Source organism: Brevibacillus nigriterrae (genome assembly GCF_049846925.1).
Lineage (GTDB): Bacteria > Bacillota > Bacilli > Brevibacillales > Brevibacillaceae > Brevibacillus_H.
Genome location: NZ_JBNCMT010000021.1, coordinates 7750 through 64710, shown reverse-complemented (window position 1 = coordinate 64710; position 56961 = coordinate 7750). Strand labels below are relative to the sequence as shown.

64 protein-coding genes, 1 tRNA gene and 1 other RNA gene (1 of these 66 only partly in view) are annotated in these 56961 nt (G+C 42.6%); 9 read left to right on the top strand and 57 right to left on the bottom strand.

Going from position 1 to position 56961, the window contains the following annotated elements:
• From ACPW7N_RS16175 to ACPW7N_RS16025, 31 genes are all read right to left on the bottom strand, one after another.
• Window positions 1–1501 carry the 5' portion of a hypothetical protein gene (locus ACPW7N_RS16175; protein WP_425652133.1) on the bottom strand. It extends 887 nt beyond the left edge of the window, so only the first 1501 of its 2388 coding nucleotides appear in the window; the start codon lies at window positions 1499–1501; its stop codon lies off the left edge, out of view.
• 11 nt (window positions 1502–1512) lie between these two features.
• The gene (locus tag ACPW7N_RS16170) at window positions 1513–1920 is read right to left on the bottom strand and encodes a hypothetical protein (protein WP_425652132.1); all 408 of its coding nucleotides are present in this window, start codon (window positions 1918–1920) and stop codon (window positions 1513–1515) included.
• 72 nt (window positions 1921–1992) lie between these two features.
• Window positions 1993–2418 carry a hypothetical protein gene (locus ACPW7N_RS16165; RefSeq protein ID WP_425652131.1) on the bottom strand — a complete coding sequence of 142 codons (426 nt, stop codon included), beginning with the start codon at window positions 2416–2418 and terminating at the stop codon, window positions 1993–1995.
• Window positions 2419–2437: 19 nt separating this feature from the next.
• Window positions 2438–3331 (bottom strand): metal-dependent hydrolase, encoded by an 894-nt coding sequence (locus ACPW7N_RS16160; RefSeq protein WP_425652130.1) that lies wholly within the window; start codon window positions 3329–3331, stop codon window positions 2438–2440.
• Between the two features lie 21 nt (window positions 3332–3352).
• Window positions 3353–4384, bottom strand: a complete 1032-nt coding sequence (locus ACPW7N_RS16155; RefSeq protein ID WP_425652129.1) for a hypothetical protein — start codon at window positions 4382–4384, stop codon at window positions 3353–3355.
• A gap of 24 nt (window positions 4385–4408) precedes the next feature.
• The gene (locus ACPW7N_RS16150; RefSeq protein ID WP_425652128.1) at window positions 4409–5515 is read right to left on the bottom strand and encodes a hypothetical protein; all 1107 of its coding nucleotides are present in this window, start codon (window positions 5513–5515) and stop codon (window positions 4409–4411) included.
• A 247-nt stretch (window positions 5516–5762) separates the two neighbouring features.
• Window positions 5763–7202 carry an FtsZ/tubulin family protein gene (locus ACPW7N_RS16145; RefSeq protein WP_425652127.1) on the bottom strand — a complete coding sequence of 480 codons (1440 nt, stop codon included), beginning with the start codon at window positions 7200–7202 and terminating at the stop codon, window positions 5763–5765.
• Window positions 7195–7506, bottom strand: a complete 312-nt coding sequence (locus ACPW7N_RS16140; RefSeq protein ID WP_425652126.1) for a hypothetical protein — start codon at window positions 7504–7506, stop codon at window positions 7195–7197. The genes ACPW7N_RS16145 and ACPW7N_RS16140 overlap by 8 nt, the downstream gene beginning before the upstream one ends.
• Before the next feature lie 246 nt (window positions 7507–7752).
• A complete protein-coding gene (locus ACPW7N_RS16135; RefSeq protein WP_425652125.1) occupies window positions 7753–8355 on the bottom strand; it encodes a hypothetical protein in 603 nt (200 codons plus the stop codon).
• Window positions 8355–8777 carry a hypothetical protein gene (locus ACPW7N_RS16130; protein ID WP_425652124.1) on the bottom strand — a complete coding sequence of 141 codons (423 nt, stop codon included), beginning with the start codon at window positions 8775–8777 and terminating at the stop codon, window positions 8355–8357. Before ACPW7N_RS16130 ends, ACPW7N_RS16135 begins: the two co-directional genes overlap by 1 nt.
• A gap of 46 nt (window positions 8778–8823) precedes the next feature.
• Window positions 8824–9207, bottom strand: coding sequence for a type II toxin-antitoxin system death-on-curing family toxin (locus ACPW7N_RS16125; RefSeq protein WP_425652123.1), 384 nt, complete (start codon window positions 9205–9207; stop codon window positions 8824–8826).
• Window positions 9208–9473: 266 nt separating this feature from the next.
• Window positions 9474–14531: a hypothetical protein gene (locus ACPW7N_RS16120; protein ID WP_425652122.1), complete on the bottom strand. Its 5058-nt coding sequence runs from the start codon at window positions 14529–14531 to the stop codon at window positions 9474–9476.
• Between the two features lie 15 nt (window positions 14532–14546).
• The gene (locus ACPW7N_RS16115; RefSeq protein WP_425652121.1) at window positions 14547–15434 is read right to left on the bottom strand and encodes an S-layer homology domain-containing protein; all 888 of its coding nucleotides are present in this window, start codon (window positions 15432–15434) and stop codon (window positions 14547–14549) included.
• Window positions 15435–15561: 127 nt separating this feature from the next.
• Window positions 15562–15720, bottom strand: a complete 159-nt coding sequence (locus ACPW7N_RS16110) for a hypothetical protein (RefSeq protein ID WP_425652120.1) — start codon at window positions 15718–15720, stop codon at window positions 15562–15564.
• A gap of 16 nt (window positions 15721–15736) precedes the next feature.
• On the bottom strand, window positions 15737–16135 hold the full coding sequence (locus tag ACPW7N_RS16105; RefSeq protein ID WP_425652119.1) for a thioredoxin family protein: 399 nt from the start codon (window positions 16133–16135) through the stop codon (window positions 15737–15739).
• Between the two features lie 14 nt (window positions 16136–16149).
• Window positions 16150–16293 (bottom strand): hypothetical protein, encoded by a 144-nt coding sequence (locus tag ACPW7N_RS16100; protein WP_425652118.1) that lies wholly within the window; start codon window positions 16291–16293, stop codon window positions 16150–16152.
• A 19-nt stretch (window positions 16294–16312) separates the two neighbouring features.
• A complete protein-coding gene (locus tag ACPW7N_RS16095) occupies window positions 16313–16729 on the bottom strand; it encodes a hypothetical protein (RefSeq protein WP_425652117.1) in 417 nt (138 codons plus the stop codon).
• Between the two features lie 160 nt (window positions 16730–16889).
• Window positions 16890–17114, bottom strand: coding sequence for a hypothetical protein (locus ACPW7N_RS16090; protein WP_425652116.1), 225 nt, complete (start codon window positions 17112–17114; stop codon window positions 16890–16892).
• Window positions 17115–17336: 222 nt separating this feature from the next.
• Window positions 17337–18179: a hypothetical protein gene (locus ACPW7N_RS16085; protein ID WP_425652115.1), complete on the bottom strand. Its 843-nt coding sequence runs from the start codon at window positions 18177–18179 to the stop codon at window positions 17337–17339.
• Window positions 18176–19156 (bottom strand): hypothetical protein, encoded by a 981-nt coding sequence (locus ACPW7N_RS16080; RefSeq protein ID WP_425652114.1) that lies wholly within the window; start codon window positions 19154–19156, stop codon window positions 18176–18178. Before ACPW7N_RS16080 ends, ACPW7N_RS16085 begins: the two co-directional genes overlap by 4 nt.
• Window positions 19157–19159: 3 nt before the next feature.
• The gene (locus ACPW7N_RS16075; protein WP_425652113.1) at window positions 19160–20428 is read right to left on the bottom strand and encodes a P-loop NTPase family protein; all 1269 of its coding nucleotides are present in this window, start codon (window positions 20426–20428) and stop codon (window positions 19160–19162) included.
• An 8-nt stretch (window positions 20429–20436) separates the two neighbouring features.
• Window positions 20437–21531, bottom strand: a complete 1095-nt coding sequence (locus tag ACPW7N_RS16070) for a P-loop NTPase family protein (protein ID WP_425652112.1) — start codon at window positions 21529–21531, stop codon at window positions 20437–20439.
• On the bottom strand, window positions 21528–22361 hold the full coding sequence (locus tag ACPW7N_RS16065; protein WP_425652111.1) for a CpaB family protein: 834 nt from the start codon (window positions 22359–22361) through the stop codon (window positions 21528–21530). The genes ACPW7N_RS16070 and ACPW7N_RS16065 overlap by 4 nt, the downstream gene beginning before the upstream one ends.
• 12 nt (window positions 22362–22373) lie before the next feature.
• A complete protein-coding gene (locus ACPW7N_RS16060; protein ID WP_425652110.1) occupies window positions 22374–22514 on the bottom strand; it encodes a hypothetical protein in 141 nt (46 codons plus the stop codon).
• A gap of 103 nt (window positions 22515–22617) precedes the next feature.
• Entirely contained in the window at window positions 22618–22812 is a 195-nt protein-coding gene (locus ACPW7N_RS16055; RefSeq protein WP_425652109.1) for a hypothetical protein, read from the bottom strand.
• Window positions 22813–22834: 22 nt separating this feature from the next.
• Window positions 22835–23701 (bottom strand): hypothetical protein, encoded by an 867-nt coding sequence (locus ACPW7N_RS16050; RefSeq protein WP_425652108.1) that lies wholly within the window; start codon window positions 23699–23701, stop codon window positions 22835–22837.
• Between the two features lie 15 nt (window positions 23702–23716).
• Window positions 23717–24127, bottom strand: coding sequence for a hypothetical protein (locus ACPW7N_RS16045; RefSeq protein ID WP_425652107.1), 411 nt, complete (start codon window positions 24125–24127; stop codon window positions 23717–23719).
• Window positions 24128–24541: 414 nt separating this feature from the next.
• The gene (locus ACPW7N_RS16040) at window positions 24542–24775 is read right to left on the bottom strand and encodes a hypothetical protein (protein WP_425652106.1); all 234 of its coding nucleotides are present in this window, start codon (window positions 24773–24775) and stop codon (window positions 24542–24544) included.
• Between the two features lie 36 nt (window positions 24776–24811).
• Window positions 24812–24934, bottom strand: coding sequence for a Z-ring formation inhibitor MciZ (gene mciZ / locus ACPW7N_RS16035; RefSeq protein WP_425652105.1), 123 nt, complete (start codon window positions 24932–24934; stop codon window positions 24812–24814).
• A gap of 33 nt (window positions 24935–24967) precedes the next feature.
• Window positions 24968–25180 (bottom strand): helix-turn-helix domain-containing protein, encoded by a 213-nt coding sequence (locus ACPW7N_RS16030; RefSeq protein WP_425652104.1) that lies wholly within the window; start codon window positions 25178–25180, stop codon window positions 24968–24970.
• A gap of 516 nt (window positions 25181–25696) precedes the next feature.
• Window positions 25697–25930 (bottom strand): helix-turn-helix transcriptional regulator, encoded by a 234-nt coding sequence (locus ACPW7N_RS16025; RefSeq protein WP_425652103.1) that lies wholly within the window; start codon window positions 25928–25930, stop codon window positions 25697–25699.
• Between the two features lie 169 nt (window positions 25931–26099).
• Here ACPW7N_RS16025 and ACPW7N_RS16020 point away from each other — a divergent pair, with 169 nt between their 5' ends.
• Window positions 26100–26477: a helix-turn-helix domain-containing protein gene (locus ACPW7N_RS16020; RefSeq protein ID WP_425652102.1), complete on the top strand. Its 378-nt coding sequence runs from the start codon at window positions 26100–26102 to the stop codon at window positions 26475–26477.
• 379 nt (window positions 26478–26856) lie between these two features.
• Here the strand turns inward: ACPW7N_RS16020 and ACPW7N_RS16015 are convergent, their stop codons facing one another.
• The 6 genes from ACPW7N_RS16015 to ACPW7N_RS15990 form a co-directional block, all read right to left on the bottom strand.
• Window positions 26857–27648: a LytR/AlgR family response regulator transcription factor gene (locus ACPW7N_RS16015; protein WP_425652101.1), complete on the bottom strand. Its 792-nt coding sequence runs from the start codon at window positions 27646–27648 to the stop codon at window positions 26857–26859.
• A 194-nt stretch (window positions 27649–27842) separates the two neighbouring features.
• The gene (ltrA, locus tag ACPW7N_RS16010; RefSeq protein WP_425652173.1) at window positions 27843–29108 is read right to left on the bottom strand and encodes a group II intron reverse transcriptase/maturase; all 1266 of its coding nucleotides are present in this window, start codon (window positions 29106–29108) and stop codon (window positions 27843–27845) included.
• 563 nt (window positions 29109–29671) lie between these two features.
• Window positions 29672–30052, bottom strand: coding sequence for a LytTR family transcriptional regulator DNA-binding domain-containing protein (locus ACPW7N_RS16005; RefSeq protein ID WP_425652100.1), 381 nt, complete (start codon window positions 30050–30052; stop codon window positions 29672–29674).
• 4 nt (window positions 30053–30056) lie between these two features.
• Window positions 30057–30203, bottom strand: a complete 147-nt coding sequence (locus tag ACPW7N_RS16000; RefSeq protein WP_425652099.1) for a hypothetical protein — start codon at window positions 30201–30203, stop codon at window positions 30057–30059.
• 7 nt (window positions 30204–30210) lie between these two features.
• Window positions 30211–30729 (bottom strand): accessory gene regulator B family protein, encoded by a 519-nt coding sequence (locus ACPW7N_RS15995; protein WP_482758851.1) that lies wholly within the window; start codon window positions 30727–30729, stop codon window positions 30211–30213.
• Window positions 30726–31397 (bottom strand): hypothetical protein, encoded by a 672-nt coding sequence (locus tag ACPW7N_RS15990; protein WP_425652098.1) that lies wholly within the window; start codon window positions 31395–31397, stop codon window positions 30726–30728. The genes ACPW7N_RS15995 and ACPW7N_RS15990 overlap by 4 nt, the downstream gene beginning before the upstream one ends.
• 130 nt (window positions 31398–31527) lie before the next feature.
• On the opposite strand from ACPW7N_RS15990, the gene ACPW7N_RS15985 reads away from it, so the two are divergent.
• Entirely contained in the window at window positions 31528–31776 is a 249-nt protein-coding gene (locus ACPW7N_RS15985) for a hypothetical protein (RefSeq protein WP_425652097.1), read from the top strand.
• A 272-nt stretch (window positions 31777–32048) separates the two neighbouring features.
• Window positions 32049–33485: a recombinase family protein gene (locus ACPW7N_RS15980; protein WP_425652096.1), complete on the top strand. Its 1437-nt coding sequence runs from the start codon at window positions 32049–32051 to the stop codon at window positions 33483–33485.
• Window positions 33486–33567: 82 nt separating this feature from the next.
• On the opposite strand, the gene ssrA is transcribed toward ACPW7N_RS15980, so the two are convergent.
• The 4 genes from ssrA to secG all read right to left on the bottom strand — a co-directional run bounded on the left by ssrA (window position 33568) and on the right by secG (window position 37626).
• Window positions 33568–33921, bottom strand: a transfer-messenger RNA (tmRNA) gene (ssrA, locus tag ACPW7N_RS15975).
• Between the two features lie 230 nt (window positions 33922–34151).
• Entirely contained in the window at window positions 34152–34625 is a 474-nt protein-coding gene (smpB, locus tag ACPW7N_RS15970) for an SsrA-binding protein SmpB (protein WP_425652095.1), read from the bottom strand.
• Window positions 34626–34705: 80 nt separating this feature from the next.
• Window positions 34706–37162 carry a ribonuclease R gene (rnr, locus tag ACPW7N_RS15965; RefSeq protein WP_425652094.1) on the bottom strand — a complete coding sequence of 819 codons (2457 nt, stop codon included), beginning with the start codon at window positions 37160–37162 and terminating at the stop codon, window positions 34706–34708.
• 221 nt (window positions 37163–37383) lie between these two features.
• Window positions 37384–37626: a preprotein translocase subunit SecG gene (gene secG, locus ACPW7N_RS15960; RefSeq protein WP_425652171.1), complete on the bottom strand. Its 243-nt coding sequence runs from the start codon at window positions 37624–37626 to the stop codon at window positions 37384–37386.
• 310 nt (window positions 37627–37936) lie between these two features.
• Between secG and ACPW7N_RS15955 the strand changes: the two genes are divergently transcribed.
• Window positions 37937–38341 (top strand): cytochrome c, encoded by a 405-nt coding sequence (locus ACPW7N_RS15955; protein WP_425652093.1) that lies wholly within the window; start codon window positions 37937–37939, stop codon window positions 38339–38341.
• Between the two features lie 112 nt (window positions 38342–38453).
• Here ACPW7N_RS15955 and eno read toward each other — a convergent pair whose 3' ends face one another.
• From eno to rpoN, 9 genes are all read right to left on the bottom strand, one after another.
• Window positions 38454–39740 carry a phosphopyruvate hydratase gene (gene eno, locus ACPW7N_RS15950; protein WP_425652092.1) on the bottom strand — a complete coding sequence of 429 codons (1287 nt, stop codon included), beginning with the start codon at window positions 39738–39740 and terminating at the stop codon, window positions 38454–38456.
• A gap of 49 nt (window positions 39741–39789) precedes the next feature.
• Window positions 39790–41331, bottom strand: coding sequence for a 2,3-bisphosphoglycerate-independent phosphoglycerate mutase (gene gpmI / locus ACPW7N_RS15945; RefSeq protein WP_425652091.1), 1542 nt, complete (start codon window positions 41329–41331; stop codon window positions 39790–39792).
• 5 nt (window positions 41332–41336) lie between these two features.
• Window positions 41337–42101 carry a triose-phosphate isomerase gene (gene tpiA, locus ACPW7N_RS15940; RefSeq protein WP_425652090.1) on the bottom strand — a complete coding sequence of 255 codons (765 nt, stop codon included), beginning with the start codon at window positions 42099–42101 and terminating at the stop codon, window positions 41337–41339.
• 27 nt (window positions 42102–42128) lie between these two features.
• A complete protein-coding gene (locus ACPW7N_RS15935; protein WP_425652089.1) occupies window positions 42129–43310 on the bottom strand; it encodes a phosphoglycerate kinase in 1182 nt (393 codons plus the stop codon).
• A 110-nt stretch (window positions 43311–43420) separates the two neighbouring features.
• Window positions 43421–44425 carry a type I glyceraldehyde-3-phosphate dehydrogenase gene (gene gap, locus ACPW7N_RS15930; RefSeq protein WP_425652088.1) on the bottom strand — a complete coding sequence of 335 codons (1005 nt, stop codon included), beginning with the start codon at window positions 44423–44425 and terminating at the stop codon, window positions 43421–43423.
• A gap of 1 nt (window position 44426) precedes the next feature.
• Window positions 44427–45815: a Na+/H+ antiporter NhaC family protein gene (locus ACPW7N_RS15925; RefSeq protein ID WP_425652087.1), complete on the bottom strand. Its 1389-nt coding sequence runs from the start codon at window positions 45813–45815 to the stop codon at window positions 44427–44429.
• Window positions 45816–45834: 19 nt separating this feature from the next.
• Window positions 45835–46860: a sugar-binding transcriptional regulator gene (locus tag ACPW7N_RS15920; RefSeq protein ID WP_425652086.1), complete on the bottom strand. Its 1026-nt coding sequence runs from the start codon at window positions 46858–46860 to the stop codon at window positions 45835–45837.
• Between the two features lie 141 nt (window positions 46861–47001).
• A complete protein-coding gene (locus ACPW7N_RS15915; protein ID WP_425652170.1) occupies window positions 47002–47277 on the bottom strand; it encodes a glutaredoxin family protein in 276 nt (91 codons plus the stop codon).
• A 24-nt stretch (window positions 47278–47301) separates the two neighbouring features.
• Window positions 47302–48684 (bottom strand): RNA polymerase factor sigma-54, encoded by a 1383-nt coding sequence (gene rpoN / locus ACPW7N_RS15910; RefSeq protein ID WP_425652085.1) that lies wholly within the window; start codon window positions 48682–48684, stop codon window positions 47302–47304.
• 204 nt (window positions 48685–48888) lie between these two features.
• On the opposite strand from rpoN, the gene ACPW7N_RS15905 reads away from it, so the two are divergent.
• Window positions 48889–48963, top strand: a tRNA-Arg gene (locus tag ACPW7N_RS15905).
• Between the two features lie 673 nt (window positions 48964–49636).
• Here ACPW7N_RS15905 and ACPW7N_RS15900 read toward each other — a convergent pair.
• Window positions 49637–49909, bottom strand: coding sequence for a hypothetical protein (locus ACPW7N_RS15900; RefSeq protein WP_425652084.1), 273 nt, complete (start codon window positions 49907–49909; stop codon window positions 49637–49639).
• 464 nt (window positions 49910–50373) lie between these two features.
• Between ACPW7N_RS15900 and ACPW7N_RS15895 the strand changes: the two genes are divergently transcribed.
• The 4 genes from ACPW7N_RS15895 (at window position 50374) to clpP (ending at window position 53352) form a co-directional block, all read left to right on the top strand.
• The gene (locus tag ACPW7N_RS15895; protein WP_425652083.1) at window positions 50374–50985 is read left to right on the top strand and encodes an RNA polymerase sigma factor; all 612 of its coding nucleotides are present in this window, start codon (window positions 50374–50376) and stop codon (window positions 50983–50985) included.
• On the top strand, window positions 50972–51526 hold the full coding sequence (locus ACPW7N_RS15890; RefSeq protein ID WP_425652082.1) for an anti-sigma factor family protein: 555 nt from the start codon (window positions 50972–50974) through the stop codon (window positions 51524–51526). Before ACPW7N_RS15895 ends, ACPW7N_RS15890 begins: the two co-directional genes overlap by 14 nt.
• On the top strand, window positions 51523–52653 hold the full coding sequence (locus ACPW7N_RS15885) for a bactofilin family protein (protein ID WP_425652081.1): 1131 nt from the start codon (window positions 51523–51525) through the stop codon (window positions 52651–52653). Before ACPW7N_RS15890 ends, ACPW7N_RS15885 begins: the two co-directional genes overlap by 4 nt.
• Window positions 52654–52761: 108 nt before the next feature.
• Window positions 52762–53352 (top strand): ATP-dependent Clp endopeptidase proteolytic subunit ClpP, encoded by a 591-nt coding sequence (gene clpP / locus ACPW7N_RS15880; protein WP_425652169.1) that lies wholly within the window; start codon window positions 52762–52764, stop codon window positions 53350–53352.
• A gap of 90 nt (window positions 53353–53442) precedes the next feature.
• Here clpP and ACPW7N_RS15875 read toward each other — a convergent pair whose 3' ends face one another.
• From ACPW7N_RS15875 to ACPW7N_RS15850, 6 genes are all read right to left on the bottom strand, one after another.
• Window positions 53443–53622, bottom strand: a complete 180-nt coding sequence (locus tag ACPW7N_RS15875) for an H-type small acid-soluble spore protein (RefSeq protein WP_425652080.1) — start codon at window positions 53620–53622, stop codon at window positions 53443–53445.
• A gap of 13 nt (window positions 53623–53635) precedes the next feature.
• Complete coding sequence (locus ACPW7N_RS15870) at window positions 53636–53824, bottom strand: hypothetical protein (RefSeq protein WP_425652079.1); 189 nt, start codon at window positions 53822–53824, stop codon at window positions 53636–53638.
• A 137-nt stretch (window positions 53825–53961) separates the two neighbouring features.
• On the bottom strand, window positions 53962–54279 hold the full coding sequence (locus ACPW7N_RS15865; protein ID WP_425652078.1) for a ferredoxin family protein: 318 nt from the start codon (window positions 54277–54279) through the stop codon (window positions 53962–53964).
• Window positions 54261–55559 (bottom strand): FAD-dependent oxidoreductase, encoded by a 1299-nt coding sequence (locus ACPW7N_RS15860; protein WP_425652077.1) that lies wholly within the window; start codon window positions 55557–55559, stop codon window positions 54261–54263. The genes ACPW7N_RS15865 and ACPW7N_RS15860 overlap by 19 nt, the downstream gene beginning before the upstream one ends.
• Entirely contained in the window at window positions 55552–56622 is a 1071-nt protein-coding gene (locus ACPW7N_RS15855; protein WP_425652076.1) for an electron transfer flavoprotein subunit alpha/FixB family protein, read from the bottom strand. Before ACPW7N_RS15855 ends, ACPW7N_RS15860 begins: the two co-directional genes overlap by 8 nt.
• Window position 56623: 1 nt before the next feature.
• Window positions 56624–56961, bottom strand: a 338-nt coding sequence (locus ACPW7N_RS15850; RefSeq protein WP_425652075.1) for an electron transfer flavoprotein subunit beta/FixA family protein, incomplete at its 5' end; no start/stop codon positions are given.

The following is a 56961-nucleotide window of genomic DNA, read 5'->3' as shown; positions in this document are numbered from 1 at the left end:
ATCGTTCTATATCAAAGAATATCGGTGCTCCATGCTCCAACTGTTGTGTATCCTTTTGGATGACTGATCCTGCTTCGTAAGCCCATTCCTCATTAGGTATATTGTGATACGTTACCCCACTTAACACTTCGCTCATTCCACCGGTTAATTTTGAAGCTACCTTTTCTTTTGTATATCTCGAAAGATTAGCTTCCTGAAGCTTCTTACCAAAATCACTGATTTTCTTACTCTTCTCAGCCCAGTCAATACTTTTGCGCTGCATTTCTTCTAGGCCCATACGTTTGGAAATTCCATTTGTCAGTTTGGAAGCACGTTCTCCAAAATCACCAACCTGTTTTATTACTTCTCCGCCCCCCAGTGTTATCGGCTCTTTAACTGCCGTAAATATTGGTTTTATCCAAAAGAAGTAAATAAAGATGAGTAACACGATCATGCTTAGAAACGAAAGCCAAGTAGGAGAAATCCCAATGACACTCGATAAACCGAGTCCTTTCCCGTATTCGGTTTGCCCCTTCACAAAAACAGCCCAATGAAAAGGAAGTAAAGCACCAACAATTAAGGTTCTCAAATACAGGTTCAACCACCCAATAACCATCTCAACTTTTCCGGTATATGCCATCCCCGTTATCCAGATTGCTACTAGCATGGCCAAGAGCATCGCCATTAACAACTTTAATACTGAAACTGCCCATAATGGAAAAACCACAAAGGTTGAAACACCTAACAGAGTAATAAGTCCTCCTTCTGTCTGGATGATCAATTCTCCTGGTGTCATACTCCGAATATCTGAATCATTAAATGCATCAGTACCGATAACCATCGCTTTGATAACTTCCTGCCCACTTAATGTCTGGTAGTCTACCTCTTCGGTACTAAGCATACTGGATAGAGTATATTGAACCCCCCAGTTTATTCCTACATTGATAAAATTAACTACGGTTAAACTGAGTATTAGACCAAGAAATGAAAGTCCAAATACTTTTAGTAACAAATCCATCTCCTTTTTTCCTTTTTGAATCTGATACACAAGAATCCCAATTCCAATCAGCAAAAGAACCAATCCGATGACAGAAATAATTGTCCATGTTGTATAAACAAAATCTATTTCCGATATCCTCGGTGTAAAAAGATAAATCTTTCCAAAAGCACCATAGAAGGGGGCCATAAAATCATCTACAAGAGATACCACAAATTTATCTACAGCTTCTTTGATTAGTTTTCCACTGATGAGATCCTGGATGTTTTGCCAAATCTCTTCTATCTTTTCCCATAATTCTTTCATCGTCTTGGCTAGTTGTTTGATTTGTTCTATGAGACCTGAGTCACCTCCGGTAGTGGGACCAGTTGGACCACCAGTACCACCTCCGCCTCCACCACCTCCACCACCTCCACCACCTCCGCCTCCACCACCGCCTCCTTCAGCAAATGAGATCATTGGAAGACATAGAATATACAGGAATATTCCAGCTTGGAATATCCGTCTTATGATATAGTTCAGCACGATTCTCCCCCCTAAAACACTGAAAATACACTGCCATAAAATCGCTCAATGATCACCATGAAGATGCCCCCTACTAAAAAAAAGATAAGCATGAATGACACGCCTACCCTGATCCAGTATTTCGAATCAAACAAAGTGACCTTTCCTCTTTGAGCATTAATAATTCGCATAACGATATTGATAATTAAGTAGACAAAGCTACCAACACAGGTGATGGTTGCGAGTGTCATGCCAATGGTGAAAATCCAATCGATGTCGTCCAAATCATCGGTCTTGAATCCATAAAATTTTTTCATATCTTCCAAATAGTCAGTAGTCACTTCCGGTCTATCATCGTCTGGATCTCGCCTAGCGAATGCTTTTAATGGGTAAAACAGTAGGTAGAAAATGGCTCCGCAGCTCCACCAAACATTTTTCAATGATTCCTCACCACCCTTAATAGTAAGAGGGGATCGCCTTTATGCGACCCCCCGTTTAATACCATTCTTCCCTTAGTTACCGCTTTTTTCTTCAACCTTGATGTTATGGGTCCAGTCATATATAGCTTCCAAGGTGGACATAAAAAAGCCACCTACCAATAAAAACACAATCAGCAAACCGCCGCCTTGGGTTAACCAAAATTGTTTGTCCCACAGAGTTGCTTTTCCTCGTTGTGAACTGATAATATGGCCTACGATTTTGAAAATGAAATAAACTATGACAAAAATAACCATGAGTGTCACGACAACCATGATCAGTCCGAATGCCCAATCAGCTTTGTCGAGAAGCTCCCAACGAAGCTTTAGGTATTTTTTTATTTTTGTAATTGGGTTGTCCTCTGCTGCCATTGCTATAGATGGTAGCAGAAAAAGAAATACTGGAAGCAATCCAGCTACTAGACGATAGCTTTTTAACTGATTAATCATTTTCTCAATCATTTAGATACACCTCTCCATTCTAAATACTCAAGATTTTGCAAACGCTTTGGTACATCTCCGTAGGCGTTATCTGAAGCATCATGATGCACAAAATCAAAGCAGTTGTGCTCCAACTTAACCGGATGATAAACTTTTCAGCTTTCCCCCCATTTTTGAATAAATGAAGGGCAACCTTTAACCACTTGAGCCAGGGCACAAATCGTGAAAAAATGGATTCAATTCCCTCCGATCCAAAAATATCTCCTATGAGATGTGCCCACCAACCAATGGCTAATCCCTGCCCGATTACTTGAATGTACCAGGGCTGTGACCATACAACGGACTCGATGCCAATCGTTAAGCATACGGCAAACTCTGGCGTATGGATGACCCCACGATGCCGCACAAGCGGTATGATAAAAAGAGCAACACCTACGAATGCCCAGAACCAGCTCAACTGATAAATGGCATAGGCATTAAGTAAAGCTGCACCAGCGCCGATCAAGATAAGATCACGTAGAATTGCCAGCACCCGTAGGAGAATGGCGGCGGCCAACCAGAGCGGATAGCTCTTTAGCAGCTCGTCAGGTATCGAACTCTGCAATGCTATTACCCCATTTTTCGTCCATTCCAGAGAAGGAATGACATGGGCATAGAGTAGAAAAAGCTTCAACACCAATAAAAAAACACCTATCCCAAGTGACATTGTAGATAGATGCTTCAGTGTTCTTCTTGTTTTTGCTGAAAACGGTGTGAATACTTTGCTTGCAGTGGATGTTTTATGATCGAGGTCCGGTGATAATGATCCAACGGCAACAAATGATAGAGCTACCATGCTCCCCACCCAATCTTGCCAGGTATGAGGGAGTCCCTGTGACCATAGATAAGCACTACCAAGGGCCACACCAAGCGCAATATGTCCATGCTTATTCAATTGAACTCCTCCTTTCTCTTTTTAGTAGCCTAGCCATCGAAAAGCTTTCTTTTTTGATGTATTCGGTTCAAGTATACTGGCTAGTTCTTCAAACAGCTTTTTTTGTTTTTGAGAACTCTTGCCTTTCCATGGAGCAACTTGTTCGGTATAAGCTTCCATCACCTCCTTTTGTGGCAACGTTATACCATAGTGAACTCCAGCGAATGGAAAATGAGTATTCACTTCCAAAGGGATTGAATGGTCGTATCCACGTGCGAGAACAAGATGTAACTGGCGCTGAAAGGGTCTTAGATACTCCAGTTTGTTTAGTGATACCTCTTGGGTAAACAACCATTCCATCAGGAGTAAATCACACTCAGCAGCCAGCAAAATTAACCCGGCCTGCTCGATCCAACCTTTGGTCCAAGGATCATCAAAGTGAGTTCCCACGTCAACGATCACATGCCGGTAAGACAAAGGATTAGGCGGAGAAAATACAATGTTGTTGTGATGCTCTCCTAGCCACATTTTTAAAAAAGGGTGTTCTAAATCCGGGTGTTCCAATAGGGCAACCGGACCCTTTTCTGCCAGAAGCATAGCCATGTTTACAGTCATCGATGTCGTACCTGCTCGTGAGTGTAAACCGGCACAAAGCACCACTTGGGTTCTTCTCTCTTCAACGATCCTTTCTTGACTTTGTATCATCAACTTTGGGAACCTGCTTTTGATTTTCTCTTGCCTGACATCTCTTGTCTCTATGCTGATTACGGCCTGCAAATCTTCCTTCCATGTGTCCTCACACCAAACGTCGTGTACTCCTTTCGCTGACCAATAACGAATCGTTTCGGTGCTCCATAACTTGTTTGGTAGTATGATATAACAAGGGATGGTAAGCCCTGTATCCTCGATGAGCTGCAAAACATCTTCAGCAAAATCTTGATTCGAAATGAGTAGACTAGGCTGACTTCGAAGGAGCATCCTTGTTGCAGCATCTACTGTTTCACAAATCGTAAGGGATATGCCATGTAGTTCAATTGGTTCCATTCGTGCAGCAATTAAAAGAACCGATTCCACGCTAAACACCTCCTTCTCTCGTTACTAGTACGGCCTTTCACCAACTTCACTTAAATCTTTATCCTTGTTCTCTTCTTCGCCAAAATCAAAGCCTTGATCAGGTCTGTGCTTCGACTTCAGATCAAGCCGTAATTCCTCTAGGAGTTTGTTAAGTTCTGGATCATCCTTCACTGATATCGACGTTTTTTGGTTGGTATCAACTTTTTCACGTTCTCGCTCACGTTCTCGTTCTCTTTGGCGGAGAATGGAAGCAGGTAACTTATCCTCAATAATCGGATAGGCTGCATTTACGATGTCTTGTCGCCGCTTTTGATCAGCAAGATTGTTTAAAAGTGCGCCTAACAAATACTGGTGAAATTCCTCTGGGGTTTTTGCCTTACATGCTTTTTGTATTGCCTGTTTTCCAAGCAAACGAGCATATTCAGCATGAGAGTAGCCTGGTTCATTTTTTACTAATTCATAAACCGATTGGATTTCATTCAGTCGGTCTGTTAGTGCTTTTCTTGTAACGACTAACTGGAGCATTTTTGGTAATGGTGACTCATCACTTACTAACTGACTTGATCTATTATTTTCTGTTGTAATCTCTGTTGAAATATTTGTAGTAATCTCTGGAGTAATCTTTGTAGTAATCTCTGTATTTGTCTTACTTTCTAACGTACCACCCTCTTCCGTTGGAATGTAGGAGAGTGGTACGTTTGGATGCAGGAGACTCCTACGTTCTAACGCACCACCCTCTTCCGTTGAAATGTAGGAGGGTGGTGCGTTTGAATGTAATAGGGTATGGAATTTTTCAAATGTTATCCTTTTTAGCAATTCTGGATTTAACCCTATATATAAAACATTGTTTAAGACTTTGCTTTTATCACGTATTGTTCGGAAGTCTCGATCAATGACCCCAATCTCCCTCTCCAAATAATCGAATGCTTCTTTCACCTGGCGTTTGCTAAATCCAAACTGTTCAGCAAAGCTATGGTAATCTCGTTGCAATTTATCTGCTTTGAATTTCTTCTTTAATTCGGTTACTTCTCCAGTAGACTCATTTCGAATGAGAGTGGGTCTGTACCAATAAACAATCTCAGAAAGTAAAACAATTGCCACCAGATTGGGTTTTCCATTTTCGTAGATCAAATTCTTTAACCACATGGGCGGAATGATATTTCCTTGAAGGTGTATCTGCCCCACCGCATCCACCATAAAATTCCCGGTGCTGATTGTCATAACATCCAACCTCGATTCGTGAATGGATAATCAATAGGATTCTAACAGAAACCTGTTCATATCAAGGTTTCTGGAACGTATTGATCAAACCAGCTATGCAAAATCGGCTCAATTAGATGCTGTTAGAATCGAACAACATCCAACAGCATCTATCTAATTAAGGCGGTGTATTCCGCAACCGCTCAAATCGATCACGCTGAAGTCCAAAAGCCTTTTTGTCGGATGATGGTTGATTGTTTTCTGATTGGTTCTCCTGTTCTTGAGGACTTGCCTTTCGGGAGAAAACGGATTCCACACTAGAATCTGTATGATCGGAGCCGAAGCGATTCGCTGCCTTGCTTTTGTAAGGGTTGAAGGCGTTTTGCACGCTGCTCTTGGCTACAGAAATATCAACCTCTTTCATTTGTTGCTGTTGTTTTGTCCGGTCTCTGTCCTTCAGTTCCTTCAACTCTTCAGCTAACTGGGCAAACCTCTCTGGCATCCCCAAGCCTGCAAACATGGTGTAGGCAACCGCATAGTTTTCTGTCCATATTGGATCACCATATTTTCCGCTCATGGAAGTAAGTGGCTGATAATTACCTAATACTTTTTTGATCGTTTTTTCAGTAGCAATATCTTTGAAAAAGGCTGAATGACCTGGACGAATGATAAAACCACCATACATCGTAGCGGTATTAAAATGATGTCCACATGAAAAGAATCCATTGTCAATGCTGGCTTTCATTTTCTTCTCAAGTACATCCGTCGAATACTCGGGGTCAATTCTTGCTTTTGCAAAGGTAATGAATTTACCTGACAACTGGACTAATTTCATTAAGTCCGATGGATCAAACGTAATATTATCGCTCCCGAAGTTTGCTGGAATAACGTTTGATTCATGGATAATACTTAGGGTTGCATGATTGCTTTCATCTTTCCATGACAGGGCTTTTTGTTGGAACCCACGCAGATTCTTCTTCCGTTCAAAAATCTCGCAAAGCCATCTGTTATCGGTAGTGATCGCAGATGCTAGTGGTTTACTTTCCGTTGGCTCAAAAACACTAACTTGTAAATCCATAAATTGACGTATCTCATCCATGAGCAGTAGTGCGTTTGCCATTTCGTCTTGATCGTCGAACGGTATGGAAAAAAGAAGTGTAACCGGTACGGGAAAGAAACCTTCTTTTATTAAGCTAAGCACCAGGGAGCCAAATCCTGTTCCAAATCCCCCGCCTGCTCCAAGGGTAATTAAAAGATGGTCGATGTCCTCAAATTTTTTACTCATAGCGTTTGCTAGTTTTTGACGCATCTCATTCGCTTGCTTGTTTACTTTCGGATCAAAATATTCAACCACAAGCGCTGGTGTACGAGCTGCACCTTTCAGACCGTCAAATGTAATCCGATCTTCCTCAGGAATGTTTTTTAAGTGCAACATATCCGGTTCAGCAAAATTAATAGCCAGTGATGGGTAACAAATGGTTCCATCTGAAAATTTGTAGCCTGCTAGAATATCCGCCTCTTTATTTCCCTTTTGTCCTGCTCCAATAACACCAAAGCGGATGGATAAATTATTGATTAGTCCATGCTCAACCATGTAATCAAGCTCTCTGCTACTCATGATCAATGAATCCCTCCTTTCCTGCGACATCGATTAGGTAATCTACGAATAATTGCCCTTCCATAGATAACTCGTAAAGCGTCTGCCGTTTAAGAGAAATGGATTGTATCTCTACGAAGCCTGCAAAATGCAGAGCTTCAATACAACCATTAACAACTGTTTTTGAAAATGGGCTTTTATCAATAATGGTTTGCTTGTTTATCTTGGGGTTTTCCCCAATGATGCATAGTATCTCTCTGTGATTGGCAGATAACTTACTTCGAAATAGTTCATAGTTTCGTTGATCGTAAAGCGCCTGTTTCAATCGATGATTCCTCCTTTCTTTTCGTTTTCATACCTTTCGTTTTCTTTGCCAGATACAAACCTACAGGCTTATAACCAGCATGAGAAAACGAAAAAGACGCCCCCGTTAGATCAGAAGCGCCCGTGATTTTTCGTATTCATTTGATCTTCTGTTCTGCCATTTCTTCCTTGATCACTTGGCGTTGCCAATTTATCTGTTGCTTCTCCTGTTCATTTAACCCTGTCCTACCATTCTCCTGATCAATTTTTATCTGCTTCCCTCATATATACTTTGAACACTGACGATTGGTATTTCACTTTCACCTGCATACGGATTTAATGGAGGTTCGTCTGCATATGCAACAGCAACCAATGATGGTCCCTGAATATACTTTGGTGGTAACATCAATGTTTTTCCTGATTTCGTAATGATCCGTAAAACCAATTCCCCGCCGGTACCTTTATCTATCCGACTAACCTCCTGCCATGATGTACCAGTGAAACGCATAATTATATCCCAAGAGCTTCGTGCTTCTTCAGCACTGATGAATAGTACCTGCATGGCAACCGGATTCATGGTTACACTCTTTTCACCAGAATTCACTATCGGGGAAGATGGTGAGGGTTGTGTTAACCCTCCATTTTGTTGCAAGCGTTCATAATATCGCTGCCTCGCTTCATCCAGACGGATCTCAACCAACCCTTCTGTCAGTCCGTCATCTACTGGTACGATGGAAGCATGAAATAAAGCCATATCAACTTGATCTTGTAACCAGGTTCGTTTAGCCATCGTGTTGGCCGTGTCTACATGATTCGTACCGATAATTGAAGTAAAGAGTAATAGAAAGAGAGAAAATAAGAAAACCGGCACTAAGTTCCCTCCTTGTAATGCGGTACTGGTTCCATCGTTCCGTACAGTTCCATGTTCAGATCAGGAACAACATCCAGCCATGCAATTAATCTCGGACGAGGGTAGTGAACAACTACTTTGAAGGTATCGTAGGCAGTTAGTTCCTCATCCGAGAAGCCATTTTCTCGTGTGATGATGATTGTTACTTTATCGCTATCAATGGGAAGAGCTTTTTTCAATATTTCATCTTGTAAAAAGCTAGATACAATCGATTGAATATTGGCTGGTTGAAGTGTTCCTTTTTTGGCTAAGTGCATGGTAAGGTTAGCTGCTACATGTCGGACGTTCTCTTGTTCCTGAATATACTTGTGAACTTGAGCAAAGCCGCTCGGAACAGCTACCAGCAACATAATGGAAATCAATGTGGCAATGACGTATTTCATTCTGACCTCCCCCCTTAAATGAAAAACCCCACTAATTTAAAGGATATTAGTGGGGTTTTGCGTGTCTTCTCAGCCAAAAAGCCAATTCTTCAATTGTCATTTGCTTGTTTGCAACTTTTTTACATGTAGTAAAGAGTTCCTCATCTGTAACGATAATCGAGTAACCATTCAGCTCTAGAAAGACTGCTGCACAGCCATACGCTGTTCTCTTGTTCCCATCCGCAAAGTACTGAGCTGTGGCAAAGCCATGCATGTACACGGCTGCTTTAACAAATAAGCCGGGATATAATTGTTGTCCGGCAAACTCCTGAAAAGGTTTGTCTGCCATGAACTCAATTAATCCCGGCTCATGTTCACCTGATAATCCCCCATACCGTTCTAACATAACTTCATGAATGTCACGAATATCTTGTGGAGATAATGAAATCAATTTTTTGCCAACTTCCTAAGTGCCTCATCATTTCTATCGCAAACTTTTTTCGTCAGATCCCGGATGCTTTTGTTCGCTCCATTCTGGTTCGGCTGCTTTGAGTTTTGTTTGTTCAAGGCCATCTTTGATCCCTTCTTTCCTGCTTACTTTCTGGTACAACATTCGGTGGAAGTTATCATTTATTACTCTTATCGTATCCTATTACTACAAGAAAAGCCATGTTGCATTTAACCTCCCTCCTGTTCTTTAACAAGAGGGAGTACCTATTACTTCCGTTGGGTGAAGTTAAGCACCCGACTTAATGCATTATCAATGATCTCAATTTCAGAGCGGTAATCTTGTAATTGGCTGCCTGATCCATTATTTTTGTCAAATAGTTGGAACCCTTTTGACACGCCGAAGTTAAACTGAACAATGCCCTGTACACTATAGTTTTCACCCGGTTGAAGCCCGTACCAGATATCTCCCATGGTGATCGGACCTTTCTTGTCATGACGCCCTACGCCATTGTCTACTCCTTTCTCCCTGTTTCGGAAGAGGTACTTCCCTGGTCGATTTGGATCGGGTACATCACGTTTTGGCCCAGCCCATAGAGTCTGACCCTCCTGTACCAACGTTAGGCTAACCTGATGCCAGTAGGGGCGTTCCTTCACCCTTGCACGCTTCATCCAGTTGGCAACCCCACCCAATTCTCTCATCCAACTTGTCGTTGATTGAATGACTGGATATTTGCCGCTAACAGGATGTTTATGTCTTGGCTCCAGAATGACGTGTGTTAGGATCGTTTCACCTGCATACCAGGACTTGATTGTACTGGACTTGTACTCGTCTTTTGCGTGGATTTTCTGCCATTCTGGGGTGTGAAGCAAGACAAGCTTGGCATTCGGTTCAAACACTTCAAACTTTCGGTCATCTGCCTTTTGGACGGTAATCGTGTAATCAAAGCTAATTTCATCTGTCTCGGTTTTGGGATCGAAGTATTCAACTTCACAAAGTATATCCTCACCAGTATCTGGATCAGTACCACAAGGTTCCTCTTCTATTCGCTTTACTTCATAGTAGATGTTGAAACTTGCCTTTGTTTTCATGATAATACTGAATCCATCCAGTGTTGCTACATAATCAGTTCCGTTAAGTACATCTCTCCATGTGGTCTCAGTCGGAACCGTTGTACCTGTATAGATATGCTCGGCATGTTGAGCTGAACTAGATACTGTGAAGTTCTGTGGAAGCCCTGGACCACTTACCTTCAATGTAATGGATGCTGGCTGATAGGTTGCAAAGGCTTTGGCAGAAGCTATACTTTCAGGGGTAGGTGTTACCTTTACATTTTCAAATTCACCATATAGCCCCTCGATCTGATCTACCCTCTCCGTGATTTTCTGATTGATCTCGTTGGTTATGGTTACGTAGAGTTGGTCAATTTTTTGATAAGGCAGTTCCACACGGACACGAACTGGTTCACGTTCCCAAACTCCATCTGCATTCAATGCAAGTTCACGATTGTCACTATCAAATAGCCGTATGATAGACTTACCAGCATCATGGTTGCCGCCTCCACCTCCAGATGGAATCTCAGGTTCTTCTGGAATAGTAGTGGTCCCAATCTTTAGCGTTACTGTGAATTGGCATCCAACAGCTTGAGGTAAAGCTGTATCATTAACTACAGCCTTAACAGTGTAAGTTCCTTGATTCAAATTACTAACTGAGTACCCTTCATCTGGAACTTGGGATTCATTCGGTTTTGGACCTGTGTAGGTTGCCTTCACTAAAAAATGAAAGTCGGTTGCTGAATCAGACAAAACCACTCCGAAATTATCCAGTTTTGCTGCATTGATTGAATGGGTACTACCACTTGGCACATTCAGTGTTACATCACCTTTTTTGGAGTCATATATGTGCATAAACACTATGCTACAATCTTGAGTTGCACCAAGAACAATCGTTTGACCCCAACAGTTGGTAGCAGTAGGTGTACTGGCTGTAAACTCCAGAGTGGAGGTGGAGCTAATCATTACAGTAAATGTTTTGCCTGAACCTTTCGAAGCCCCATTTAGTTTTAGTGTTCCTGTTTCTGCAAATGTTAGCTTTATTTGAGTAACACCACTTGGCATCGTGTAAGTTCCACCACTTGGTAAGCTAACTGTGTTCGTGCCAACTACAGCCGATACAATTGCTGGTGATGTCGCAATATCACAACCTTGCGGATCAGGGCCTCCACCGCCACTTGCAGGTTTCACTGTGATCTTCCAGCAGTTCGTATTTGTTGGTGTGTTAGGCTTGAACTCAAGGGTAGCAGTTGAGGAAATGGTTATCGTAAATGTAGTATTTCTTCCTTTCGAACTACCATTTACAAGCAATTCACCTTGTTCAGAAAAAGTGACTTTTAAGCTGGTGATTCCACTTGGCATTGTGAATGTTCCATTGCTTCTCACAGTTGTTGTGGTTGTTCCAGCATTCAACGTTGCCTGCATAGGTGATGTAGTAATATCACAAGAAGTTGGTGTGTTTCCTGCATCCAAATAGATGATGATATATCCTTCACATTCTTCTGCAATGTCTTCTCCAGAATACCAGGACAACTTATACTCTCCTGAGATATAGTTGCCCTCTTCATCTTTTGGAAACCTAACATCATGGCTATTGTAATCATGATTAGTTCCCCATAACCAGTCTCCGTTGGGAAGCCTGCGAATCCATTCACCATTCTGCTTGAGATATAAGTTTGCTTGAGCCTTCATTCCAGGGTGAAACTCGATACCCTTGAAATTATAAGGGAGGGTGATAAAATCCTCTGGTGACAGGTTAATTGCTGTTCCCCTTTGTACTGTTTTTGTTCCATTGATGGTTACATACTCAGGTATTTCACAAGAATCTTGTGATCTAGCAGTAAACCCTACACTGAACGTACAATTAGCTGGAGAACTGGAAACAAAATATAGTTTTACATACTCATCCGGTTCAAGACTTGCTGGTAAAATTACATCAATTGGTAAATTTGCTGATCTTTGTTCGGCTATTAACTTGTTATTTTTCGGATCACCATAGTACCATTTACCAGGGTAGGTAGCAGCAACATTCATGTGGGTATCGTATCTGCCATCTGGAAGTTCGGTGAAACTGTTGAAAAATATATCATTTTGGTAATCAAGGTTACCACCCGAATCATAGTAATTAAGCTCAATGTCTGTTATTTCAGATGGAGGTTCACCTGTTACCATCACTTTAAGACTTTTCTGTTGGTCTATCGAACAACTTTCGTTTACCTCGATTACAACATCCATTTTGCACCTAACTGCATCACCATTGACTTCTTCGTCAACAAAGACGGTGTATTTCTCCCCGCCTTTATTCAACAAAAGCTGACTTTCAGGTGGAGCCGAAGGGTTGGGTAATGTTAGTTCATTCGTCCTGTAAGGAATTAAACCTCCCCTGTCATTGTCATTTTCTGTCATAGTGAGAATTATCTCCGACAGATCAGGCTTAATGGCTTTCCAGATTACTTCAGCAGGTTTTGTTTTGCGTTTCCCGTCATCTGGATCAATAAAGGTATAGAACGCTTTGAAGTTTAACTGTTCTCCAATGGCAACTTTGATTAACTTTGGGACATCATCATAAATCTCAGAGATACCCCTGGAGTACTCAATATAGCATTTATACTCGGTCTCCCCCTCTTTCGATCCATTTAAGACCCAACAATTACTCCCATTCTCAAAAGTAAGGGTAAATGTTTTGGGAATATTGTTCTCTATTTCCACATAATTCACATTGGAACCAATTATCGTTCCATTTAATCTCCAAGTGCCTTTTTTCCCAGCAGGGTGGCTTACATGCAGATACCAGGTGTCTTTCTTAAACGTATAGCTACCACTTCCCATTAATCTTTCTATATCGCCACTATCTGCCATAGCACTTACAAGCATCTGCAAACCTGGAGTCGGGTGCTCAATATCACATGATTCGGAAATGGAACCTAGACTGATTGGTTTGGCCCCCCTGTTGTCTGTCCAATCTGTCTCATCGGGCGGCGTTGACTTGTCATAGTTGATGTTGGCCGCAAAATAGAGTGTGGTTGCTGAGCTACTCAGTCCGCTAACCGAAACACTATAACGCCTGCGCTCACCTCCAGCGAGATTTGTTGCTTTTCCACTAGATAAAGCCGGTGTTGAAGTAAGTGTTGCAGTCACAGCCGATGCACTTGGATCAGAACTAGTGGCAAATTTAAAAGCCAACAACGGGTTGTACGTCGTTTGGCTTTGGTTGACTACATCAAATTCAACTTTTCTCAATTCGCTCCAATTGGTAACGTTGGCTGGATAGAAGGTGATACTGCTTTCATCGACTAGCAAATTCGCTTGTACCGGGGCTGGATCAACGGTAAATGTGTATTCATACGCCACAGTACTTTTCACATCTGACGAGTTTTGAGCTGCTCGACCGTGTAAATCCCTGATATACAAATAGACTTTGTACGTTCCAGGAGTCGTTGGTACAAATTTCATTTGTTGATCAGTTGCTCCTGAGCCGTTCCACGTGTAATTTACACCTGCTTGGGGAGATGGTCGAATTTCCCTGCCGGTAATAAGCGATTGGTAGCCACTATTCGTTGTCACGTTGAAAACTGCAAGATTCTCAATGAGTATACCCTGATCGTAGTAGCTGTGGTCGGTAGCAGAAGCCAAGATATTAACCGTTTGGTTGACCTTATATGTTGGATTTTCTGTTTTAACAGAAGCGATCGGTCTTGGGGTCGTATAGAATTGTCCAACCGATTTCCAATAGTCATCAGGGTCAGAAGATTTTTGCACAAGGTTATCCCCATCTATTTTCCCGTGACCGCCTGATGCAACAGCAAGTTCAGCAAGGTTATAGGCTTGGTATGAACTAATAAATCCTTTGTCATCCTTTACCTCTGCTCGATACACATTTGAGCGACTGCTGTTTAACACATAATCAGGATTTCCATTAAGTTGAGTTACCCATTGTCTTGCTTCTGTTTCGTCAACATAGTACCAGCCTCTATCCGCTTGGGCATTGGAATCAACAAAGCCAAGTGCATTCCCAGCATTCGCACCATCTACCTTAATATCTGCCATAATTGCACCCAATTTAACTCCATCAAGTGCCGATATGTTTAGCTCTGTAAATGGCTTGACTAGCACCTTGGCTTTGTTGATTTTTGCTAAAGTAATTCCATGATCACTAGCAGCTATTGAAGCAGAAGCAAATTGAGAGGGGGCAAGATACCCAAGTATCCCACCCCCTGTAACAATTAAGGCTAGTATGGTCTTAGTGGCTTGTCTAACAAATCTTTTTAGCTTCATTTTGCCACCCCATTGCTATTTTCTTTTTCGAACATCAATTCGCTCAATTTTTGGTAATTCATACAAGTATGAAGCATACGATCTTGATTTATCACCTATTGCTGAAAAGCCTATTTTTTTGTAACTTGATAATTTGATTGAGTATGTCTTTCCATATGGAGCTTGTTCAAGTTTATTGTCTTGTGTGAGAAGTTGAACCCCAAGCATTAGATTTCCTTCAACATATTCTTTTGGAACCTTCATTGTCAGAACACCATTCTTAATGCTCAGACTCTTATGAAATTCCAAAGCATACTTTTCAGCAGTAGCAATTCCTATTTTATCCGTATGGATCGCCTTTAGAATGGCTGCTGTATCTGCACGAGTAAATAGGACTGTCTCGTTGTATTTGGGACCAGGGAGAAATGGCTTCATCCAACCAGTGTTAACTAACATACCAACATTGGTGTAGCCATCAAGCTTCTTGCCCCACATTGACGTGTAGATATTCAATGTAATGATAGCAACTTCACCTTTTTGCAGAAGCTTGTTGCTATCAATGGTAACACCATTGAGTATTCCAGCTTTTTTTGCCTTCTCGTAAGCATCTTTTGCCCAGTGACCAACCGGAATCTCAGGAACAGGTGCTTTATCCTTCAATCCCATCATGGCAGAAAGTCCAGCGATCAGTTGACTTTGTGATATTGTAGTATCTGGCCGAAAAGTTCCATCTGCATTCAGATACATGAATTTATTGTCCAGCGCCCATTGGATGTTAGCCTTTTCTGGATGGTTCTCATAGTCCTTTTTTACAGGTGCAGCAGTAGCCGTATTCGAAATCGCCAAACTTGTTACAGTGCCGCCAAATGCAAGTGTGGCTGCCAAAATCACTTTACTTGTCAGAGTGAAAAACTTTCGTTTCATCCGCTAACCCTCCTTTATCGGTTGGTACTTAACTCTTTTATGCTTCGCCCATTTATAGCAGATCTGGTAAGTTCGAGCGCACTTTCTATTTAACTAAGTAGTTCTTCTTTATTTTACCATTTCCTCCCTATAAATAGGCATCCACTTGACCAACTACCATACAATTGTCACAAGCAAAGTAACCATTAGGCAGTGGTTCCATAAACTCTATAGAGCAACTTGGACAAAAACGAATCAACCGACTTTCGGTTTCATAACCCGCAATTACACTTTCTGTCGTTTGCATCAAATTTCTCCTTTCACTACTTTTCTAATTCACGGGAATTTTGTGTTTTTTGTAAGAAGCTTCTTAGTTTTTCCACCCCAACGTTACCTTCCATTTTGTCAATCACTTTCCCCTGTTGTTCAATAAATAGAGTTGGAGTTACCATAGCTCCCAAAGCTTTCGCTCGCTCCATATTTTCAGCATTCTCCAAGATGTTGATTTTCTCTACCTTCAGATCAGGAAATTCCTTGATCACTTTTGAAAAGGTCGGTTCAAATTTCTGGCAGTAACCACAACTGGAGCTGTACACATAGATCAATTTGACAGATTGATTATCAGCATTTACTTTTGAGACAAACACGGCCAACAAACTTGCCAGAAGCAATAAGAGGATTCCTGCTGCCAACCATTTATTACGCTTGATTATAGTTACCATTATGAACTCACCTTTCATGCAACATATTCGATCAAATTTCGAAAGAACTCAATTGTAGTAGGCAATACACCGTCTGTACCAAACAGTAAATACCCTCCACACGCTATCAGGAAGAGAATTCCCAGTAACCATGTGATGGGGCTAGATAAAAACTCCATGTTATTTGCCTCCATTGGACTAGGGGATATACTCACTGATCATTGTCCCTGTAAATTTAAATGTTGTTTTTTCTCCATGGAGAAAAACAATTGCTCGTACCCACGGTGTTGGTTCAACCTGTATGGTCAAGGTCACCTGATTTTGAGAACTTGTGAATTCACCATGCTGTGGGCGAATCGCCCTTGAACTGCTCGTTACATGAGAAGCAACAAAAAAAGGAGTACCTTGCGAATACCCCCGCTTCTGTAACACCTGCGTATAATGATTTTTTACGGAAGGACTCAAATATCCCTCTGCGGACATTTCCCGTAATACTTGCTCCCAAATGCCTCGCACTTCTGCCTTTTCTTGTTGCATTTCTGAGAAACCGACGATACCCACAATAACAGGTACAAAATACAAGAGGATCAGCATAAACGATAGAATTCCTTTCATGACTCAATCCCCCTTACTGATAAGAAGCTTTCACAATGGAATCTTTACGCTGCTGATGACTTTCCTTCATCTGTTGGAACTCCGTTGATAGCCATATTGCTCCTGCAACTGTTAGAACAAGTAGGGATAAGATAAGTGTGGCAATTACCCCTGTCTTCATCTATTTGAACGTATCAGCCTGGGATGGGGTTTCGCTACCCGTAATCGCAGGAATTGTGACTGTACCATTAGCAGGGTTATTTTTCAAACCGGATGTTTGATTAGCCTGATCATTAGTCTGTTGTTGGACAGAAGGTCCAAAACCCAAGTAAACTACCGAGCCAATCAAAGCTAAACCAAGTATTCCTAACAGAAGTCCACCTATTATTTTGTTAACAATCTCCATTTTCAATCCTCCAACTCACAACTTATTTTTGGGGTACTAGTTCCTTCATCTGCTTTCCTACTTCTTGCGTAAGTCCAGAAGGTTGTTGGTTCGGTTGAACAGGATCAGCACCTATTCCCTTCCATAAAACCACTAACACAACTGAGACCAAAACAATGCCGATAAGGATTTCCAGTAGAAAGCTAACGATTTTGTTGATTGTTTCAATAGTTTATCCCTCCTTCAGCTCCATCCCATCATCTTTTTGATTACCAACCACATCGATGTAATCATGATGACAGCAAAAACACCTACTCCAACTCTTGGAGAAAGCAAGGCAAAAAATTCAATCCTTGCCAATTCTCTTCTCCATCTGGCAGCTCTTCTTGCACGAAGATTATCAACGGAGTATATTAGACTCTTCTGTGAAATCTCAGGTAATGAATATAACGCCTCATGCAGTGCATTACGTAGCATCAATTTTTCTTCAGGAAACGCTACCCATTCTTCCATCTTCTGAAGAGCACCTGAAATATCTTTTCGAAAGTACACCTCTTCGACTAACGCTTGATGCAAAATTCTTGTTCCGACCAAAGAACGTCTGATTTTCTCAAAATCAGAAATTTGATGATATTGCACAAAGTCGGCTAAACGGGAGAAACAATGGATGAAGTCTCCCTGTAGGATGCGTTTTCGTTGATCACTGCGATATTGAACATAATAGAAAGACAACCATAATGATCCGAACGGAAGGATCAGAGTAACCACAAATACTCCTTTACTCTGAAGCAACACACCACAAACAGCGAGAAAAGACTCAACCGTAAAAAGCAATAGTAGAAAAAAAAGCAGGTATTCTCCCAGTGATAATGTCAATCCTGCCCGTTTTAATTGCTGTCGGATACCCTCCCAATTTGCAGTTGACACCCACTTTTTACTTCTTTCTCTTAGCCGCAAGATCCGGTACGAGTCAGGTTTATCTCTAATCCGTAACGTTCCTTCTCGCAGCGTAAATAAGCTCCATATCAACCAAAACAATCCAGAAGTAAACAATACAAGCCATATCTGTTCAATAATGAGGTTCATATATTACCTCCTTTCATTCTGAAATAGGAGTAGATAATCATTACGATCCAGGTGACAAATGCAAAAGCCAGCAAGCTGTGCCCTTCGTCCGTCTGTAGAAAAAATTGCTTCATCATCGGCAGAAAGGATGCCAGGAATACAATTCCTAGAAAAGTAAGTCCGATAACGATGAAGTTCGAATAAAAGGCGCCAATTGTGATAATCTCTCGCTCTTCTTCCTCATCCCGAGAAGTATGCATTTCGAGCTGAAGCTGCGTAAGCGATCGGGTAATGTTATCGGCTTCTCCTTCCAGACCGGAAATCAGATAATTGACAAACGTATGGCCCCACTCAGAATTAAGGATCTGAGCAAATTCTCTCAATCCCTCCTTCTGGGATGACCCATTATGAAGTCGCCTTAACAGCCAGGACAAGACAGGAGTCATTTCCTTCGGACAATCCGGTTCTGAGTAGTGAAAAGCGGTAATGATGTTTTCTTTCGTTCTGACATAACTGTTTTTATACACGTCGACAAAGGGAAGCAACCCCTTTCTTTTTGCTCGATGAGCAACGCTCATGAACTTTGCCTTTAAAAGTAGTTGCGGGAGCACTCCACCTAGACCAGTGAATAAGACAGTTAACAGGAACTGATTCGTATACCATTCCACAACGATTCCAAACACGCTTGCAAGGAATACCGATTGAAGAAATAATCCTGTCAATGATAGGGGCCGTTCCAATCCAATTTCACTCCACATTTGCCACTTCGTTAATGTATTCTTGATCAATTGTTGGCTTTTTTTCGTTTGATAAGCCGATCCTCTCTGAAAAAACCAGCTAAGAAGCCTGGTATCAATGCTTTTTCTTAATACGTGATATTCATTTGGCTTTTTTAATTGAGTTTTTGAAATTGTAATAAGGCCCAAGCTGTACCAAAGAGCGTACAAACCGATTCCAGCAAATAAAAAGAGTGTGATTTCCATGATCATTTGATCCACGGATTACCACACTCCCAACTGCTGCAAAGCATCGATATTCACATCTGGTTCACTCTCAAACAGCCCTCTTTTTTCCGCTGGGATCTTCTCACCCGTCCATACATAATTGCCGTTTTTATCACGGTATACCAAGTGTTTGGCATCCAGTTGATTCTTGTCATTTAGATAGGGGCAGAAAACACTGGACACATACCGTTTTCCTGAATGGTAGTCCTTCTCAAGCATGATGAATAAATCCAATCCACCGGCTATATCTTGTCTGATCCCCTCTCTATCGCTTTTGCGATACTGATAGACCAATGATTCAAACGTCCTCATAGCATCCTTGGGGGAAACAACTTTCAAATGCAGCGAGGTGAATGTAAAACCTGGCGCTCTCAAAGCAGATTCAGTGACATAGTGTGCTTCGAATGGATAGCGCATCTCTCCCACTGCCAATGATCGGGTTGAATTACGGAAGCTGTGACCATACATGACTTCAAATGGCTCTTCTTCCACGTAACACTTTTCAACCACAACCTTGCCCCAAATCTCTCCAATTCCAAGCTCTGGAACCTGTTCAATAACTGTGAGCGTATTCGTTTGCGGATCTTTCTCCAGAATCAATGATCGAAGGAGTGTTGTTTTCCCTGTATCCATCCCTCCGGCTATGGCGATACTAGCCCTGCTCCGCCCGATTTCTCGTAACAGATTCCGGATCTTCTGATCCATTTCCATCGTCTCAAGGGTTAAATATCCCTTATCAGGAATACGGACGATAATCGTTCGGATACTTCTTGGAGGGCAATACATTTGGATTCGTAATCGGTTCTGCTTGATTTCACCAGACAAGGCAGAACGTTTGGCATGAAGTGTCCCGCCTGTAAGATGAGCAACCTCGTTTTGCAAAACCTCTACCTCTTCAGAAGTTGGGATATAGGGATAGGTTTTTAGGATTCCGTGTTCCGTGTACTCAACAGGCCTGTTTTCAAAAATCCAAACGTTCTCAATAAATGGACTTTGAAATAATACAGCATCCAAGACCATCTGCCCGAACGTTCGATAGATCAGTGATAAATAGATCGGTACATTGGGATACAAAGATGCAGAAGGTGTCCAGCGATTATAAACAAAATGGCTCTCAAGCTGGCGGGCCAATATTTCTTTTGCCTGCTGATTGCCTTGTGCTGCCGCATGAAGTTGTTGCTTGATATTCTCCTGAATCTCCGGGTGAATCTCATTCATACTGGTAAAATATTCTTTTGTCTTTCTTATGAAAAACTCCATATCCATTTACTCGATCACCTCCTGAATAACCGCTGCAAGATAGCACCTGGTTGTCTTCTACTTTGCGTAAAGGTCCAGTCCAATTTTTCCAAGGCTTTTCGCATCTTTTTTGACAAGGGAATCTGACCTTTATCAATCTTTAAAGGGAGTAGAGGATATTCATACGGAATGACACCCATCACTTGATTTTGTCCAAGAAACTGTTTTACTTCTTGAATGGAAGTATACCGATCATCGAAATGAGTTAGCAACAATCTTGATTTATCGGCAAAAGCTGGCTGGATTATCCGCAACATTCCACCAAGTGAAAGACTGTCCGGTCGAACTACATAGATGATTTGATCTGCCTCTTCCTGAATCCTTGCTGCATGGAACGGGCGGCCAATATCAATCCAGACTTCATCGTATTGCTTGCGAACCATCCGGAAAAAGGTAGCAACCTCTTGATTGCCCCATGCTTCAACTGCTGAGATAACCGAGACATTTTTGGCTGATGGATGTTGAACGGTAAACGGCATAAATTCATCATTCCCACGGACCAAATAAGATCGCATATGGGATAGCTGAGCTGCTTGTGCTCGGAGAGTTACACTCAAATCTCGTTTATCTTCGTTCATATCAACCAGAAGAATTTTTTTGTCCGGGTTTTGCTCGGCATACCAAGGGGCAGCAAGAAGAAACAAACTGGTAATCCCCGTTCCACCACTTCCCAGAAACACACGGATTTTACAATCAACTTCTTCATCTCTAGCCTTGGTGTCTGACCCCTCCAATAAAAACGTGAGAAATTTTTGAATTTCCTCTTCTGTTAGTAACGGCTCAAGAACGACAAGCTGTGGATAGGATTGCTGAAGAAGCTGAAACAGTACATGTTCCTGGGTTGAAGCTGCTCGAATCACGATATACTCACTCTTCACAAGTGGAAGCCATTCCCACGGTTGTTTTTCGATAAGTGAAGGCAGTATCAAGCAGAGATCAGGTTTATACTCGTCTACTTTTTCGAAGAAAGTATCGGAGGTAGTCGCCAATATCGGTAAGAATGTCTTGGGCAGCATCGAGAATGTTTTGTCCTGTTCATCATGAAGCACAACAATTTTACGATTCTTCATGGTCTGCCCCCTTTCACCTTACCATCTGCAATCGAGGAAACCACTTTCCCTTGCAAACTCACACCAATTTGCCAATCTCCAAACTGTCTCGCTTCCTGAAGCACTTTATGTTGTTCTGGCGTAAGGTTTAACAGGATTTTGGCTGGTGTCATGGTCGGCTTTCCTCGAAAGGTTGCCGCCAATCGATCTCTTGTGTCTGAGCCTTCGACGACCTGCTGAACTGTATCTCCAACAGCCGTTGACAGTTTGGGTGGTAAAAGTGAAAAGACTTCTGCCCCTTCCCCATCCTTGATTCCTGCCGCAGTTGAGATAAAGAGAAGATCGGCTGCTTGATTCGTCTTCTTGAATAAAGTTGGAACTTTGGGGAGTTCTCCTTCCTGCCGATCTACCTCCGGCGTGTACTTTACCCATATACCAACAGTATCACCCGTTCGAATCGCCGTAAGTGTACCAAAATCGCTTAGATTGAACTCATACTGAAGTTCTTTCTTGTTCGGATCTGGAAGAAGTTTATCTTCCGTGAGCTGCCAATCTAGTACAGGATTCAACTCGCCTACCTTTTGGAAAGTTCGCTTCCCTACTACCTTGGATGGTTCTGTAAATACACCGGGAATAGGATGGTCTTTAGACATCGGTAAATAGGTAAGATCAGATGCAAGAATAGGCGTGTATGGTTCGATGAGATGCCCTTCCTTAACTGCTACAACTTTGATATATTTCTGTTCCACAATCCGCTTTTCCATGACCTTGTATCCGAGATACCCACCACCTGACGCTACAACCAAAGCAAGGAAAGCGTTAAGTATTTGTTTTCTACGGTTAATGCTCACGCATGTTCCCCCTTACCTGCACTGCAAATGCCTAGATTTTTCAATACGTTGGTTAAACCGTGCTACTCGTGGATGAATGGGATGTATTACTGATTCTGCTGATTTCTTTTTCCTTGTTGAACGTGGTTTCTTTTGTTTGACTTCTTCTTGCATAGATTCCCCTCCCTTTATATTAATTAGAGTTCTGTCACTCCAGAGGAAGCAGCAAGTCATCTTGCCGATTCCTAGCAATGGCAAAACAAAAACGCCACTAGTTTCACTCCTTTGGAGAGAAGCTTTCAGGATAGTCTCTCATTAGGGATTCAATTCTTATCTCACCAGTTGGAACATGCAGTTGATTATCTACCTCTATTAACCGAACATAATATTCGCTCTCATGCACATCGACAACTACTAAACCAGTGACGAGTCTTCCCTCAAAAATAAACTGAACATCGGGAATTTCAATCAATTGAGTCACCTCCATTAGCGTTCTATCGTTTCACTCTGACGATATGACCTTCACGAATAAAAAGCGCCTCTGACCTTGCAGAATGAACACTGATAGGTTGTCCTCTTTCAAAACACCATTCATACCGACCAGCGATCCAACCATCCCCGAATTTGACTTCAATATAAGAACCAGCGTGGATTGGTTTATCTTCAACATAATGGCGCAATCCTCCGGTTTCTGATGCAAGCCATATTTCACCTTCGATCATGTCAGTACGTTTGGCAACTGGCGCCATCGGGTCCTTTTCCGACGTCCACCGATGTACATGCTTCTCTTCTTTACCAGGCATCGGTTCAACCCAGTCGCACTCATAGGAAGTTCCTACGTAACTTTCAAATAATTCCGTGTGAAACAGCATCCGAAGTTGACCGAACTGGGGATAGTAATACCAATCCCGATTGGGAAGTCGATCAATGAGCGAGTACCATGCTGCAATGAAAAATTCATCGTTTGTCTTCAGTACATATTCAGGCACTCCTTGCAGCACTTCATAGCGGCGTTTGCCTAGGACTTGCTCGGTATTATCCTCACGATATCGATAACCTGAATCAAGGCAGAACAAGGAGAAATGAAACACAGTTAAGTTAATTTTCTCATCGGAATATAGATCTATCAGCCATTTCAATCGTTTGCGCCGTTCGGATACTGTGCGTGTATAGAGGTAAATGCTGTTTTCCTTCTGCAAGTTGTCAAATATTTGGCGAGGATAGACATAGCAAGGTCTTCCCTCGAAAGAATATTTTCTTTGAATCATCGGAATCGTAAAATCCGCTTGCAGATTCTGTAATTTGTCGTTTAAAGACTCTAGCGACAATTTATTTTCTGTTGTTTGAGTTGCTAGTGGCATCAATAGTCCTCCTTATCATGAAAGTAGTCCGAAACATATTCGGGTAGCTTCTTTTGCTATTCGTTGATGCTCCTGATCCAGCCGTTGCACATCATAAAGCCTGACAATGATGTGTACCAGTTGTTTTTCGTTCGAAGGCATACCCTTCGTCGCATCCAGTAGCTTCTTCTTGTCTATCAGACCTTTTTCTCTGTCAACAAAAGGTTGCTTGGCGTATTCTTGTAAGTTTGGATGTGCTTCTAAGGCATACATTACCGCACGCCAGGAACGGCTATTCGTCCGTTTCTGCTGCCTCTGATTCTGAAGTGCACGTTTAGCTCTATCATGAGATCGGAAGTAGCCGCTACACTTTTTCCAAGTATGCTCACAAGACTGACGCTCAGCTATGTAAAAGCCTCGTTCAGAAGTCATAAGTTTCCGTTGCATTTTCCCTCTCTCCTTTCTGGTTTGATCCTCTACAAGCTGTACAATCATGTTTGTAAATCTTGCACAGGATCACTCCTGTGTAACATATGTGCATCTCAGCTTCCCAAGGCGCTGAAAACCCGAAGCAGAATATAGTAAAGTTTTCTCGCTACCCACGCTCTTCATAGTAATGGGTTTACTATGAGTCAAGGCGTGCCTATTTGGTCACTGCTTCTTCAACCAGGTTACGGGCACATAACGCAACCATTCGTATATGAAGTTTTCAAGGTTCAAGGGAAGGATTGTTATCCACCCCCCAGACGATACAAAGCATATTTTGTATGTGTCTGGGCGGAGGAAAACTCCGCATTTTAGAACGTATGTTCTGCACAAAGGGCGAATTAGTCCACCAGCCGAGGGTTGATCACCGGCATTTCACCAGTTTGGATGAATGGATTGTAAATGGCTTAGTAACTGTGATTGTCGCTGTTTAAAAATAAGTTCATATTTTTCAGCAACCTTAGTAAGATAATCAGAACGAAACGGATTAGATGTTCGGAGATTTAAAGCTTGAAAGCGGAGCGATTCAATGACTTCAAGAATTTCTATGCCATCAGCACCATCAAACAAATCGACTTTGATTGGAATTTCTTGCATACTCCCTTGCATTAGTCGGCTCCTTTTGTTATGATTTTTTTAGGTGTTTTACGCCGTCCGTTTACGGGCGGTTTTTTCTTTGTATTCTTCTAGGTACTCACGTATTTCACTTACTTTGCCGAAGACGATCACCAACACATTTTGAGATGAATCTGGAAGCAGAACTTTCATAGTTCACCTCCCTTCAGTAACCACTGCCACTTGTTAGTCATTCTGACTACTTAGTAATACATCAGTTTTTACTTGTAGAACTTTAGCAAAATCACCAATCTCCTTCATTGTCACCCCCTTTTTGTTCGTAACAATCAACGAAACAGTTCCTTGTGAATAGCCAATTTGTTCTCCAAATTCCTCTTGCGACATTCCCTTTTTAAAAAGTTCAAGTCTGAGGTTTTTTCCAATTAGAAATTGACTCATTCATTGCCTCCTACCTGTAGTGATTAATATTGGGTAATAAAATAAGCGCCAAAATCCAGTTAAGATTTAACATTAATGGATTATTAAAGGCGCCCATGATATTATTTTCTTAGGTGAATGTAGTATCATAGGCTTTATCAGTAGCTGACTCTTCTGGGGAGATTGAGTCAGCTACAAATGTTTTTATGAGGTACACGGTATCCTGTTCGAATATTCTGTCATCCCTTTTTATCGTTAAGTTTTTTCTACATACTATGCTCGTTTTGCCCCGTTCTTTAGGGCCTTATTTCTTTCAATCTCTCGAAAAGCTTGCTCCAATAATTCACGGCGAAATGCTCTTGTTGAAATTATAATTTTCTCATCCTTCGAACCGCTCTCGATCATTCCGAGTTTTTTTGTAGATTTCACCATGTTCACCCCTTTCAACAGCATCACTAACGATGAGTTTTTCTTTGACTTTTTCTATATTTTTTAAGCCTTTTGTAGTAAAGATGATTTGCTCTGAATCAACTACTATTATGCTGTTTGGCAAGCACTAGTTTTTGATTCGTGAACTTCATTCTCATCAAAAAGTTCTTCAACAGTTTTTTCAACCAACTTGGCTATCATAATTGCAATTTGAAGTGGTGGGGTGTTACGTCCAGTTTCAATCATGCTGTATCCACTTTTTGAACTGTATCCCAACTTTTTCGCCATTACTGCCTGGGTAAACCCTTTGCCTTTCCTGGCATTACGCAGTTTATTGTTCACGAATTTCACCTCCTGTAAATTTCACGTTTCGTGAACTTCTTGATTAAAGTATATGTTCATGAATCATGAATGTCAACACAAAAGTACATTTTTTATGAATTTTTCACTCAGAATTATCTATTTAGTTCATTTTCCATGTACAATTCTGTATGGAGGTGATTATCCGCTTATGTATGGTCAACGGATTCGTCAATTACGCAAAGAACATAAAATGACACAAGAAGCTCTTGCAAAGAGACTTAATAAAGCTAAATCAACAATCTCACAATATGAAAATGAAATTAATGAACCCGATATAGACACTCTTTCTCAAATGGCGCAGATATTTAACGTTTCAATTGATTTTATTTCTGGAAAAAGTTCCAATAGAAGCGATCATGAAACCCAAGATTATGACTATACCAACGACCCTACAGTTACTGGAGAACTCAGAGAACTATTAGATATTCTAAATTCGTTACCACCCGATAAACAGGTAGATATTATTCAACAAGCCTTAACTTATGCCGCAGGTATTAAAGCAAGGAACCGCTCAACTCAGAAATGAGGAACGGTTCCCTTTTATTTTCTCTATAATTTTTTTTGCTTCTGGGTTAATTTCTTTATTTTCTATAACAGTTCTAAGTGCTGCCACCACTTCTTTACTAATATTTTGATTTTCCCTTCGTCTAAAAAACAATTCCTGCACCCCCAAAAAAACCGATCATATGTTTGTGTTCATTATCCAACGTTTTACATTTATCGTCAAACAAAAAAGTGATGTACTTTCTACATCACTAATGGTACCACGGATATTGTCGAAAATAATCTACCATTCAACTACCAATCTCAATCACTTCACAGGGATGTGAAACCTATTTCACCACCCCGTGAAAGGTGTTTCGCTCCCCTGCGAAATGGTATTAGCTTTTCAAAGTGAGACCCTTTCAATTCGAACCTTCCCCAAAAACTAGAGATGCTACCAAGTTAGTTGTCTTCTTTTTCGTCATGTTCATCACAAGTTTCTTACTGCAATTACTGATCGTCACGACATGTCCATCAGTAAGCGTAATTTCATCCTGCCCATTGAATTCCTTAATGTGACTCGTATTTACCAAGTGAAATCGTGACAGTTTTTCAAATCTCGAATTATGTTCGTCCAAGAACTCTTCATAACTTCTTAGACTGGCTCCAGATGGAACCGGCTCATTCTGTTTTATGGTATGGATAAGGCACCCTGGAGATTTTGACTCAATATAAAGAACTTCGGCAGCTAAAAACTGATGTATTATTGTATGTCCATCATATGCAGGGATAAATATTCCTCCACTTTCTTTGAACTCTTTAAAAAAATAATATTGTTGTAGGTTTTCAAACGCCCTTTTAATTCTTTTAAAATCATACAGAAATCGTTTCGAAATTACATCTATTACTCCAACTGTATAGGAGTCAAATGCATCTACGTTCTCTCCGGTGATCAGGATCGCCGGGATATTATAGCCTTCGTCTAAAAGGATTGAGTAAGCTTGAATACCGTTAAGACTATATTCACCTAGGTTAACATCGATAACCAAGCAATTAATGTCCGGATTTTCCTTAACTTTTCTGATCATCTCATCAGCACTTTTAGCTGTTGATACCTGACTCACAAATGGAAAATGCTCAAGTAAGGACACCGCAATTCTCCGATGAATGTCCCAATCGTCTACGACTAAAACAGATAGCTCTTTCTTAAACAAGGTACTCCCCTCCCTCTCTTTTGTAGTTATACTAACACGCAATATATTCCTAGTAATCCATAATTGAGGTATGCTTCATTTCTTGTTTATTTATATCCCATATTATGGTATAATTTCCAACTTAATCGAGTAGGAGGGGGTGACTAACCCCCGTCCTCTCACACCACCGTACGTACCGTCCGGTATACGGCGGTTCACCAAGCTTGACGAATTTCCAAATATCTTTGTACTAAACTCTTAAGTCCTTGTCCTTGCCAATAGGCAATGCCAAGGGCTTTGTGTATATGGGGAGTTTTCGTGGTACGCCATGCACCCTTTCGAGTATTTGCAATCTCAATAGCGTTTGCATGTTTTACTCCAAGAGAACGGAGTTCCCTATACCGAGTTCTTATTCGTTTCCACTGTGTCCACAGGCAAAGGCGCAATCTTCTTCTCACCCATTCCTCGATTCTCTGCAAAATTTTCTTTGCATCCGCTAGTGCGAAATATCCAATCCACCCCATTAGATATTGGTTAAGCTTTCTAATGCGTTCTTCCATAGATACACTCCAGAGAGGATTCGTTATCGTACGAATTTTATCCTTAAGCTTCAAAATGGATTTCGGATGAATACGAATACGGCTTTGTTTTAGATGGGTGAAACTAAACCCAAGAAACTTGCGTTTCCATGGTCGATCGACTGCACTCTTTTGCTCATTTACTTTGAGCTTTAGCACTCTCTCCAAGAACTGCTTTATACTAGCTTTGACTCTTTCTCCTGCTCGTTTTGTCTTTACGTAGACATTATTATCATCTGCATATCTGCAAAAGCGATGACCTCTTCTCTCCAGTTCTCTGTCCAAATCATCCAATAGAATGTTTGCTAATAATGGACTAAGCGGACCACCTTGCGGTGTTCCTTCATCTGCTGAAAGGCAGATACCATTTACCATTATTCCTGCTTGTAGGTAAGCACGTATTAGTTTCAACAAGTTCTTATCTTTTACTTTTCGAGCCACACGACTCATCAAGACATCATGATTTACTCTATCGAAGAATTTCTCCAAATCCATATCAACGACAACTCGATATCCTTCTGAGATAAAAGATTGCGCCTGCCTAATGGCATCATGTGCCCCCCGATTTGGACGAAAGCCAAAGCTGGATTCTGAGAAGTGAGGGTCAAAAATTGGAGTGAGGACTTGGAGAATGGCTTGCTGGATTAAGCGGTCTATCACAGTAGGAATGCCTAACAACCTTACTCCTCCGTCAGGTTTCGGGATTTCGACTCTGCGGACAGGGGAAGGTTTATAAGTTCCTGCGATAATCTTGTCTTTAATGGCTACCCAGTGTTGGCGGACATAATCGCGTAGTTGTTCAGTTGAAACACCGTCAATTCCCGCTGATCCTTTGTTTTTCTCCACTCTTGCGAGTGCTGCCATTAGATTTTCCCGTGATAGGACTTTTTCCAACAATTCCATACGATATCCTTTCTTCCGCACATATCCTTCTAGTCTTGCCGTACAATGCTCAGCCCTCTCTTGTACCCTCTGGGCTTCACCCTTACTATCCAAAAGTAGTTCCTAACGGAATTCTGCTTCATAGCATTGTAGCGAAAGTGATTAGCGAATATGCTGACTTGATGTTCGGCCCTTCCCTGTTCGAGCGTCCTCTATTTAGGTACTATGGCTTCTGCTGACTTCTGTGTGTTCAGCATCCCTTTATGGGATGGTTGCCAACTATTGAAGGCATATCACACAGATCTCCCCAGGTAAGAACGATAACTTTCATCCCACGTACCTGCCCAAGTATACTGCTGTGTCCCTTGGCTGAATTGGGCTTTGTTTTGTAATGCAAACTCGCCCGAACACAACAGCCTCAAATTGGGTTCGTGTACCTCAGGTCGGGACTTTGCCTCCGACTTCCTTCAGATTCGACCTCACGGTCGACACCCTTGTCTTAAGCTAACGGTTGGTACAGCCAACCCCCGTTCAGGACTTTCACCTTAGAGTTATCGCCCATGCTGGGCGCACATCAAAAAAGACTATCCGGAATGGATAGTCTTACCTGGAAGATCCTTAACTAAATGGTATCGTGGTCTGGATACCGTAGTAAATGACCCGTCTTCAAAATATGCTCGAATCCAAAAAATACTTTTTTCGATGTATTTGATGTGTTTCACGTTAACAACATTGACTGTATCAAGTGCTATGAAACCATAAATACCCCATTCTTCTCTGATCTGTTCGAGTGTACTAATGGGATGAAATTTACCAAATCGGGTGTGGAAAACCAATGATCGATTAGAGGTATTTGGTGCTTTAAACGACGTGACAAAGAAAATATCGTCTAAATCAAACTCATGATAATCAGATAACCCTTCTTGTCGATCAAAACGAATACCGGTAATCTTAATTGACGCCATATCATCACTTGTTTTTCAGTTCTTCTGGTAGATTCGGTACACCTACGAACCACTTTAGGGTACTAATCTTCTCAGCATTGTCAATCACCAAAAGAGCTAAACTAAAAAATGGGGTTACAAGAGCGGACCAATTGAAGATTTTTTTGTACATGTCTGTTTCACCTCCTATGAAAGTTAATAAGAAATAGAGCTTGAGCTAAAAATGATAGACTAATTATTGTTGATCCAATAAAGAAGAAATTGGTTGCAACCAGTATAAGAGAAATCATTTTGTATTTGTGCCTCGCATGGTCAGGAATAGCATTAACTTCGCAATGCGAAGGAGCGAACAATGCTACCAATACAAGCGTAATAAAATTAATAGGTGTCAAAAGGCTTTCGGGAGTTGGAATATGAGGGATTGACGAGATTAGAAATGTCGAGATAATTAAGCAGGCCGTTAATTTCTTCGCATGGGAACCACCTGAAAATCGTCTAAGCAGCACGAATGCGACCAGGGCCAAAAGTGTCTCTGAAAATGTACCCGTCACAAGCCCTACCAAACAGGAAATGAAAATGATGGAGATATTATTTATAAAAATGGATAACTTGTAGGCCATATCATACACTGAATCTGTGCGAGTTGAGTGCAGCTCCTTAACCCTTTTTGCAATTGAAATTGAGATGGTCTCTATCATAATCTACTGTAATCCTTTTTATGAGATAGATAGAACAGTAATAAAGCTGCTAAGACTATAACTACCCCAACAACCGCAAGCAAAGATAAATAGTGCAGCAAGAAATACAAAGAGATAGCTAGTACAATAACACCAATAGATACACTATATACAAGATAAGTATTTACTTGCTGCAAACTTACATTTCGGTCAACATCGTGAGGTGGACTCATAATAAAAGAAAAGCCAAGATTAAATCGATACAAGACTAAACTAATACTAAAGCTTGTAATTTGGCTAAACATTTGAATTAAATAGGTCCCGATTTTATCAATAGCCTGGGTATCATCAATACTTATCATATTGACACTTAATAGCACTGATATCATAGCCAGTTGAATTACAATCAGTGATATTCCCCCCAAAGTTGAAAGAAATATCGAATAGAAAAGCCTTATTTTTATCCAGTATCGAAAAAACAAAACAAATATAACAAATTGCACAACCATATCGATTTCTGGGATGTTAAATTGGACTCTTAGAAGATAAGATATAAAAGTTAAACAAATACCAATAATAGAGAATTCTTTAAAGTAATCCCAAAACGGAAACCGAAACAATTTGAAGATTAGCGCTAAAATAGCTATTACGTCTAAAAACCCGAAAGTGATGTATAAAATAGTATCCATCCCATCGTATCCCTTCTCTCAGATTACCCATATCTTTACAATAGCATTACACTATTTAAAAAGGAAAGGTACTGAAAAGGATAATGATGGTATTATAGATATTAAAATAATAAATAATCGGAGGCATCTTATGGCGTATAGGGCCGTAAGTTGCCGGATTCCTGATCTCGCACATAATGTCGGTTTGGAGTTGCAAGGGGTGGCTGAACAAGCCGAAATTAATGTTACCTTGCTATCAGATTACATCTCGCTTCGTAAGCTACCTGGTTGGAACAACGCCAAATCACTTGCAAAAGTATTAAAGTGTACTATTGACGACCTTTACGAGGAAGAATTTTATGTGAAGAAGAAGAAGGAACCCGACAACTTAAAGGAGTAGATTCTTGTCTACTCTCGGCCTCTACTTCGCCAATTGGTGAAGTGAACGTTAGAGGTATTATATCACAATTGTTTTCAGGATCGACCATAGAATTAATATGAATAAAAACAGGGAGTGCTTGGTTGCACTCCCACTTACATTTGGATTTAAACTCCTGCTCTTCAAAATTAATTGTATTTCATGTTTACTTCCTTCCTTTTTGTTACAATGACACTAGTTTGAAGAAGCTCTACAAGGTTATAGTGTAGCTAGAAAGGGGTACGGTGACTATCATGCTTAATAAAACAAAAGCTGCAATTTATACGAGAGTTAGCACCGAGAGACAGGCAGAAGAAGGATACTCCCTCGAAGCCCAACATGATATTTTAATGGACGTACTGGAACGTAAGGGTTTGGATCTGTATCGTGTATATTCTGATCCAGGAGTTTCAGGCGGATCGTTCAAACGCCCTGGAGTGCAGCAGATGATAACTGACTTAAAGGCAGGAAGGTTTGAGGCGGTTCTAATCCACAAGCTTGACCGACTTAGTAGAAACTTGGGGGATCTTTACACTTTTATCGATTTGATAAATAAACTCAATGTCCGCTTGATCATTGCTGCCCAAGGTTCCGAAGAGATCGATACTCGCTCTCCCATGGGAAAAGCTTTTCTATTCTTTAGTGGTATATGGGCTCAAATATATCTGGAAAATTTACGTGAGGAAACGCTTAAGGGACTTACCAAAAGAGCTCAGTCAGGTGAGCGGCACATGTCACGCCCAGCTCTTGGATACTCTTTTGACAACGATGAGAAGAAAAATCTAATCTTAAACGAGGACGAAGCAAAGCTTATTCGGGAAGTCTACAAGCAGTATATAGACGGAAAGGGGCTTAATTCGATTGCTCAGTACATGAACTCATTCTCTAGGGGAAAAGAAGGCGGCATCTGGGATAGTAAGTATATCCGAATTATACTTACAAACTACACCTATCTCGGCAAAAACCACTTTAAACCTAAACACTGGGGAGAAGAAAAACGAATCATTACTGAAGGGGATCACCCCCCTATTATCACTGAGAAGGAATTTAATACTGTCCAAGAGATAATGAAAAGGCGTAGAGATGGATACATGTCTACACATAGCTACGAATATGCTTATAGTGGAATAATTCGTTGCGGAAAATGTGGTACAACCTACGTGGGATATGGATCAGTCCACAGAGGTAAAATGTATAGATCATATAGGTGCCGGAACAACTATACACATAAAATTTGTGACGCAACATCAATAAGTGAAAACAAACTTACAGCACTAATTTTTGAAAAACTCCAACTTCAAAGTGACGGAATTCAGGAAAAGAAGAGTCAAAAATTAGTAAGTAAAAAAAGCTTACAGAAAGAGATAGACATAAGCAATCGTAGAAAAAAGAACTGGATGATGGCCCTTGGAGATGGAAAACTTTCTGCGAATGATTATTCAATGTTAGTTGAGGAAGAAGAGGAAAGAATAAATCGTCTATTTTTAGAATACCAAGAGGAAAGTTTTGATGGTCAACTATCCTCAGAAGAACTTTTACAAATGATGTTAAACTTAAAGCAGAATTGGGAATACCTTGAACCCGAGACACAAAAAAGTATTGTTCAATCTATGTTCAAGGAAATCACAATAGAAAAAATTCCAACCGATCATAAGGATAAATGGGTAATTAAGAAGTGCAAAACCGTTTAACAAGAAAAAACCACATGAAGAACTGAAATACTCAGTTCTTTCATGTGGTTTTTTCCAAATACGCCATAAAAATTCAGTACTTTTATGGAGGCGGGGGGATTCGAACCCCCGTCCGAAAACAGCGACACATAAGCATCTCCGAGCGCAGTCACTCATTTGGATTTCGGTAGAGGATTCGCGGAGTGACGCGCTGACCCGCTACCTAGCCTGATTCATCTTCTTCCATTGGCTCCAGGCGGAAGCCTCCGGCGTATCCCACTAAAGGTGAGTGCTAGTCACGCCACATGGGCGATGGAGTGGTAGCACCTAGCTGATATTAGGCAGCTAGAGAAAGTTGTTTGTTGCCAGTTAATGGCGTCCGCGTTGATAACGAGGTCCGCAGCCCCCCGGCTCGCTTCTCATGCTCTACCATCCCCGTCGAATCCAGAACGCCCCCAGGTTAGAAGGTAAGCACTTTTGAAAAGATACATCTAGGTGGAAAAGAACAGTGTCTTAACCACCTAGATTTAATCCATCATCCGCTGATGACCTAAGTTTAAGTGAAAGTTGTTAACAGATTCCTATCGTACCACTCGACTGCATCTGTCGTGGTGGTAAATACAATATAGCACATCGTCCATGCACCATCAATGTGTGATTATCGCCAATTTCGGCAACTTGAACCAACTACATCTTTTGACGGTCACGTAGCGCACGCTCTACTTCCCGATTGGCGTCTTTCTTCTTGAGGTCTTCCCGCTTGTCGTAGTTTTTCTTACCACGTGCAAGACCCAGCTCGACTTTAGCCCAGCCGCCTTTGAGATACACGCTTAGCGGGACAAGGGAGTAGCCTTTTTCTCTTGTGAGTCCGACCAATTTTCGAATTTGGTCCCGGCGCATCAGGAGCTTTCTCGTGCGCTCAGGCTCATGGTTAAATCGGTTCCCTTGCTCATAAGGACTGATGTGTACTTTATGCAACATGACCTCGCCATGCTCAATGCGGGCAAAACTGTCCTTCAATTGTATCCGTCCGGCACGAATGGCTTTGATCTCAGTCCCCGTCAGAGCGATCCCCGTTTCGAATACATCTTCAATGAAATAGTCGTGCCTTGCTTTTTTGTTTTGAGCCAGGGTTTTGGTTCCCGCTTTTTCCTTTGACATATTGATCACCTCGCCGACCCGAATGGTAAGAGATAGTTTACCAAAAATCTACCATGGTCGCAAGAATAAGGCAAGGTATGCTACCTTTTTTTCCGCTTGGCGGCTTTTGCTACCGGTTGCTTCCGTTTCTTTTTGGAATTCACCAGGTCTTCCCAGAAGCCTTTTGGTTTCGCTGCTTTTCCATCAGCGATATCCCCATCATCTCTCAGGGAAGCCAGATCAAAGCCTTGCGAATTGGAGGCCGAAGCATAGCCTCTCTCTTTGTCTTTGGTCCGTTTGCGCCTTGCAGCCGCCGCAGCAGCCGGCCCGACATCCTTGCTTTTTCTGCGCTCGGTACGACCGCCCCGTGTCGCGTTTCGATCTCCGCCACGTCCGTTAATCACCTTTGGTCTGCGGTCAGGCCGTGAAGCGCTCTTTTTCATGCCGACAATTTCAAAGTCAATAGTCCGCTCATCCACATTTACACTGGCTACTTTAACCTGTACGACATCACCAATACGGAATTGCTTGCCTGTCCGCTCTCCTACCAACGCATACGCCTTCTCATGGTAATGGTAGTAGTCGTCGGTCAGGAAGCTCACGTGGACAAGCCCCTCAATGGTATTAGGCAGCTCGACAAAAATTCCAAACGAGGTAACACTCGAAATCACGCCTTCAAACTCTTCACCGATATGCTCAGCCATGTACTCGGTTTTCTTGAGGTCATCTGTCTCTCGCTCGGCATCGACGGCGAGACGTTCCCGTTGAGAGGTATAGTCTGCGATGAGCGGCATATTTTCTGCCCAATACACTTCCCGTTCCCCTTGCATCTCTCCCTTTTCAATCCATTCCCGGATCATGCGGTGAACGATCAAGTCAGGGTAACGACGAATTGGTGAGGTGAAGTGCGTGTAGAAGTCTGTTGCCAACCCGAAGTGCCCAAGGCTCTCGGCTGAGTACTTCGCCTGCTTCATGGAGCGTAACAGAACGGTGCTGATAATAATCTCTTCTGGAGTTCCTTTGGCTTCCTCCAGCAGCTTCTGAAGAGCCCGTGGATGGACGGAGTTTCCTTTTCCACGAACGGCATATCCGAAAGTGGTGACGAACTCCATAAAGGTTTGCAGTTTTTCCTGGTCGGGATCTTCATGTATGCGGTAGATGAACGGCTTCTTCATCCAATGAAAGTGCTCTGCTACGGTTTCGTTCGCAGCCAACATGAACTCTTCAATAATCTGTTCGGCAATGGAACGGGTGCGGAAACCAATTTCGGTTGGCACTCCCTCTTCATTTACATAAATTTTGGCTTCACGGAAATCAAAGTCGATGGCTCCACGGCGCATCCGCTTGCTGCGAAGCTTGCGGCACAATTCCTCCATGCTTTGGAACATCGGAACAAGCTCACGATACTTCTCGATCAATTCCTCGTCCTTGTCCTCCAGAATGCTGCGGACATCGGCATAGGTCATACGCTCGTTGGTGCGGATCACACTTAGGTAAATGTCATAGCCTACTGTATTTGCTTCGTGGTCAATTTCCATGTCACAAGAAATCGTTAACCGATCTACCTTGGGATTCAAACTGCAAATTCCATTGGACAGACGGTGGGGAATCATCGGGATGACTCGATCGACCAGGTAGACACTGGTCCCACGCTTGTAAGCTTCATTGTCGAGCGGCGATTTTTCCTTGACATAGTAGCTGACATCAGCGATATGAACCCCGAGTCGATAGTTGCCATTCGGCAGTTTTTCCAGAGAAACGGCGTCATCCAAATCTTTGGCGTCAGCACCGTCAATCGTTACCATCATCCGATCTCGCAGGTCTCTGCGTCCTCTGATTTCCTCTTCACTGATCTCGGCTGGCGCAGCTTCTGCTTCCTCCAGGACATCTTGCGGGAATGCTTCGGGCAATCCGAATTTACGAATGATAGAAAGGATATCGACACCCGGATCATTTTTATGCCCGAGAATCTCGATGACTTCCCCTTCTGGATTGGCACGTCCTTCTGGATAGCGAACAATTTTCACAACGACCTTGTGACCGTCAACAGCCCCATTGTACGCTGTTTTTGGGATGAAAATATCTTTGCCTATCCTTCTGTCATCGGTTATGACAAAAGCGTAATGCGTCTCATCCTGGAACGTTCCCACCACTTCGGTAATGCTGCGTTCCACAATCCGAATGATTCGTCCCTCACGGCGTGTGCCGCTTGTCTCTTTTTCAACACGGGCAAACACGATGTCTCCGTGCATTGCACCATTCATGTCGTTAGCATGAACATAAACATCTGATTCTCCCTGTTGTTCAGGAATGACAAAACCAAATCCTTTGGCATGGCTTTGCAATCTTCCACGTACCAGATTCATTTTTTCTGGCACACCATATCGGTTTGCTCGTGTTCGAATGATTTCTCCACGGTCTTCCAATATATTTAACGTTTTTACCAGTTCTTTGAATTCATTCGAGTTTTTTAGTCCAAAAGCTTCTTCCATCTCATTTACTGTCATGGGGTGGTAAGCTTGCTCTCGCATAAACGAAAGAATATCTTGTTCTTTCATAGGCAGGCTCCTTTTTAGTTGGTAAGAAATTATAAGTTGGGGCCCCGCCCGACGCGAGCGATAGCTTGTGTCGGGTGGGTTTTCTTACGTCGTTTATTTCGTAGTATTTGCGCATTGTTCCACAATCAACCCTTACAAAGCAAAAACTTTGTATTATGTATGCCCTACAAATATGAAAAAGACAGCAAGTATGACACTCGCTGCCTTCTTAGATTCCATAGTTATCCGGCAATTTTCAGGAAGTAACCCAAAAGAATCGCACAAACCATAAACAGAACTGCAAAAGCCGTGGTTAATTTACCAAGAACGGCATCAATCCCGCGTGCTTTTTGCTTACCGATTAACTGCTCTGCACCACCGGAGATCGTTCCGGATAGACCCGCACTTTTTCCAGATTGCAAAAGAACAACAAGAATTAGACCAATACTAGAAATCGCGAGTAAAATTTTCGCAATGGTAACCATCATGATCGTATTCACCTCAGACAAGTGTAATCATATTTGAATATCATACCAATTTTTTAGAGAAGATATATAGAGTGACTCGGAAAATGGACATCTATCTAACTGTACCACAGAACGATACAATCAGCAAGAATTTTACTTCGTCTCCATTCCTTTGCAATTCTCATACCTATGCTGTTACCAAAAACACAGCTTTTATGGAGAAAATGTGTATTTTGTTTGTCTTTAATAGGCTTGCCTTGCAAGAGACTTAATTTTGCCTTAAAATTGCTTTTGTATCGTCTATTTTTTTATAGGAGGTCTTTATTGCATGGCTGGTTCCAACTTCAAGAAAGATATGAATCAAAATGACGTAGTCGATTCCGCTAAGGCCTTTTTTACTTCTTTTGGTATTTTATTCCTTGTGTTCGTAGTGGCTCTCGTAGCTTCCATCCTTTTCCCACCGAATCATGGTGAACAAGCAAAAGACGGCGCTGCAGCTCCATCTGCACCTGTAGAAGTAAATGCGGAACAAACCTTTAAAGCTACCTGTGCGGCTTGCCATGGTCAAAACCTCGAAGGTGTAGCAGCACCTAAGCTTGCTGACATTGGAAGCAGATTAAGCGCTGAAGAGATCGAAGGAATTATCACCAATGGTAAAGGCGGCATGCCTCCTGGTCTTCTCAAAGGTGACGAAATGAAAGCAGTAGCTAAATGGTTGTCTGAGAAGAAATAGTCTATAGCTACATACGTTGTTTACTCAATCAGACCCTTTCAAAGGGTCTTTTTGTTTTTCATAAAGAAAAGCATGCTGTAACCGACTACAGCATGCTTTACCTATCCACTGCCTACTTCTTCAAGTTGTAGAACGCTTTGAAGCCACCAAAGCGAGAAGTATCACCAAGCTCGTCTTCGATACGGAGAAGCTGGTTGTACTTCGCTACACGGTCTGTACGGGAAGGAGCACCTGTTTTGATTTGGCCCGCATTTGTCGCTACGGCGATATCCGCTATCGTGGAATCCTCAGTTTCACCAGAACGGTGGGAGATAACTGCTGTATAGCCAGCACGTTTTGCCATCTCGATTGCATCAAATGTTTCCGTAAGAGAACCGATTTGGTTTACTTTTACGAGAATGGAGTTACCTGTTGAAGATTCAATACCACGTGCCAAACGCTCTGTATTCGTTACGAACAAGTCGTCACCAACCAACTGCACCTTTGTGCCGATGCGATCTGTGAGTGCTTTCCAACCATCCCAGTCGTCTTCTGACAAGCCGTCTTCGATGGAGATAATTGGGTATTTGCTTACGAGGTCTTCGTAGAAGCTGATCATCTCTTCTGTTGTTTTCGTTACTCCTTCGCCTTCGAACTCATACTTGCCGTCTTTGTACATTTCAGTAGCAGCTACGTCGAGCGCAAGGAATACATCTTTACCTGCTTCATATCCTGCAGCTTTGATTGCTTCGAGGATAGTAGTGATCGCTTCTTCGTTGGATTTCAGGTTAGGAGCAAATCCGCCTTCATCACCTACTGCAGTATTTAAGCCTTTTGCAGTAAGAACTTTTTTCAGGGAGTGGAAGATTTCCGTACCGATACGAAGTGCTTCTGCAAAAGATTCAGCGCCAACCGGCATAACCATGAATTCCTGGATGTCTACCGTGTTATCTGCGTGTTTACCACCGTTTAAGATGTTCATCATCGGTACTGGAAGTGTCTTCGCATTGAATCCACCCAGATAGTTGTAAAGGGAGATGCCGAGTGAGTCTGCTGCCGCACGTGCTACTGCCATGGATACACCAAGGATTGCGTTCGCACCGAGTTTGCTCTTGTTCGGCGTGCCGTCCAAATCGATCATGGTCATATCGACACCTACTTGATCGAAAGCGTCCATGCCAATGATTTCTGGAGCGATGATATCATTCACGTTCTCTACAGCTTTGAGTACACCTTTGCCAAGGTAACGGCCTTTGTCACCGTCACGAAGCTCAACTGCTTCATAAGCACCTGTAGAAGCACCTGATGGAACTGCTGCACGGCCCATTGAACCGTCTTCGAGATATACTTCCACTTCTACCGTAGGATTGCCGCGAGAATCCAGAATCTCACGTGCATAAACATCAGTAATCATTGCCATTTTTTACCCAACCCCTTCATTTATATATAGAGAAAATTGATAGCGAAACCTACTTCGAAAGAAGCGAACGACCAGTCATCTCAACAGGTTGTTTTACCTCGAGAAGCTCTAACAACGTTGGTGACAAATCTGCGAGAATCCCATCCTCACGCAACGCAACACCATGTTTGGTTACGATGACAGGAACTGGGTACGTGCTGTGCGAAGTAATCGGACGTCCTTCTGGATCAAGCATCAGATCAGCATTGCCGTGGTCTGCGGTAATAACGGCTACCCCGTCTTTCGCCAGAATGGCATCGACTACCTTGCCCAGACACTCATCGACGGTTTCCACCGCTTTGATCGTTGGTTCCATCATACCAGAATGTCCCACCATATCACAGTTCGCAAAGTTGAGGATGATCGCATCGAAATTCTCAGCCTCAATCTCGCCAACAACTGCTTCGGTTACCTCATACGCACTCATTTCCGGCTTCAAATCGTATGTAGCTACTTTCGGAGATTGGATCAAAATGCGTTTTTCTCCCGGGAATTCCTGCTCACGTCCCCCACTGAAAAAGAACGTGACATGCGGATACTTCTCCGTCTCGGCAATCCGCAATTGCTTGAGATTGTTTTGAGCCAGAATTTCACCCAATGTATTATCCAGATTGGTCGGTTTATAGGCTACATAACCATCAACGGTTTCGGAAAAGTGAGTGAAGCATACAAAATACAGATGTTGCGGTCTGCCTTCTCCCCGATCAAATCCACGGAAGTCTTCGTTTGTAAACGCCTGAGACATCTGGATGGCTCGGTCAGGACGGAAGTTGAAGAAGATAATCGCATCTTCGTTCATCACTTTTCCAACTGGTTCTCCTTGCTCATCGACAATTACGGTCGGCATGACAAACTCATCCATAATCGACTTCTCATAGGATTCTTTGACCGCTTTTACTGGGTCGGTATAGTGAGGGGCATCGCCATACACCATGGCACGATACGCCTTCTCTACCCGTTCCCAGCGCTTGTCCCTGTCCATTGCGTAGTAGCGTCCTTGTACAGTAGCGAGTTTCCCTACTCCAAGTTCGCTCATTTTTGCTTGCAACTCTTCGATATAGCCAACTGCACTGTCCGGTGCAACATCACGGCCATCCAGGAAGGCGTGAATATAGACATCATGGAAATCTTCCTGTTGAGCCAATTCCAAGATGGCAAACAGATGAGAAATGTGACTATGCACGCCACCATCTGAGAGCAAACCGAACAAGTGAAGTTTCGTTCCTTTTTGTTTGCAATGCGCAATCGCTCCGAGAAGTGTCTCATTCGTAAAGAACTCACCTTCTCGAATTTCTTTGGTGATACGGGTCAAATCCTGATAAACAACACGTCCCGCACCGATATTCAAATGACCTACTTCAGAATTACCCATCTGTCCTTCAGGCAAGCCAACAGAAAGCCCGCTTGCTTGCAAAGTGGCGTGTGGGTAAGAAGTCCAAAAGCGATCATAGTTTGGTTTGTTCGCTTGAGCTACAGCATTGCCGTATTCTTCGGAACGCAATCCAAATCCATCCAAAATAATCAAAGCAACAGGTTTCGGACGATTCGCCATCTCACTTACCCCCTAGCTGCGCTTACCCCAGCCAGCAAGCTGGTGTATCCTTCTACAGTCAAACTGGCTCCGCCAACAAGGGCTCCGTCAATATCTGACTGAGAAAGGTAATTCGCTACATTATCTGGTTTGACGCTGCCACCATACTGGATTCGAACGGAGTCGGCTGCTTCCTGATCAAACTGACTTGCGATCACTTGACGGATGTAGCTGATTGTACGATTTGCCTCTTCAGCAGAAGACGACTTCCCTGTTCCGATTGCCCAGATCGGTTCATAAGCGATTACGAGAGTAGCCAATTGTTCCTTGCTGATGTCAGCAAGAGCGAGCTTTGTCTGACGGCTTACTACCGCTTCCGTCTGTCCCGCTTCATACTCCTCCAGCGATTCACCCACACATACAATCGGAATCAAGTCGTGAGCCAACGCTGCTTTCACTTTCTTGTTCACCGTTTCGTCTGTTTCATTAAAATACTGTCTGCGCTCGGAGTGACCAAGAATGACATATTCGACACCAAGTTCAGCAAGCATTAAAGGACTGATTTCTCCTGTAAACGCCCCTTGTTCTTCAAAGTGCATATTTTGAGCCCCAAGTGCATATTCGCTGCCTTTCAACACTTGAGCAAGAGCAGGTAATGCTGTAAAAGGTGCACAAATCACCTTTTCCACATGAGGAATTGGATCAGTAGCCAACAATTGATTGGCAAACTGTGTTGCTTCTGCAATCGTCTTGAACATTTTCCAATTTCCTGCCAATATAGGCATTCTCATCCCAGTTATCCTCCCAATCATTCTTTTTTATTTATCTTGCAACGCAGTTACACCTGGCAGGTCTTTGCCCTCCATGAACTCCAGAGAAGCACCTCCGCCAGTGGAAATGTGCGACATCTTCTCAGCGACATGCGCTTTTTCAACGGCAGCTACAGAGTCTCCGCCACCAATAATCGTCATTCCTGTGGAGTCTGCCATCGCTTCTGCTACACCAATTGTACCTTTAGCAAAAGCATCCATTTCAAATACACCCATCGGTCCATTCCAGATGATGGTCTCGGAAGCCTGGATTGCATTTCGGAATGATTCAACACTCTTTGGTCCTACATCGAGAGCCATCCAACCATCTGGAATCGCATCAATAGCAACAACCTGCGTGTTGGCATCCGCAGCAAATTTGTCTGCAACGATGACATCAACTGGCATCAGCAATTGAACACCTCGTTCTTTTGCTTGTGCCATCAAGCTTTGTGCCAGTTCCAGCTTATCATCTTCACAAAGGGAAGAACCAACACCGTGGCCCTGTGCTTTGATAAAAGTATTCGCCATGCCGCCACCGATGATCAGCGTATCCACTTTGGTCAGCAAGTTCTCAATTACAGCGATTTTATCTTTCACTTTTGCTCCGCCGATAATCGCAGTGAATGGACGCTTCGGATTGGACAGCGCTCCACCTAAAAACTCGATTTCCTTTTCCATTAATAGTCCAGCAACAGCCGGTATGTATTGAGCAATTCCCGCAGTAGATGCATGTGCACGGTGAGCCGCTCCGAAAGCATCATTAACGAACACATCCGCTAACTTTGCGAAGCTTTGAGCCAACTCAGGATCGTTTTTCTCTTCACCTGCGTGGAAACGAACGTTTTCTAATAAAAGTACATCCCCGTTTTGCATAGCTGACACAGCTTGCTCCACTTCCGAACCAATTGAATCATCAACCTTCTTAACTGCTTTACCAAGTAATGTGGAGAGATGTACACCAACTGGAGTAAGTCTCATCTCATCAACTACTTTTCCTTTTGGACGACCAAAGTGACTGGCTAAAATGACTTTAGCCCCTTGTTCAACCAGATATTGAATCGTAGGGAGTGCTGCACGAATACGCGTGTCATCCGTTATTACACCATCTTGCATGGGTACGTTGAAATCCACACGGCAAAAAATACGTTTTCCTGACAGTTCTACTTCTCGGATCGACTTTTTGTTCACGGACGGGTCCTCCTCGGCTTGGCAAAACCAATATTTATTCAATGATAAGGCACGTGAAAAGGGAGAGGTTCCTCTCCCTTTCGCTATTCACACCGTAACTATTGTAAGGTTTAGAGGCCACGCTGTGCAACATATTCGCATAAGTCAATTACACGGTTTGAGTAACCCCACTCATTATCATACCAAGCAACTACTTTCACCATGTTTCCATCGATCACCATCGTAGATAAAGCATCAATTGTAGAGGAAGTCGGGTTACCAATGTAGTCAGAAGAAACGAGCGGCTCGTCAGAGTATGCCAGCACGCCTTTCAGCGGACCTTCTGCTGCTTCCTTCAATGCTGCATTCACTTCTTCAACCGTAACATCTTGCTTCACTTCAACTACCAAGTCAACAACAGAAACGTTCGGCGTTGGCACACGCATCGCCATACCATTCAATTTGCCTTTGAGCTCTGGAAGTACCAAGGAAACTGCTTTAGCAGCACCTGTAGATGTTGGGATGATGTTCTCAGCCGCTGCACGAGCACGACGAAGGTCTTTGTGCGGCAGGTCAAGAATTTGTTGGTCATTGGTATAGGAGTGAACAGTCGTCATCAAGCCACGGACGATACCGTATTTCTCCAAAAGAACTTTTGCAAATGGAGCCAAGCAGTTCGTAGTACAAGATGCGTTAGAGATAACCGTGTGCTGAGCTGGATCATATTGCTCGTGGTTAACACCCATTACCACAGTAATATCTTCATTTGTTGCAGGTGCGGAGATAATTACTTTTTTCGCTCCGCCTTCCAGGTGTTTCGCTGCATCTTCACGTTTTGTGAAACGACCTGTCGATTCAATTACGATCTCAACACCGTACTCGCCCCATTTGAGTTGAGCCGGGTCACGCTCAGCCAATACCTTAATTTCTCTGCCACCGACAATCAGGTTGCTCCCGGATACTTCTACTGGCAAATCGAGAACACCATGAACGCTGTCGTATTTTAACAAATGAGCCAATGTTTTAGCATCTGTTAAGTCATTGATTGCTACGATCTCAAGATTTGGATTACCTACTGCTGCACGAAATACGTTACGTCCAATTCGTCCGAAACCATTAATCCCTACTTTTACCATGTTAAAAAACCTCCTCTTTATTTACGTGAAAATCTTTGGTGTTTTTCGTCCCAAATTTATGTGAGTTATCGAAATAACTGAAAAGAATCGTGATAATTGGTAATAAAAGGGCAAACCATAGAAATGGGAGAGCTTCTGTTGTCTTAACCCCTAATGTGACGCTCATAACCATCGATAACCCATTCCACGGAACCAACACAGGCATTACCATCGTTGCATCTAGTAAGGTTCTACCGAGAAGCTCTTTTCCATTCGGAAATTGAGCAAATCGCCGATACAAGGTACTGCCAAGAATGAGTAAGGGAATGGTTTGATTGCAACTGATGATAATGACCAACAACGAGAGCCCAACACTTTTGAAAACTAGGTTTCCCATTTTATCTGTATTACCCATCAGTTTGTCGACAATCGGTTTCAAAAGATTCGCATTTTGCAAGATACCGTTCAGAAAACCCGCCAGAGCAATGAGCAACAAAACGGTCAAAATTGGTATCATGCCACCGCCGTGAACCAGTTCATCCAGCACAGTCCCCGAATTCAAATCAAATCCGAGAAACATCGATGAGACAAATTCTTGGATCCCTATTGGCCTTTGCAAAACCATAAGTACAAATGAGACCATAATCCCAATAAGAAGGGAAGGGATTGCCTTTATTCGAAACAAAAATGAACCGATAATCGCTGCTAGTGGCGCCAATGAGAGTAAGGATATCGGAAAATGTGTTTGTAGCAAGTGTTGGTAATTCTCGATGATATCCGTTCCTGCTCCGTTCGTGCGAAAAATATCCAATCCAAGAAAGAGCAGTCCAGTAACACCAAAGGCAAGCAGACCTGTTTTTCTTGAAATGCTACTGATTCGCTCTGCATCTCCTTCGATGCTGCTGATCGCCAGAAGCCTGCTACTCGATACAGGCGAGAAACGCTCCCCGACCATCGCCCCGGATATCAACGCTCCAGCCACCATGGCAAGGGATATCTGTGAAGCATGGGCAATTCCAACGATCGAAAGACCAATCGTGCTTAGTGTGCCCACCGATGTCCCAAGCAGATACGAAACAAGTGAAGTTAAAAGAAAGCCAATGACCAGCAAATAACTTATATTTACGACCCCTAACCCGTAGTAAATAATCCCGGGAATCGTCCCACTCATCATCAGCAGTGGGATTAATATTCCGACAAGTGCCAGAATATATAAGACAGGCTTCGTTTGCTTGATTCCTTGCAATCCAGCTCGAATTTGACTGTGTAAGAGATGCCCTAATCTCTTCCCGACGAAAAGCGTAACAAGAATCGTAACTGCTAATATTGCCGGAATGGGGAAATCAAGTAGTAACGAAAATAGAATACCCAGGATTAATGTTGCTATTGGGACATAATACAAGAGGCTCATCAGTGCCTGTCATCCTTCCTTACACGGTCTTTTCAAGGAGTGCTCTTGCTGCTCCCTCATCCGTAATAAGTATATTTTGGCACTTATGCTTGGCAAAGGAAAGAATTGCGTGTGCTTTGCTGCTTCCGCCTGCGATGGAAATGACTACTTCTGCTTCCTTAACATCTTCCAACTGAAGCCCAATCGTCGGCATCCGATGTACAATCTCACCTTTGTCATTGAAATAGTAACCGAAAGCCTCCGAAACTGCTCCCAAGCGATGTAATTCCAACAATTCCTCTGTTCCGTACTGCCGTCGTTTTGCCATCGTAATGGCATCACCGATTCCGTGCAGGACCACTCGGGAAGATCGAACTAGCGAAAGCACTTCTGCTACCTGCGGCTCTGCTACAAGTGTATGAAATGCATCCGGTCCCAATCGATCTGGAACGTGCAACAAGCGATACGTTCCACCCGTTTTCGCTGCCATCAGGGATACAAGTGTGTTGGCCTGAAGTTCTGCTTTCTCACCAAGTCCCCCACGGGCAGGTACAAACTGTACACTGCGGAGCACTGCCGATGGAGTTAAATGGGAAGCAACACTGGCAATCGTCGAACCTCCGGTAACAGCAACGACATCACCCTCACGCACGGTCTGTTTCAAAATTCGTGCGCCTGCTCTGCCAAGTTCCTGTTTCACACCGTCTGAAATATCAGCGTTACCAGGCACGACCACGACTTGCTCTACATCGAGTCGTTGTTGCAGCAGACGAGACAGTTCGTTCAGACCAAAAATGTCTTCTGCCATTTCCTCCATTTGTTCCAAGACCCTGATTCCTTCAACAGTGCAGCTCATTCCTGCGGGCGATACATCGAGTAGCCCCATTTCTTTTAACAGGTCCACTTCCGCACGAAGAATCCGCTCTGTCGTCTGCATGGTCTGAGCCAACGCTCTTCGTCCAATTGGTTGCAGGTGGTAAATGGATTGCAGCAGCGTAAATCTTTTGCGAAGGACATCCATAAGATCAGGCACTAGTTTTTTCTGTACCTCGATTAGCTGGCGCATACCTCATCTCCTTTTGGAGAATAGGGACTATTTCGGTCCCGGTTATACATTTTTTGTCCCACATAGAGCAAAAAAAAGAAAAGCCTCTATACATGTATAGTAACGCAAATTCCATTTCGTTACAAGTCCATCTATAAAAGCTTACGCAAACAAGCGAGCACGACGGGTCAGTTCTTCTCGAAATTCATACTCCGTCACTACAGAGGTAACGGAAGGAAACACTTCTTCACCGTCAATGGCGACCACCGGGATTGTAAACATGTGTTTCTGGTGCAACTCATCGTCTCCGGTGATGTCAACCAGTGTAAGGATCAAGGGAAACTCCCTCCCGACCCGCTTGATCAATTTCTCCACATCATCACACAAGTGACATCCCGGACGTCCATATAAAACGATTTGAAATGGAAGTCTCTCCATTTTCAACCACTCTGCCTCTCTATATCAATATCGTTTCCTTTTGGCAGAAGAGGCAATCATCATCTCTTCACGATATTTGGCAACCGTTCTCCTTGAGATTTCAATGCCTTCTTTGTCCAGCAGTTCCGATAATTTTTGATCGGATAGCGGCTGCTTCCTGTCTTCTGCATCAATCAGTGCTTTAATCCGCTTCTTCACACTTTCAGAAGAGGCAGATTCACCGGAGGCAGTAGTCAGGGCGGATGTGAAAAAGTACTTTAATTCAAAAACACCACGAGGCGTCTGGACGTACTTATTGCTTGTCGCTCTGCTCACTGTTGATTCATGCAGGTTCACTTTTTCAGCGATCTCTTTTTGCGTCATCGGTTTCAAATAATGAACACCACGATCAAAGAACTCCCGTTGCATTTCCACAATGGCTTGCGTTACTTTAAGCAGAGTCAATCGCCGTTGCTCCAGGCTTTTCGCTAACCAGATCGCTGCATTCAGTTTATCATGAATAAATTGCTTTGCCTCTTCCTGTGTCTTGTTTTCTTTGAGCATCTTTTCGTAAAAACGATTAATCGATAGGCGAGGCGTAGAAACATCATTGACGAATACCACGTATTCACCGGATATTTTTTCTACGGCTACATCAGGGACGATATACCGGGTCTCCCCTGCTCCATAAGCTGCTCCTGGTCTGGGATTCAGCGTCTTTACAACATCTGCGATTTCCTGAACTTGCTGAACCGTGATTTGCAACTTTTCAGCAATTCGTGAAAAACGATTGTTTGCCAAATCCTGAAGGTGATCAAGAACAACTGCAATCGTGTGTTCATCATTGTAGCCTTCATACTGAAGTTGCAAAACCAGACACTCTTCCAGATTGCGTGCACCTACGCCAACAGGATCAAACCGTTGAATGATGGTCAAAACAGGTTCGAGCTCAAGTATCGATACACCCAATCGTTGACTGGCTTCCTCCAGACTCACTTCCAGATACCCTTTTTCATTGATATTCCCGATCAAGAAAAGTCCCATTTGTTTCTGGGAAGAGGTCAGTCCCTTTGTGAAGCCAAGTTGTGAGGTCAAGTAATCATAAAGGGTTTTATCGGAAGCTTGAACATAATCGAGCGGATTGTAAGTGCTTTCATTTTTATTCACAGAATAATCGCTGCGATCTTGATTCTGTGCGATTTCTTTCCAATCAATTTCTACTCGTTCGGTTGGGCGTTTCTGCTCCAAACGTTCAGCAGTCGCACTTACTTCGTGCAGTTCAATTACCGGATTCTCTGCTGCTTGTTCTTGAAGATATGATAAAAGATCTGTGGCGGAATATTGCAAGATTGTGATAGCCTGTCTAAGCTCCGGCGTCATTACCAGTTTTAATGTTTGTTCTTGATATAAGCCAAACCCCATATTCATACTGGCTCCGCCTCCCTTTTCAAGTTTCTATATATCTATATGCATATTATTCTAACTAACATGCAATTATCCTGCCAATCTCAAAAATTTGGATAGGTAAAAAGTTTTGAATTTGTTCACTACATGGCTTGTACAACAGGAAATCATTTTTGATTTACTTTTTCACGTCTATCCTCTATAATAGTCATTACTGTGTTAAATTTTGCGCCCGTAGCTCAGTGGATAGAGCAGCGGTCTCCGGAACCGCGTGCGGAGGTTCGATTCCTCTCGGGCGTACCATCTATACGAATAATAACTAGGTTCTGAATAATAATCGTTAGCCTCCGTTGAAGAAACGGAGGTTTTTTTATGGACAATTATCTAAAACTACACAGTTAAATATAATATATGAAAATTCTCATGTGTAAATATATGGAAAATACCTGGAGTGTAAGGAAAGGAAATCCATTAAGGAGGACCATCTATGTCAATATTTAATTGGTATAGCAGGCGTATAAGTTATTCAAACATTGAACTTCAAAAGCTAAGAATTGCAGAAGAGCTGAGGCGAACGAGGTTGTTTTCAAACGTAAGTGTTAGTCAAAAAAGTGTTACAGGTATAACAAACGGGTGTGCAATCTCCATTGTTCACTTTCCCTTTGAACGTTTTCAATACTACGAAGTTATAATGAGTTGTTGTAACGGTAACAATCCTGAACACACCAGGAGTATGATTGATCGTGTTCTCAACACAATTGATAGGACACGTCCAGGCGGTACGGGTCCTGTTATCGAGTAAAAAGTCCTTCTTTCCCATACGTAAACCTCCGTTGCACCTTAAGCGTTGTTAGGTGCAGTGATCCTCTCGGACGTACCATCTATAAGATGACAAACTAGGTGCTATATACCTGGTTTTTTTATTGACGTATCTCCCACTCCACTTCAAACCCTCCCTTCACACATTGCCGGCAATTCACAATCGCTTCATACATTCCATCCTGTTTGATGATTTCATGATTTCCCAACCAAATACCCCAAACAAGTATAAAATTCCGAAAAACAGGCAACCTGCAAATAGGTACATGTGTCCGACCTTCCAGTTGCTTTGTATCTCCCATCTGCGCACAGCCCAGTCAATCACCAACGAGACGGAAATCCCATACAAATAGGTAATGGGAGTCGCCCACACAATCATGACCATGATGTCGTGTGGATTTACTGCCATAAACAGAACAAACCATTCCAACTCACCTCTCATCCATTTTACTGGCTGCCAACCAAAAATACTTTTCTTTACAGCTTTATCGTGATAGGCTAAGAGTAATTCCTAATGTTCGAACCAACGAAAGGAGAGATATTGATGTTACACAATACAACTCCACTTCCTATTTACTGTGAGGAATGTAAAGCAAAAGAAATCGAACCGTGCCCACATTGCGAAAAATAAGCCACAAAAAGAAGGTGAACAGCTCACCTTCTTTTTTTATTTATCCACAACAGATCATTACCCTGTGAAAAATGTGCATAACTCTGTGGATAAGTCATTCAACTTTTTATGCGGTTTTTTGCCTTTTTCTTTTAAACCATCCTACGAACATTTGTTTTTGTTAACAAATTGTTGATATCTTTGTGGATAAGTATGATTCTTATTTATTCTTGAAATTAATCCATGTGTTCTTTCGTAATTAACAAGCGAAAGGAGGTATACGAATGGATGAGTCGCAACGAGATGAACTGTACAATATGAATTTGCAAGCATTGCAACATATTCAACAGTTTCTCCAAGGAAATTCTTCAGCATTTCATTCACTTGTTCACTTATTTGGTACAAGGGCTTACCGAATCATTCAGAAGATGATCTATTCTTATCATGACGCCCAAGACGTGAACAATGAAGTCTGGCTTAAAGTCGCTCAGAACCTGCATAAATACGATCAGACTTTCCCTTTTCATTCATGGTTATACCGACTTGTCTCTAACACATGTATTGATTTCTTGCGAAAGAAGAGGGAGATCACAATGGAAGATGATCAACTTCATCATCAAATACATAAAACAGCATATACCGACAATAATCCTGAAGGCGATTACATACAAAAGGAATTTATGGCTCATCTTCAAGGCCTGTTAACCTATCTAGACGAAACAGACAGGTTAATTGTTACGCTTCGCTTTACCGAGCAACTGAGCTATGACGAGATTGGAGCAATTGTAGGAATGAGTAAGAACACAGTAGGAACCCGTTTATTCAGAGCACGCAAAGAGTTGAAGCAGCTTTTTGAGACTCATGTTCAAAGGAGGGTAATCGATGCAGCATATTGATGAACTGACCATGATGATGTATATCGACCGAGAATTACGTTCAGAAGAAAATCTGCAAGTATCAAGCCACCTGCTTGATTGCCCATCTTGTCAGGCAACACTCGCCAGGTTGCAAGCAGAACAGTCCTTTTTTTGCCATTCCTTTTGCCTGTCCATTACTTCCTTTCCCATCGCACTCTCGCAAACCACCACCAAACAAATTGAAATGATTGCTCAAATTCACAAAGAAAAGTGCATGAAATCAACTTATCGTTGCTTTGTGATGGCTGGTATAGCTGCGATCATGTTTATCATTGGCACGATCTACTGTCAGGGCTGGACCATACGGTGGATGCAATCCGTTTGGGGTGCCTGGCAGCATTCTGTTCTTTGGAACTCTACGTTTTGGTTACGTGAAAATTTGTCATCGTTTTTTTCAGCCTCGACCATCTATTCCCTCTCCGGAATATGTGTGATAACACTCAGCATCATGCTGTTCACTTACCTTTTCCGAACGACCGGTTCTCATTGGGGTAACTCAGAAGGGGTGATGAAAGAGTGAAACGATTGTTCACTTGTTCCCTGCTGGCAGTATTATTGCTGTTTATCAGCTCAGGTAGCATGGTTTATGCTTTGAGCAGCATCGATCAGGAGAAATATATACTCGCTCCAGATCAGGTTCATGAAGGAGATATGGTGCTTAGTGCTCATAAAGCCATTATCGACGGAACAATCAACGGGGACCTATATGTTTTCGCTGAAAGTATACAGATTAACGGAAACGTAAACGGTGACGTGATTGCCTTTGCTGCCGAAACGGACATTCATGGAAAAATTGATGGAAATCTTCGAGCCTTCACCCAATATGCTACTGTAAGTGGATCTATATCCCGCAACATCACGTCATTCGCTCAACAAACATCAATAACGGAAAAAGGAACCGTCAATGGCAGCATCCTTACCTTCTCGGAAACATTCGATCTGGCCGGTGAGGTTAAGAAAGAAGCAAACGGATTCGTTAATAACATGCTGATTGCCGGGAAGTTGGGACGAGGCACCTCATTACTAACTGTGAACCATCTGGAATTGGGTTCTACCGCTCGAGTGGATGGAAATCTGGAGTATACCAGCCCATCAAAAGCACTCATTCAGCCTGGCGCTGTCCTATCGGGTACTGAACATTTCAGTAAGGCTGAACCAGATGAAGAAGACAACACGAAATATATCCCTCTGATTATGGTGCTAATGTTCCTGCTCAGTACGATTATTGTCTGGTTGTTGCTCCGATTCCTTTTGGGAAGCACGTTGAATCGAATTCATAGTCAATTCGATACCAAACAAGCAACGACATTTGGTTTCGGGTTGGTTTTCTTCTTAAGTGTTCCTGTTGCTATTTTGATTTTACTCTTCAGCGTCATTGGTATTCCAACTGGGCTCACGTTGTTGTTCAGCTACCTCATTCTACTTTTCGTGGCAAAAATTTTCGTAGGGTCCTGGGCAGGCACACGTATCGTGAAGCACTACAATTTGCCCATCCATCCCATTTTCGCAGAGTTTCTCGGAATCCTTGCCTTGTATGGACTTTTAAAAATTCCGTTCGTAGGCTTTCTCCTGGATCTTGGAGTCTGGATTTTCTTCCTTGGAGCAATTGCTGTAACCATACGTTCGATAAACCGAAGAGCCGTTTAAGTTGCCAGCATTTCGGATACATTAGAGAGAGAATTGTTTTGAAATGTTTGACCTTTGTTGACCATTCTTGTATGATACTTGTAAAGGGAGGAGGAATGAGGAATGAACATGAACCTAATACCTACCGTAATTGAACAAACCAATCGTGGTGAGCGTGCTTACGATATTTACTCTCGACTGTTGAAAGATCGGATTATTTTTTTAGGAACCCCGATCAATGACGTCGTATCCAATATCGTGGTAGCCCAACTGTTATTCTTGGCAGCAGAAGACCCTGATAAGGATATCCATTTGTACATTAATAGTCCCGGTGGTTCCATTACTGCTGGTATGGCTATTTATGATACCATGCAATTTATCAAGCCTGACGTTTCTACGATCTGCATCGGTATGGCCGCTTCCATGGGTTCCTTCTTGCTTTGTGCAGGAGCAAAAGGCAAACGTTATGCCCTTCCTAACAGCGAGGTAATGATTCACCAACCACTGGGTGGCGCACAAGGCCAAGCAAGCGACATCGAGATTGCAGCTAAACGCATTATCAAAATGCGTGAACACTTAAACAGTATTTACGCAGAGAGAACAGGGCAGCCAATCGAGCGAATCGCGCAGGATACAGATCGGGATAACTTCATGTCCGCTCAACAGGCCAAAGAATACGGTATTATTGACGACGTGATTACCAAAACACCAGCTAAATAATCATAAAATTGACTTTGAAGTACATACAGCAAGAAAAGCAGAAAGGGGCGGCCCTCAGTCTAAATTAGACTTGTGGAACCGCCCTCTTATTTATTTTTCATCCAATAGCTTCACAGATACTCGCTTGGTATCTTTGGGATCACTTTCCGGATGAATCCGAACCGTATTAGTAGCCTCTTCTACCCCATCGATCCAGACGGGAACTCCTTGATACATGACTTGAATCTTTTCTTCAGACTGTACAATCTGTAAAGCACGATTTACATCCATCTGTATGTACCTCCTATTCTTTTTCCTGTTCCATTTTATCGGAACCCGACATGGTATCAGTTTGAGTTTCTTCGATCAACCCATTTTGTACAGTTACCTGTCCTCCACCAAGGCCTTCATTCACCATGCGATCAATGTCCATAAAGGCATCATCACGGGATTCATATAAAGAGTCGGAAAGATCTTTCCTTGGATTGGCCATAGTTTACCTCCCTGCTTCACGACTATTTGTAGGTTTTCCCATGTTGTAGCTACATATTCTAAAAAAGGAGCTTCCGGTTTGCCAGAAAGCAAAAAGACCTGTTCCTAAATCGAAACAGGTCTTTTGGTCAATTGATTCTATGCTAAGCGGAAAACGATACCATGTCCACCTTTTGGATATTCCCACTTGATGTTTTGATGCGGGCAGCCAATACGGCAGCTTCCACACTCGTGACATCCTTCATAACCTACAGCCATACGTCCCTTGTCTTCCCATTTATACACTTCTGCCGGGCAGAAAACCGTGCATAGCTTATCCGGACATTTCGTAGCGCAAATATCGTGATCAAGGACGTGAAGATGAGATTCATGGTTTGCACGGAAACGGACAAGATATTGCTTGGCTTCAAGAGTATTTGTTTTTTCCACCTTGCTCATTATTTCATCACCTTCCATGCTCGATAGATATCACTTACCAGCTTCATCGTGCCATGTTTCTCACGAATTGACTTGAGAATCTTAGTTTGCTTATCTTTCTTCGATGTGCCGTCGACAGTGAAGAACTCACTGGCTGCTTCGTTCATCATCGGGATGTAATCACGGAGGTACTGTGGATAGTTCTCGAATGTATGAGTCGCATCCTTGTATTTCTTCAAGTCTTGACCAACAAAGCTATCCATCAGACGAGTACGGTAGCTATCCAGCATATTTTCGCTGAAGTCTCCCGCTTTCTTCGCCAAAATGATCGTTTCAGCAGCAAGTTTACCGGATGTCATCGCCAAGTTGGAACCTTCACGGTGGATACCGTTAACCAACTGAGCAGCATCCCCGACTACCAACACACCATTTCCTGCTACTTTTGGAATGGCATGATAGCCACCCTCTGGAATCAAGTGTGCTGCATACTCCTGTGCTTCACTACCCTTGATCAACGGTTGAATCATTTTGTGATTCTTCACGTATTCCAAGAGATCGTATGGACGCATTTTGGATTTAATTAAACCGGATAGGGTGGTACCCACACCGATATTGATAGAGTCTTTGTTGGTGTACAGGAAAGCAGTACCCACTACACCTTTCGTTGCATCCCCGTATAATTCAATCGTACAGCCTTGATTCGGTTCAAGGTTGAAACGTTCTTCAATTTTTTCAGCAGGCAATTTCAAAACTTCCATTACTGCCAAGGCAACATGATCTGGCTTGATCTCTTTATGGAATCCGAGTTGCTTGGAGAGAAGGGAGTTAACCCCGTCTGCGAGTACTACTACATCAGCATATACATCGCCATCAGGACGGTCAGTGCGTACACCTACCACACGTCCATCTTCCACGATACATTCAGTTACAACTGTTTCATTGATCAAAAGAGCTCCTGCTTCTACTGCTTTGTTTGCGAACCATTGGTCGAACTTCGCACGTAGAACGGTAAAACAGTTATATGGTTCTTTTGCCCATTCCATCCCTTTATAACCAAAGGACATAACGGATTCTTCACCTAACATCCAGAAGCGTTGCTCAATAACTGGGCGCTCAATTGGAGCTTCTTTCCAGAATTCAGGAACGAACTCTTCTGTTTGTTTACGATATAATACTCCACCCATTACGTTTTTGGCACCTGGGTATTCACCACGCTCGATCAAGAGAACGTTGAGGCCAGCTTTGGCACTAGTTAGAGCACAGGCAGTACCAGCAGGACCAGCACCGACTACGATTACGTCAAATTTTTGTTTAGCCACGTACGCTCTCCCCTTCCTGTTCCGCTGCAGCAGCAACTTCTTGGACTTGTTTTTGTGGAGTCCATTTTTTGAATTCTTCGATGAGAAGAGGTACGATTTCGAATGCGTCACCAACAATTCCGTACGTAGCTACCTGGAAGATAGCAGCATTTGGATCTTTATTGATCGCAATAATCAACTCGGAGTTCTGCATACCAACAACGTGTTGTACAGCACCAGAGATACCGATGGCAAAGTAGATTTTCGGTGTTACGGTAACACCTGTTTGACCGATTTGATATTCATGACCGATCCAACCAGCTTCAACTGCGTCACGGCTTGCACCTACTGTTCCACCGAGTGCTTCAGCCAGTTGATGGCAAAGATCAAAGCCTTTTTGATCCCCTAAGCCTTTACCACCTGCAACGATGATATGCGCTTCTTCGAGGTTTACTCCTTTGCCTGCATCCATTACCACTTTGAGCACTTTGGTACGAAGGCTTTCTTCTTCCACATGGAAAGGCTCTTCAACCACTTTTCCCGTACGAGTGTAATCCGGTTCAAGCGCTTTCATAACGCGAGGGCGCACAGATGCCATCTGTGGACGATGGTTCTTACAAAGGATGGTAGCCATGATATTACCACCGAAAGCTGGGCGGCTTGCTTCGAGTAAACGACCTGCAACATCAACGTCAAGGATCGTTGTATCAGCAGTCAAACCGGTTGCCAATTCAGTTGTTACAGCACTCGCCAGGTCTTTACCTGTAGAAGTTGCACCGTACAAGAAGATTTCTGGCTTATATTTTTCACAAAGTTCTACAACACCCTGCATGTATGTCTCAGAGCGGTAGTCTTTTAAAACAGGAGCATCCATCATGTAAACAATATCTGCACCATGTGCAAAACAGGTTTTAGGCAATTCTTTTATATTGGAGCCAAGCAAAACGCCGCAAAGATTTGCTTCGAGCTTATCCGCAAGAGCACGACCTGCACCAAGGAGTTCTAATGAAACACCTGCAATTTTGCCTTCATGTTGTTCAATGAAAACCCAAACATCTCTATGATCAGCCAGTACATGTGCCATCTTATGCTCCTCCTTTCGTAGCAAACAACTCTTTGCGTTCGCCTAACAGTTCAAGAACTTTTGCTACTTGCTCTTTCGGTGTTCCTTCGATTTTTTTGCCGCCTTCCAATTTTGGAGGTGCAAACATCTTGCCTACAACAGTAGGAGAACCCTTCAGACCAAGTTGTTGCATGTCAACGTTCTCGAGATCGTTTACAGTCCATACAACCGGATTAAACCTAGCTGCACGAATCATGTTAGGAAGTGGAGAGTAAGAAACCTCGTTGATTTCTTTCTCAGTGGTAAGCAAGCATGGCATTGTAGATTGAATCACCTCATAGCCATTCTCACGTTTACGAT

Excerpts from the sequence above, each read along its gene's own strand:
- ACPW7N_RS16165 (WP_425652131.1), bottom strand. The coding sequence starts at position 2,418 with ATGATTGAGAAAATGATTAATCAGTTAAAAAGCTATCGTCTAGTAGCT.
- ACPW7N_RS16145 (WP_425652127.1), bottom strand. The coding sequence starts at position 7,202 with ATGAGTAGCAGAGAGCTTGATTACATGGTTGAGCATGGACTAATCAAT.
- ACPW7N_RS16130 (WP_425652124.1), bottom strand. The coding sequence starts at position 8,777 with ATGAAATACGTCATTGCCACATTGATTTCCATTATGTTGCTGGTAGCT.
- ACPW7N_RS16120 (WP_425652122.1), bottom strand. The coding sequence starts at position 14,531 with ATGAAGCTAAAAAGATTTGTTAGACAAGCCACTAAGACCATACTAGCC.
- ACPW7N_RS16115 (WP_425652121.1), bottom strand. The coding sequence starts at position 15,434 with ATGAAACGAAAGTTTTTCACTCTGACAAGTAAAGTGATTTTGGCAGCC.
- ACPW7N_RS16110 (WP_425652120.1), bottom strand. The coding sequence starts at position 15,720 with ATGCAAACGACAGAAAGTGTAATTGCGGGTTATGAAACCGAAAGTCGG.
- ACPW7N_RS16105 (WP_425652119.1), bottom strand. The coding sequence starts at position 16,135 with ATGGTAACTATAATCAAGCGTAATAAATGGTTGGCAGCAGGAATCCTC.
- ACPW7N_RS16100 (WP_425652118.1), bottom strand. The coding sequence starts at position 16,293 with ATGGAGTTTTTATCTAGCCCCATCACATGGTTACTGGGAATTCTCTTC.
- ACPW7N_RS16095 (WP_425652117.1), bottom strand. The coding sequence starts at position 16,729 with ATGAAAGGAATTCTATCGTTTATGCTGATCCTCTTGTATTTTGTACCT.
- ACPW7N_RS16090 (WP_425652116.1), bottom strand. The coding sequence starts at position 17,114 with ATGGAGATTGTTAACAAAATAATAGGTGGACTTCTGTTAGGAATACTT.
- ACPW7N_RS16085 (WP_425652115.1), bottom strand. The coding sequence starts at position 18,179 with ATGAACCTCATTATTGAACAGATATGGCTTGTATTGTTTACTTCTGGA.
- ACPW7N_RS16075 (WP_425652113.1), bottom strand. The coding sequence starts at position 20,428 with ATGGATATGGAGTTTTTCATAAGAAAGACAAAAGAATATTTTACCAGT.
- ACPW7N_RS16070 (WP_425652112.1), bottom strand. The coding sequence starts at position 21,531 with ATGAAGAATCGTAAAATTGTTGTGCTTCATGATGAACAGGACAAAACA.
- ACPW7N_RS16060 (WP_425652110.1), bottom strand. The coding sequence starts at position 22,514 with ATGCAAGAAGAAGTCAAACAAAAGAAACCACGTTCAACAAGGAAAAAG.
- ACPW7N_RS16050 (WP_425652108.1), bottom strand. The coding sequence starts at position 23,701 with ATGCCACTAGCAACTCAAACAACAGAAAATAAATTGTCGCTAGAGTCT.
- ACPW7N_RS16045 (WP_425652107.1), bottom strand. The coding sequence starts at position 24,127 with ATGCAACGGAAACTTATGACTTCTGAACGAGGCTTTTACATAGCTGAG.
- ACPW7N_RS16040 (WP_425652106.1), bottom strand. The coding sequence starts at position 24,775 with ATGCAAGGGAGTATGCAAGAAATTCCAATCAAAGTCGATTTGTTTGAT.
- mciZ (WP_425652105.1), bottom strand. The coding sequence starts at position 24,934 with ATGAAAGTTCTGCTTCCAGATTCATCTCAAAATGTGTTGGTGATCGTC.
- ACPW7N_RS16030 (WP_425652104.1), bottom strand. The coding sequence starts at position 25,180 with ATGAGTCAATTTCTAATTGGAAAAAACCTCAGACTTGAACTTTTTAAA.
- ACPW7N_RS16020 (WP_425652102.1), top strand. The coding sequence starts at position 26,100 with ATGTATGGTCAACGGATTCGTCAATTACGCAAAGAACATAAAATGACA.
- ltrA (WP_425652173.1), bottom strand. The coding sequence starts at position 29,108 with ATGGAATTGTTGGAAAAAGTCCTATCACGGGAAAATCTAATGGCAGCA.
- ACPW7N_RS16005 (WP_425652100.1), bottom strand. The coding sequence starts at position 30,052 with ATGGCGTCAATTAAGATTACCGGTATTCGTTTTGATCGACAAGAAGGG.
- ACPW7N_RS16000 (WP_425652099.1), bottom strand. The coding sequence starts at position 30,203 with ATGTACAAAAAAATCTTCAATTGGTCCGCTCTTGTAACCCCATTTTTT.
- ACPW7N_RS15995 (WP_482758851.1), bottom strand. The coding sequence starts at position 30,729 with ATGATAGAGACCATCTCAATTTCAATTGCAAAAAGGGTTAAGGAGCTG.
- ACPW7N_RS15990 (WP_425652098.1), bottom strand. The coding sequence starts at position 31,397 with ATGGATACTATTTTATACATCACTTTCGGGTTTTTAGACGTAATAGCT.
- ACPW7N_RS15985 (WP_425652097.1), top strand. The coding sequence starts at position 31,528 with ATGGCGTATAGGGCCGTAAGTTGCCGGATTCCTGATCTCGCACATAAT.
- ACPW7N_RS15980 (WP_425652096.1), top strand. The coding sequence starts at position 32,049 with ATGCTTAATAAAACAAAAGCTGCAATTTATACGAGAGTTAGCACCGAG.
- smpB (WP_425652095.1), bottom strand. The coding sequence starts at position 34,625 with ATGTCAAAGGAAAAAGCGGGAACCAAAACCCTGGCTCAAAACAAAAAA.
- rnr (WP_425652094.1), bottom strand. The coding sequence starts at position 37,162 with ATGAAAGAACAAGATATTCTTTCGTTTATGCGAGAGCAAGCTTACCAC.
- secG (WP_425652171.1), bottom strand. The coding sequence starts at position 37,626 with ATGGTTACCATTGCGAAAATTTTACTCGCGATTTCTAGTATTGGTCTA.
- ACPW7N_RS15955 (WP_425652093.1), top strand. The coding sequence starts at position 37,937 with ATGGCTGGTTCCAACTTCAAGAAAGATATGAATCAAAATGACGTAGTC.
- eno (WP_425652092.1), bottom strand. The coding sequence starts at position 39,740 with ATGGCAATGATTACTGATGTTTATGCACGTGAGATTCTGGATTCTCGC.
- gpmI (WP_425652091.1), bottom strand. The coding sequence starts at position 41,331 with ATGGCGAATCGTCCGAAACCTGTTGCTTTGATTATTTTGGATGGATTT.
- tpiA (WP_425652090.1), bottom strand. The coding sequence starts at position 42,101 with ATGAGAATGCCTATATTGGCAGGAAATTGGAAAATGTTCAAGACGATT.
- gap (WP_425652088.1), bottom strand. The coding sequence starts at position 44,425 with ATGGTAAAAGTAGGGATTAATGGTTTCGGACGAATTGGACGTAACGTA.
- ACPW7N_RS15925 (WP_425652087.1), bottom strand. The coding sequence starts at position 45,815 with ATGAGCCTCTTGTATTATGTCCCAATAGCAACATTAATCCTGGGTATT.
- ACPW7N_RS15920 (WP_425652086.1), bottom strand. The coding sequence starts at position 46,860 with ATGCGCCAGCTAATCGAGGTACAGAAAAAACTAGTGCCTGATCTTATG.
- ACPW7N_RS15915 (WP_425652170.1), bottom strand. The coding sequence starts at position 47,277 with ATGGAGAGACTTCCATTTCAAATCGTTTTATATGGACGTCCGGGATGT.
- rpoN (WP_425652085.1), bottom strand. The coding sequence starts at position 48,684 with ATGAATATGGGGTTTGGCTTATATCAAGAACAAACATTAAAACTGGTA.
- ACPW7N_RS15895 (WP_425652083.1), top strand. The coding sequence starts at position 50,374 with ATGGATGAGTCGCAACGAGATGAACTGTACAATATGAATTTGCAAGCA.
- ACPW7N_RS15890 (WP_425652082.1), top strand. The coding sequence starts at position 50,972 with ATGCAGCATATTGATGAACTGACCATGATGATGTATATCGACCGAGAA.
- clpP (WP_425652169.1), top strand. The coding sequence starts at position 52,762 with ATGAACCTAATACCTACCGTAATTGAACAAACCAATCGTGGTGAGCGT.
- ACPW7N_RS15875 (WP_425652080.1), bottom strand. The coding sequence starts at position 53,622 with ATGGATGTAAATCGTGCTTTACAGATTGTACAGTCTGAAGAAAAGATT.
- ACPW7N_RS15870 (WP_425652079.1), bottom strand. The coding sequence starts at position 53,824 with ATGGCCAATCCAAGGAAAGATCTTTCCGACTCTTTATATGAATCCCGT.
- ACPW7N_RS15865 (WP_425652078.1), bottom strand. The coding sequence starts at position 54,279 with ATGGAAGGTGATGAAATAATGAGCAAGGTGGAAAAAACAAATACTCTT.
- ACPW7N_RS15855 (WP_425652076.1), bottom strand. The coding sequence starts at position 56,622 with ATGGCACATGTACTGGCTGATCATAGAGATGTTTGGGTTTTCATTGAA.